Source organism: Enterobacter cloacae complex sp. 2022EL-00981, assembly GCF_028737495.1.
Lineage (GTDB): Bacteria > Pseudomonadota > Gammaproteobacteria > Enterobacterales > Enterobacteriaceae > Enterobacter > Enterobacter cloacae.
On sequence record NZ_JAQZRK010000028.1, the window covers coordinates 1 to 57,671 of the forward strand.

A 57,671-nucleotide genomic window follows, 5' to 3' on the forward strand; every position below is an offset into this window, starting at 1 on the left:
AGACGCGGAGAAAAATTTCTGGCAGACTGTCTGTAAAGGCACGATGAGGTCTCTTCTGATTTGTTAGCGCAACCAGTAGATCACACTTCATCGTGCTTTTCATTTTTCTGGGGAACCCTCAGCCCACTGGGAGAGGGAACTTAACACACCCTCTCCCACGGGGTGAGGGGAAGCTACTCCGCCGGCTTAAACTGCGGATTCGCCAGCATAAACCCGCCATCGACGATAAACGACTGCCCGGTGGTATAGCTGGCGTCGCTGTCGCATAACCACGCCACCAGACTGGCGATCTCTTTGGTATATCCCGGTCTTGCGAGCGGGATCGCTGGCATCGATCCTTCCTTCACTTCACTCTCGTCCATATCATTCATCGGTGTGGCAATCGCCCCCGGCGCAACGGCGTTGACCAGAATGTTGTGCTGCACCAGTTCCAGCGCCATCGATTTGGTTAATCCTCCCAGCGCATGTTTTGCGGCGGTATAGGCGCTGGCTTCCGGCAGCGGCGTATGTTCATGCACCGAGGTGATATTGACGATTCGCCCTCCTTCCCCCTGCTCCACCATTTTACGTGCGGCAATCTGCGAACAGAGAAACGCACCGTCCACGTCGACGGTGAAAATGTTTCGCCAGTCGTCAAACGGCATATCCAGGAAGGGCGCTTTGGTCATCGCACCCGCATTGTTAACCAGCACGTCCAGGCGACCAAAACGGGCAATTAACGTTTCAATCGCCTGCGCGCCCTGTGGCAGGGTGCTTAGATCAAGGTGGATAGCTTCAGCCCGCCGTCCCTGCGCCTCCACTTCGCGGCAGGTATCCCGGGCCCCTTGTTCATCAGAGTGCCAGGTGACGCCAATATCAAACCCACGTTCAGCCAGCATCAGGGCCGTGGTTTTACCAATCCCGGAATCCGATGCGGTAACAATCGCTACTTTGGTCATACTCACCTCCTGAAGAACGGCAAAGAGGTAAGTATAGATAATGACCCTGATTAGCCATGATGATAACCACCACCCAGCGCGGAGGTGAGCTGTAGCGTGGCGTCGATATACTCGCCCTGCAGCATCAATCCGGCGAGATGTTCCTTCAGCGCTGGAATTCTGGCTTCACTGACGCGCGAGCCGGCAATAATTCCGGCGCTAAAACGTGCCTGCGCCAGCGCCACCACGCGCGCCGCATCTTTTTCTACCTGCTGCTGATGCTGATTTTTCGCCGTCAGCATTTCCACTTCGCTGGCCGTGCGCGCCACCTGGTTCACGGCATCCACCACCGCCTTGTTGTAATTCGCTACCGACAGATTGTTCTGCGCCTGGGCAATATCCAGCTGCGCGTTCAGCCTGCCGCTGTCAAAAATGGGCAGAGTCAGCCCGGCGGTCACCCCCATTTGCTGGGCTGAAGAACGGAACAGATCGCTCAGATGCAGGGCATCTTGTTGTAAAAACGCCATCAGATTCACATCAGGATAAAACGCCGCTCTGGCGGCATCGACCTCGCTCATTGACGCTTCGATATACCAGTGCGCCGCCTGCAGATCCGGCCGTCGGGCCAGCAGTTCATATCCCAGCGTCGACGGTAACGACGCTTCAACCGTCGGTAAGGCATGCCGTGTGAGCGCCAGCGCGGGGGTATTAGTCAACGCGTTCAGACGCGCCTCGATGGCTTTCATTTTGCCGTGAACCTCTGCGATCTGCTCTTCGGTTTTGCTGGCACTGATGTCGGTTTCGACACCTTCCACAGAGGAGGTGATCCCGTGCTGATACAGCTCGCGATCGGCACCGATGATATTGTCCTGTTGGGATTTGATCTGCGTGAGGACCTCCTCCACGGCGGCCTGAGTTTGCCAGTCCCAGTAGAGCCGCGCCACGCTGCTGGCAAGCAGTTGACGGGTCTGCTCAAGCTCCGCTTTTTGTGCATTCACCTTGCCTATCCGGGCCTCCAACCGGGCGCGATTTTTGCCCCACAAATCCAGATCCCAGCCCGCAGTCAGACCAAAGGTACCGTTGGTATACCAGGGGCCGGTGGTGCCCGCAGCCGGGTCGGTTATGGCAAAGGGCCCCATCAGCCCTTCAGCGGACATTTTCTGACGTTCAGCATCGGCCGAAAAATCAATTTGCGGGCCGTCGGCCGCCAGGGCTGCTTTGGCCTGGGCTTCGGCAAGGGTAATACGCTGACGGGCAATCTGCATATCGGGCGCATCGCTTAATGCTTTGGCAATAAGCTTATCAAGCTGGGGATCGTTATACGCTTTCCACCATGCATTTTTCGGCCAGTCCTGATGAGGCAGCACCGTATTAACCGACGCCGTGAGTGACTGGGTATTAAGGGGAGTTACCGTGGCATGTTGCGGCGCACAGCCGGCCAGAATAACGGCAAAGGGAGCACTCAGAGATAAAATAAGAAAACGTTTCATTACGCCATTCACGCCAAAAAATAAAGGCGCAAAGTACGCCTGATGCCTCTCTTTTTTTTAGTAATGCGTGGCAATGCGCAAATTGTCATACATTTTTGTAATTAGAAAATTATACATGCCGAGTATAAGTCAAATTAACAAATTCATCTTAATTATAAATTGCCTGCTACACTTACTGTTGACATACATACGCAGGAGAAGGGAATGAAAATATTATTGTGGGTCATTTTAATTATATTTCTGATAGGACTGCTGGTGGTAACGGGTGTGTTCAAGATGATTTTCTGATTCTTTTGCCCGGCACCGCGCCGGGCAAAGGTCAGCCAGCCCATGCGTCTGGTCCAGCGCTTCACAGCGATAATTGCGGTCACACGCTTATTATTTTGCCTGGATCACCCGCGCAATATCCGCAGAAGTCTGTAATGTCCGAATCTCCTGAAATAACCCCAGCGCTTCATCGTACTCTTTGCGTAAATAGCTGAGCCACTGTTTGATGCGCGCCACGTGATATAGCCCGGTGTCGCCCTGCTTTTCCAGACGGCTATATTTTTGCAGCAGCGTCACAACATCAGCCCACGGCATACGCGGCTCGTTATATTTAATCACCCGGCTAAGGTTAGGCACATTCAATGCCCCGCGGCCGATCATCACCGCCTCGCAGCCAGTGGCCTTGAGACAGGCCTGCGCGCTCTCGTAATCCCAGATTTCACCGTTGGCGATCACCGGAATGCTGAGGCGTTTGCGGATCTCACCAATTGCCTGCCAGTTAATGCGCTCGGCTTTGTAGCCATCTTCTTTGGTGCGGCCATGCACCACCAGTTCAGTAGCCCCGGCCTGCTGCACCGCATCGGCAATTTCAAACTGCCGCGCGTCGCTGTCCCAGCCCAGGCGCACTTTCACCGTCACCGGCAAATGGGCAGGCACGGCTTCACGCATCGCTTTCGCGCCACGGTAAATCAGCTCAGGATCTTTCAGCAGCGTCGCCCCGCCGCCGCTGCCGTTCACCAGCTTCGACGGGCAGCCACAGTTGAGATCGACCCCGTAAGAGCCGAGCTCGACGGCACGGGCGGCGTTCTCCGCCAGCCATTCAGGATACTGGCCCAGTAGTTGAATACGCACCAGCGTGCCGGAGGTGGTCCGGCTCTGGCGGTGCAGCTCCGGGCAGAGTCTGTAGAACGATTTTACCGGCAACAACATATCGACCACGCGCAAAAACTCCGTCACGCAGAGATCGTAATCGTTCACCTCGGTCAGAAGTTCGCGCACGAGGGAATCGAGCACGCCTTCCATTGGGGCCAGTAAAACACGCATAGCAGTACCTGTGAAAAAAGACGCGCTATAGTAATCGCTCTGTATGTATGTTGAAAGCACGACGTTCTATTCTGGAATGACGGGTATGCTTAAAATTCATGATGTGATCCATGGCACACTTTCGGGTTTAATTGTATGATGAATGCGTTTCAGCAAGGATTTTAACCATGAGAAAATCATTGAACATTATCTGGCAATATCTGCGCGCATTCGTCCTGATTTACGCCTGCCTGTACGCCGGGATTTTCATCGCTTCCCTGCTTCCTATCACCATTCCCGGCAGCATTATCGGCATGCTGATCCTCTTTGTTCTGCTGGCGTTGCAAATTCTGCCCGCTAAGTGGGTCAACCCCGGCTGCTTCGTTCTTATTCGCTATATGGCGCTGCTGTTCGTGCCGATTGGCGTCGGGGTCATGCAGTACTTCGATCTGCTTAAAGCCCAGTTCGGCCCGATTGTCGTCTCCTGCGCAGTCAGTACGCTGGTGGTTTTCCTTGTGGTGAGCTGGAGTTCGCATCTGGTACATGGCGAACGTAAAGTGGTTGGACAGAAAGGAACAAAACAATGATGGCCAATATCTGGTGGTCGCTGCCATTAACCCTGGCGGTGTTCTTCGCGGCGCGCAAACTTGCCGCCCGGTTCAAGATGCCGCTGCTTAACCCGTTGCTGGTGGCGATGGTGGTGATTATCCCGTTCCTGCTGCTTACCGGTATTCCTTACGAACGCTACTTTGCCGGCAGCAAAATTTTAAACGACCTGCTACAACCCGCCGTGGTCGCGCTCGCATTTCCTTTATATGAACAGCTGCACCAGATCCGCGCCCGCTGGAAATCCATTATTACCATCTGTTTTGTGGGGAGCCTGGTGGCGATGATCACCGGTACTTCAGTCGCACTGCTGATGGGGGCCTCTGCGCAAATTGCCGCCTCTATTCTGCCGAAATCGGTAACCACGCCTATCGCCATGGCCGTGGGCGGTAGCCTCGGCGGCATTCCTGCCATCAGCGCCATGTGCGTGATCTTTGTCGGCATACTGGGCGCCGTGTTTGGCCATACCCTACTCAATGTCATGCGCATTCATACTAAAGCCGCACGCGGTCTGGCGATGGGCACCGCGTCGCACGCGCTGGGCACCGCCCGCTGTGCGGAGCTGGATTACCAGGAGGGGGCATTCAGCTCGCTGGCACTGGTGATCTGCGGAATCATGACCTCGCTGATGGCGCCGTTCATTTTCCCCGTGATTCTGGCGGTGATGGGCTAAAATTTGCGATGCGTCGCGCAAATTTCATTTTGTTTTCATAAGTTGCATACATAATGAGATATGGATCACATATAAAGCCCCAGCGGCTCCGTACACTACCGATCCATTAACCTTTATGAGGCAAACGCCATGCATCCACGTTTTCAAGCGGCTTTCGCCCGGCTTGCAGAGAATTTGCAATCAGCTCTGGCCCCGATTCTGGCGGATGAGCATTTCCCCGCCCTGCTCGCCGCTGAGCAGATCACCACGCTGAAACAGGCCACGGATCTTGACGAAGACGCGCTGGCTTTCGCATTGCTGCCGCTGGCTGCCGCCTGTGCACGTGCCGATCTTTCCCACTTTAACGTTGGCGCCATTGCGCGCGGCGTCAGCGGAACCTGGTACTTCGGCGGAAACATGGAGTTCCTGGGCGCAACCATGCAGCAGACTGTTCATGCGGAACAGAGCGCCATCAGCCACGCCTGGCTGCGCGGCGAAAAGGCCCTGAGCGCCATTACCGTGAACTACACCCCGTGCGGGCACTGCCGTCAGTTTATGAATGAACTGAACAGCGGGCTGCAGCTGCGCATCAATCTGCCGGGTCGCGCGCCGCATACGCTGGGCGACTACCTGCCTGACGCCTTTGGTCCGAAAGATCTTGAAATCAAAACCCTGCTGATGGACGAGCAGGATCACGGTTACACGCTGACCGATGATGACCTGACCCAGGCGGCCATTCGCGCTGCCAACAAGAGCCATACGCCGTACAGCAAATCCCCGAGCGGCGTGGCACTGCAATGCCGCGATGGGCGTATTTTTAGCGGCAGCTATGCCGAAAACGCCGCGTTTAACCCAACGCTGCCACCGCTGCAGGGCGCACTGAACCTGCTGAGCCTGAACGGCTATGACTACCCGGATATTCAGCGCGCCATTCTGGCAGAAATTGCCGATGCACCGCTGATTCAATGGGATGCCACCGCCGCCACCCTGAAAGCGCTGGGCTGCACGTCAATCGAGCGTGTATTGCTGGCGTGATCCTTCTGGCGGGCAGACATGCCCGCCCGTTTTGCTGAAAAAGCCTTCAGTTGATGCGCTGTTTCTTGCGCTAACCAGGCGGGTACAGTAGCCTGAGTTAAATTCACCTTCGGTACGAGCCATCTGCATGTTAAAGCGCGTTTTTTACAGCCTGTCTGTCCTGGTCGGCATACTGCTGTTGATCGTGCTGGGTCTCGACCGGTGGATGAGCTGGAAAACGGCCCCCTACATTTTTGATGACCTGCAGGACCTGCCCTATCGCCAGGTGGGTGTGGTGCTCGGCACCGCAAAGTATTACCGCACCGGTGTCATCAATCAGTATTACCGCTACCGTATTCAGGGCGCGCTCAACGCCTACAACAGCGGCAAGGTCAATTACCTGCTGTTAAGCGGCGATAACGCGCTGCAAAGCTACAACGAACCGGTCACCATGCGCAAAGACCTGATTGCCGCAGGCGTTGATCCGGCAGATATCGTGCTCGACTACGCCGGGTTCCGCACGCTCGACTCCATCGTGCGCACGCGCAAAGTGTTCGACACCAACGACTTTATCATCATCACCCAGCGCTTCCACTGCGAGCGTGCGCTGTTTATCGCGCTGCACATGGGCATTCAGGCGCAGTGTTATGCGGTGCCCTCGCCAAAAGATATGCTGAGCGTGCGCGTGCGTGAGTTTGGCGCTCGCTTTGGCGCGCTGGCCGATCTCTATATCTTCAAACGTGAACCGCGCTTTTTAGGCCCCCTGGTGCCAATTCCGGCCATGCATGAAGTGCCGGAAGATGCACAGGGTTATCCGGCGGTGACGCCGGAGCAGCTGCTGGATATGCAGAAAAAAAAATAACCCCGCCATACGGCGGGTTTAACTTTTCAGGAAGGTTATTTCTTACGCGCGTATTTCAGTGAATCCAGCGCAACCGCGAAGATGATAATGGCGCCCTTTATGATGTACTGCCAGTACGGGTTCACGCCGATGTAGGTCAGACCATAGTTGATGACCGTAAAGATGATCACACCGGTGACCACGCCAAGCACGGTACCCACACCGCCGCTGAAGGAGACCCCGCCGACCACGCAGGCGGCAATCGCATCCAGTTCGTACATAAAGCCGAGGTTGTTGGTGGCAGAGCCGATACGGCCCGCTTCCAGCATCCCGCCGAAGGCATAGAACACACCGGACAGGGCATAAATCATCAGCAGGTTCAGGGCCACGTTCACGCCGGACACTTTCGCTGCTTCCGGGTTGCCCCCGATGGCGAAGATGTTCTTACCAAAGCGGGTTTTGTTCCACAGGATCCAGACGAACGCCACCGCAATCAACGCGTAGAAAGTGATGTATGACAGGCGGAAGCTGCCCAGCGCAATAAATCCTTGCGTGAAGGTCGAGAAGCCGCTGTCGAAGCCCGAGATGGGGGACGCACCGACGAAGTCGTAGTACAGGGAGTTGATACCGTAAACGATGATCATCGTACCCAGGGTGGTGATAAATGGCGTCACGTTCAGGTAAGCGATGATGATACCGTTGATCAGACCAATCACCGCACCGATGGCGCAGACAATCAGGATCACCACGAAAATGGGCATGGTCGCCATTTCCGGGAACACCTTGTTGGCGTTTTCCATCGACTGCAACAGGGTTGCCGCGATCACCGCCGCGAGGCCGACCTGGCGCCCTGCGGAAAGGTCAGTCCCCTGGGTGACGATGAGCCCCGCCACGCCCAGCGCGATGATAATACGCACGGAAGACTGAGTCAGAATGTTACTCAGGTTCAGCAGACTTAAGAACGTAGGGTCCTGGAAAATGATAATGGCCAGCAATACTAAAAGAACAACGTAAATACCGCCTTCTTTCAGATAAGTGAGAAAACTTTTTTTATTTAACGCACTCATGAGGAGCCCCTGATCTTAAAGGTGCAAAGACGCTAAACGCAAAATTTCGTTTTGCGTTGTCGTTTTCGTGTCAACAATACCGGCAACGAGACCATTGCTCATAACCAGAATACGATCTGTGATCCCTAACAATTCCGGCATTTCGGAAGAGATAATAATGATCCCTTTATCCTTTTTCGCCAGTTCAGCGATCAGCTGATAAATTTCAAACTTCGCGCCGACGTCAATACCGCGGGTTGGTTCATCCAGCATCAGAATTTCTGGCTGCGTTAATAACCAACGACCGATAATGACTTTTTGCTGGTTGCCGCCCGACAACGAACCAATTTGCGTACGATGCCCCGGCGTTTTTACGCGCATAGAGTCAATAACCCACTGGGTATCACTCTTCATGCGGGAGTTATCCAGCAGACCTACTTTGTTTTTATAGTTGCGGATATTAGAAATTAACGAGTTAAAGTTAATATCCAGATAGGCATAAATACCGGTCGAACGCCGCTCTTCCGTCACCAGTGCAAAACCATTATTAATGGCTTCGTTGGCGTTGTGGTTGTTAATTTTCTTACCGTGCAGCGTGATGGTGCCTTCGGCTTTCTCGCGAATACCAAACAGGGTTTCGACGATATCGGTACGTTTTGCCCCGACCAGGCCTGCAATGCCCAGAATTTCGCCCTTGTGCAGGTCGAAGGAGACGTCGCGAATAGAGGGCTGACGCAGCGAGGTCAGGTTACGCACCTCAAGGATCACCTCACCCGGCTTGTTCTCTTTGTCCGGGAAACGCTGGTTCAGGGAACGGCCCACCATCATGGCGATGATCTTGTCCATGTCCAGCCCTTCGAGAGGCTGAGTGGCAATCCACTGACCGTCGCGCAGGATGGTTATCTCATCACACAACTGGAAGATCTCTTCCATTTTATGGGAGATATAAACAATGCCGCAGCCGCGATCTTTTAGCTTACGAATAATGGTAAAAAGGTGGTTAACCTCTTTTTCCGTTAATGACGATGTCGGTTCATCCATGATGACAATTTTGGCATCATAGGAGAACGCTTTGGCAATTTCGATCATCTGCATTTGCGAGACGGATAATGTTCCCACGCGGGCGCGCGGATCGATATCAATATCCAGCTCATCGAAAATGGCTTTGGTGTCACGGTACATTTTGTCCTGATCGACAAAAACACCTTTGGTTGGATAACGTCCCAACCACATATTATCCATTACCGAGCGTTGCAGTACCAGGTTCAATTCCTGGTGAACCATAGAGATACCGTTTTCCAGTGCTTCTTTCGCTGAATGGAAATCGATCTCTTTCCCCTGAAAAAGAATGCTGCCAGAATCTTTTTGATAGATCCCAAAAAGACATTTTAATAATGTTGATTTACCGGCACCGTTTTCACCCATTAAGGCATGAATTGAATGAGGCCGAACTTTTAAATTAACATTATCGAGTGCCTTAACACCGGGAAACGACTTGTTGATGCCGTTCATTTCCAACAAGAATTCACCGGACGACGGAGTAGTTGTGCTGACCATAATTATACCTTGTTGGCCTCGCATATCGCGTTATAAAAGGGCGCAACATGTTGCGCCCTGTGGAGACATAACTAACTATCTTATTTACCGATAAACTCAGCCAGGTTGGACTGGTCTACGCCCACGTAAGGTACGCGAACGATTTTATTGTCGATTTTCCAGTTGGTGCCATCAGCCGCACCTTTACCGTCGGCCAGGTTTTTCGCCAGATCGAAGGTGGCTTTCGCCTGGTTGTTGGCATCGTTCAGCACGGTACCGGCCATCGCACCTGATTTCACCAGTGCCAGCGCTTCTGGCAGCGCATCCACGCCGAACACAGGGATAGAGGATTTGTTGTGTGCTTTCAGGGCTTCTACCGCCCCCATTGCCATCGCGTCGTTGTTAGCGATGACCACTTCAATTTTGTTCGCGTTAGGACCAGACAGCCACGCGTCCATTTTATCTTTCGCCTGAGCGGTATCCCACATCGCGGTATCTAAAGCCAGCTGCTGGGTTTTCAGACCTTTGTCGTTCAGCTCTTTGACAACGTAAGTGGTACGCGCTTCAGCATCCGGGTGGCCTGGCTCGCCTTTCAGCAGCACAAACTGGATCTGGCCGTCTTTGTTCAGATCCCAGTTCGGGTTGGCCGCCCAGTGTTTCGCGATCAGATCGCCCTGGATAATACCGGACTCTTTGGAGTCAGTACCGACGTAATACGCTTTGTCATAGCTGTCCAGCGCTTTACGGGAAGGTTCTTTGTTGAAGAAGACGATTGGCACGTTTTGGCCGCGCGCTTTCTCGATAACTGTGCCTGCAGCAGCCGGGTCAACCAGGTTGATTGCCAGTGCCTTCACGCCTTTTGCCAGCAGGACGTCAATCTGGTCGTTCTGTTTGGACTGGTCGTTCTGGGAGTCATTCATCAGCAGCTGAACATCTGGCGCTGCTTTAGCATCTTTCTCGATCGCTTTACGCACAACAGACATGAAGTTGTCGTCGTATTTATAGATAGTCACACCAATACGGGTATCCGCAGCGTGCGCTGCTGCACCAAAAAGCATGCTTGCCATTACAGCAGACAGAGTCAACACCTTCTTATTCATGGTATCTCCGGTTTTTTTTATGCAGGGTAGTTCTTGTGAATAACGATCGGCGGGCAGGTGTTAATAAAACGTTACTGACAGCCGAAGTTCACTTATAAAATTTCTATCTTCCGTGTTCGGTAACGCTCCAGAAATGCGTTTTATTCGTTGTTTGCGGCACGTTGGCTATAGTGAAAGTGAATAATCACTGTTACATAGCGTTTCAGCCCCTAAAACGCTGACATCATAGTCAGCGCCTTGTTAAGATACTGTGAATTTACTCACAGATTGAAAACGGTTACATCAGCTGGCTTTATCAGTTAGTGATCGGAACCACAATTTGCCGGGCAGAGACCGAATGGCGGCGCACTAATGTCGGCATGAAACAGTGTGTTGCTCCCGTATCAAGCAGCCCTGCCGCGCCCTGTAACGCCAGCTCAGTCGCCAGTTTGGCCATCGAGACAATGGGATAGCGTACCGTTGTCAGCTGCGGGTCGGTGTAACGGGCAATGGGAATATCGTCAAAACCGATCAACGACAAATGCTGTGGCACCGCAATGCCGTTATCTTTTAATGCCGTCAGTGCTCCGGCAGCCATACTGTCGTTGTAGGCAAACACCGCGGAGAGCTGCAGGTTACGGCCCAGCAGCTCGACCATCGCCGCCTCCCCTCCCTGCATGTCCGGGGTACCGGTGCCTACCCAGCTTTCAGAAGGCACAATGCCGTGCTCTTTCAGGGCGTTTTGCCAGCCTTCGCGACGCAGTTCGTCGTCCTCAATCGCGTGGCTGGAGGCCAGATAACCGATTCGCTGGTGCCCGTTATTAATCAGCATGCGCGTGGCCATCATGGCGCCGCTCACGTTATCCAGCCCCACGCAACGGTGGGCATAACCGGGCACAATCCGGTTGATGAGCACCATGCCGGGGATTTGCTCCATAAATCCGGCAAGCTCCTCATCACTCAGGGCTTTTGAATGCACAATCAGCGCGTTACAACGCTGGCGGATCAGCACTTCGATGGCATAGCGCTCTTTTTCTGCTTCATGATAGCTGTTGCCGATCAGCACATACTTTTGGTGCTGCTGGGCAACAACATCCACCGCTTTCACCAGCGCGCCAAAAAACGCATCCGACACGTCCATCACTACCACGCCAATGGTGTCACTGACCTGCGTAGCCAGCGCCTGCGCATTAGCATTGGGGCGGTAACCCAGTTGGGTCACGGCTTTCATTACGGTTTCACGGGTTTCAGGGCTGACCAGCGCGCTGTTGTTCAGCACGCGAGAGACGGTGGCCACAGAAACGCCCGCCTGACGGGCGACGTCACGAATGGTGATCATATTCACCATCCTTAAAAGGATTGCAGCAACTCACAGACACCCCCTGTGTTTAGCAAGGTGGCTATTTTGGCAGCGAGAGAAAGGGGACTACGTGAAGAAGCTCACACAGATGAAAACGGTTACATCCATTTTGTTAATGATTGTGATCCAGATCGTTATCTGGATGTATTATTCAATGAAACACCTGACGCTTTTGCGGTTAACTGACGCCACGCCCACTCCAGCGGCCCCTGGCGGAAATACCGCAGCCAGATAACCGAAAACGCCAGGTTTATCGTCCAGACCGGAAGAACAAACGCCACCAGCGTAAGGCGGTCGAATTTCATAAACAGGCCAAATCGATAGAACAGCGTGGTACAGATGAGGGTCTGCAAAATGTAATTGCTTAACGCCATGCGGCCAACGCAGGCAACGGCACTGACAATCCAGAGGCGGGAGAGCTGCGGCCAGAAGCCATAGATGAGCGCGGCGTAGCCGATGGTCTGGAACGGGGCACCGAGCTCGCGCGGAACCTGCAGCAGGAAAGCGCACCAGCGGTAATCCCAGTGTAGATGCCACTGCGCAATCACCGCCGGGAGATTGATCGCCACGCCCAGCAGCACCAGCAAGACGCCTGTGCGACGATAGTGGCGCAGGCTAAATTCCCCTTTCAGCCAGCCGGTGCGCATCAGGGATGCACCCATCAGCATCATCCCCGCCAGCTGCCAGCCGTATTGCGCCCCCAGTGCCAGCAGGTTATCGCCCAGCATATCCGCGCGATTGCTTATCGCTTCCGCGCCGCCTTTTAGCTTCCAGAACTGCTCATACTGCAGGTTGGCGGCGTCCGGTATCCACGAGCGGCTTGTTGCGTCGCCGGCGATCATGCCCAGCAACAGCAGCACCCCAAGCCCCATGACATAGAGCATCACGCCGGTGTTAAACAGGCTTTTGACGCTATGCGCATCACGGATGAGTCGCCAGCAAATCAGCCCGACTAATCCATAGGCGAGAAGAATATCACCGTCCCAGAAGAACAGGCCGTGAATAAAGCCAAGGAGCACCAGCAGGGTCAGACGTGACTGGATCCACCGGGTGCCGCGTTTGAGCAGCAGTTGCAGACCGGCGCCAAACAGCAGCGCAAAGAGGGTGAGGAATTTCACCTGAGCAAAGAGATCGAGGATTGCCCACGTCCAGGCATCGCGACGGGTGATCTCGCCATACCAGGCGGGGTTAAGATAAGCGGCCTTCGGCAGACCGAAGGCGCTGATATTAAGCAGCAGGATACCGAGAATGGCGACGCCGCGAACAAAATCGAGCGTGACGTTTCGCTCCATGGTCCCTGCCCTGTCTGATTAGTTGTGGTGACGCACGGCGCGCAGGAACTCCTGGCGGGTGTTCTGGCTGGATTTAAACAGACCGCCCAGCGACGTGGTGGTGGTCGCACTGGTGGCATCACGTACACCGCGCGCCTTCACGCAGTAGTGAACCGCGTCAATGGAGACCGCGACATTATTGGTGCCCAGCAGCGTTTGCAGCGCGGTCAGGATCTGCTGCGTCAGACGCTCCTGCACCTGTGGGCGTTGGGCAAAGAACTGCACGATACGGTTGATTTTGGACAGACCAATCACCGTATCTTTTGGAATGTAAGCCACGGTCGCTTTACCGTCGATGGTCACGAAGTGGTGCTCGCAGGTGCTGGTCAGCGTAATATCGCGCACCGTCACCATCTCATCCACCTTCATTTTGTTTTCAATGACGGTGATTTTCGGGAAGTTGGCGTAGTCCAGGCCGGAGAAAATTTCGTCGACATACATTTTTGCGATGCGATGCGGCGTTTCCATCAGACTGTCGTCGCTCAGATCGAGATTCAGCAGTTGCATGATCTCGGTCATGTGCCCGGCAATCAGACGCTTACGGGTTTCATTATCCACTTCCTGAACGGGTGGACGCAGTGGCGTTTCAAGACCGCGCGCAACCAGGGCTTCGTGGACAAGGGCCGCTTCTTTACTGAGTGATGACATTCTTTTCTCCTGCAGGTGTGGCGTCTTTTGCCCTCGTTGTGGCAAAAGTGTGCGCTCATTGTGCGTGAGGCCGCGCACATAATCCAGTATTCACGACGATAATTATTGCAATTGCTGCTGCCTTTCGGCCTGACGGTTCCACACCAGCGCGCCAGCAATGAACAGCGCAATGCCCGCCAGCCCCAGCGCAGGCTCAAGCTTGTGGGTAAGCCAGGTGGATAACGCCGAGGTCATCGGCCCCACCAGCTGTCCAATGGCATAACCGGTAGTCAGCAGCCCCGCCATATAGCGGGTATGTTCGGGTGCCAGCTCGCGCCCGTAGAGTAAAGAGAGCTGAACGGCACACAGGAATCCGCCGCCGACCAGCAGGCCGCCCGTCAGCAAGCCGCCAATTCCCGGCAGTAGCCATGCCGCCAGCACACCCGCCCCCTGTAACCACAGCACGATAGCCAGCCTGCGGTTCGAGGTAGAGGTATGACGCAAAACGATGCTAAGCACGATGCCCACAACAGCGGCAGCGCCAAATATCGGCCAGACAAACTGTGCAAACAGGCTGCCGGGAAAACGCACGGCCGCCATTTGCGATAAAAATGTTGCAGGCAGGATGTAGCCAAATCCGGCCAGGCTGTAGCTCCAGACCAGGCACTTCAGATCTTTCGTCAGAATAAGGGGTTCAGGCGCGCTGCCCGGCCGATGCAGTTGCCCGGCACGCGGTAAATAGCGGGCAACCAGTGCGATAAGCACCAGTGCCAGCACGCCGTAAATCTGCCATGCGGCCCCGGCCGACAACGCTTTTGCGTGAATATAGACCGCAAGCAGTCCGCTCAGGGCGATACCTGCGCCCGGCCCGGCAAACACGGCCGCGCTCAAACCCGGTTTACCCAGTTGCCCCAGCCGCTCGTTGGTCCAGGCGGCAATCAGCACCATCGACCAGCCGCTCATGCAGCCAATCACAAAGCGCAGCAGACCATGTACCAGCGCGTTATCCGCTGCGGCGGAAAGCAGCGTCAGCGCCACAGCGCCAGTAATACCCAGCCAAAGGCGGGTTTCAACGAAGCGATGGGCGCGCATCGCATCCCATGCGCCCACCAGATAGCCCAGATAGTTCATCGCCGCCACCAGACCTGCGCTGGTGAGCGTGAGTTGCCCGGCGGCAATCATCAGTGGCACCTGAGGGGTAAACGCGAAGCGCCCAATTCCCATCGCTACCACCAGAACCACAAATCCACTGAGCGCAATTCGCAGCGCCATGACCGCTCCAGTTGTTAATAAAAAGTAAATTTATGATGCAGGATCTCGCTGTATTGCGAAAGTGAAAGTTGCTCACAGGTAAATGAAAACTCTGTATTATGGGCTGAATGAATAGCAATTCGCATTAAGGAGCCCTGCATGGAACTGCTCGAAGAGCATCGTTGTTTTGAAGGTCGACAGCAGCGCTGGCGCCACGACTCCACTGTCCTGAACTGTGCCATGACGTTCAGTATTTTCCTGCCGCCCACTGAAGAGGGTGCTAAGCCCCCGGTTCTGTTCTGGCTCTCGGGATTAACCTGTAACGATGAGAATTTCACCACCAAAGCGGGCGCGCAGCGTGTGGCGGCCGAGCTGGGTATCGCCCTGGTGATGCCAGACACCAGCCCGCGTGGCGATGAGGTGGCGGACGATGCCGGATATGATCTGGGCAAAGGGGCCGGGTTCTATCTGAACGCCACAGAGCAGCCGTGGGCGAGCCATTACCGCATGTACGACTATATTGCCGACGAGCTGCCAGCCCTGATCCAGCGTGAGTTTGCAGTAAGCAACCGGTGTGCCATCAGCGGGCATTCCATGGGTGGGCACGGCGCGTTGATCATGGCGCTAAAAAATCCTGGCAGATACACCAGCGTTTCCGCGTTTGCGCCAATAGTGAACCCCACCCAGGTACCGTGGGGGCAGAAAGCCTTCATGAACTATCTGGGCGATGACGCACAACGCTGGCAGGAATGGGACAGCTGTGCCCTGATGCTGGCGAGCCAGCCTGGAAATGCGATCCCGACGCTTGTCGATCAAGGTGATGCGGATCAGTTCCTGGCCGGGCAGCTACAGCCCGCCGTGCTGGCTGAAGCCGCACGTCAGAAAGACTGGCCGCTGACGCTGCGTATTCAGCCCGGATATGACCACAGCTACTATTTCATTGCATCCTTTATTGAGGATCACCTCCGCTTCCATGCGGAGCATTTGTTCGGGTAAGTGCGGTCTTTTTTGCCCGGTAAGCGAAGCGCCACCGGGCATGAAAACCACATCAGAACTTATAATCCACACCCACAAAGTAGCGGCGGCCATCTTCCGTGTAGCTGTAATCGTCGCGGCTCAGATCTTTATCCAGCAGGTTCTGCACGCCCGCGCGCAGCTTCACGCTTTTCGTTGCCTGCCATGCCGCGCCAGTATTCCAGATGACATAGCCGCCCGGCGTTGCGTCTGCGCTGGTTAACGCACGTTTCTCGCCGGTGTAGTGGCCCTGGACGTAGAACGACCAGTCCTGCGTCGCCTTCCAGTCCACGGTACCGTTGGCGGTATGGAACGGCAGTTCGGACAGCGGTTTGTTACCGCCGTTGCTGATATCACGCCCGTCGTTGTAGGTATAGTTCAGCGTCAGCTTCCAGTCCTCAGCCACCGGGATCTTCAGCTCGGTTTCCACGCCACGAATACGCGCCTTGTTGACGTTGTAATAGCGGAAGATCGGTTCACCGTCAGCATTCAGCCCCACGTAGTTCGGGTAGCTCTTAGCCTGGTTAACGTTCGCCGTACGGCTGATGCTGATACGGTCATCAACATTGTTCTGGAAGGTGGTAATGCTGGCCTGCACGCCCTCTAACCATCCCTCTTCCCCGCTGTAGTATAGCCCGAGTTCAAAGCTTTCGCTGGTTTCCGGTTTCAGGTTCGGGTTACCGACAATCTCGCAGGCACCGCGACACGATCCGGTGATCCAGTCCGGACTCAGTTGCAGCAGGGATGGCGCTTTAAACGCGGTTGCCCAGCCCCCTTTCACCGTGACGGTATCGGTCGCGTTATAGACCAGATACGCTCGCGGACTCCAGTGATCGCCGTAGGTGTCGTGGTCGTCCATACGGATGCCGGTAGTCAGCGCCAGCGGTTCAAATATCCGCCATTCATCTTCAAGGAAGAGAGCATACTGGCTGGTAGAGGTCGCGCTGCCGGAGCCCCCGGTCAGGTTTACCGGATCTTTCAGCTTGTCGTGACGCCATTCGCCGCCGAAGGTCAGCAGCTGATTGATTTCACCCAGCGGCAGCACGTATTTACCATCAACGGCGTTGCTCTCGGAAGTGATGGTATGGCTGTTACCCGGGTTTTTGTTGTCCACCTTCTCGCCGTAAACTTTCAGTTCGCTGTTGCCTGTCCCCCAGCGGCCGTTGTGGCTCAGGAAGTAGTTCTGGCGCTCAAGGCGATTTTTATCGAGGGAATCGGAATCACGATCCTGGCGGTCGAAACCATAGCCTGCGGTAAAATCATGATTTTCCGTCGGCGTCCAGGCGAATTCCACATTGGCATCGCGGCTGGTGAAGCCCTCAATACGCGGCGTTTCACCGCTCGTTGTGGTAGACGATTCTTGCTGCTTGTCTTTTTCACGCTTAGACACGCTGCCGTAGGCCTTCAGCCCCAGCACGCCGTCCACCAGCGGGCCGCTGGTGTAGAACTGGCCGTTGTTGGTGTCCCCGCGATCGCGGTGTTCCTGAATGGTGGAGTCGGCGCTCAGGGTGCCCGTCCACTTCTGACCGATTTTCTTGGTGATGATGTTCACCACGCCGCCCAGCGCATCTGAGCCGTAGAGCGAGGACATTGGCCCGCGCACCACTTCGATCCGCTCGATCGCATCGACCGGAACCCAGTTCAGATCGAAATCGTTATGGCGGAAGACGGCGTTGCGGGAGTTAACACGCTTACCGTCGATCAGGATCAGCGTATAGCTGCTGTCCAGACCGCGAATACTTACCCCTTTACGGTTGTCCCCTTCATTAGTGAGCTGCACGCCCGGTACGTCCTGCAACACATCTTTCAGGTTCTGAACGGGTTTACGCTGCAGGCCTTCCTGGGTGATGACGCTGATGCTCGCCGGTGCGTCCTTCAGGTTTTGCTCAGTCGCTGACGCCGTGACAACCAGTGTGTCGCTGGATTCCGCAGCGATGACAGGCAGTGCCAGGGACATTGCGGACGCACAAAGTCCTCCCCTGACGAAGGGATTCAACCTAAACATTCCATATCTCCATGAGGTAAATACAACTAAATCAAAAGATTATTGCCCACAATGCCTTTTGCTCCGCCCGCATCTCCGGCGGGTCGGTGGTCTGCTTATTTTGACGTAACGATAAAGCAAACGATTATTATTATCAATTAAATTGTTAAAAATTATATCCGTTCTGCATAATGTGGAGATAAAAAAGCCCGCTCAAATGAGCGGGCTAAAAGAGAGGAAGTGCGGTTTATTTGTTAAATCGTTCAGGGAATTCCATTTCACTGTAGCGAACGAAGTGCGTTCCTTTCATCAGCTTGTAGCCAAACCAGATCACCAGGAACAGTGGAATACCAATGTAGGTGGCCGTTACGGCGCCCCAGTCAATGGTGTCCGCCAGGAACGCTTCATAGTTCTGGCCCAGGGTGATAATCAGACACAGAATGAAGGCGAAAATCGGCCCCAGCGGGAAGAACCCGGAACGGTACGGCAGGTTGTTCAGATCGTGTCCCTGCATCACATAGCCGCGACGGAAGCGGTAGTGACTGATGGCAATCCCCAGCCAGGCAATAAAGCCCGTCATACCAGAGGTGTTGAGCAGCCACAGGTAGACCGTCTGGTTACCGAACATGGAGGTCAGGAAGCACAGACCAGCAATGACCGTTGTGGCATACAGCGCGTTACGCGGCACACCGCCACGAGACAGTTTTGCGAAAATACGCGGCGCTTTACCGTCACAGGCCAGGGTATAGAGCATACGGGTTGAGGCGTACATACCGGAGTTACCCGCAGACAGCACCGCTGTCAGGATAACGGCGTTCATTACCGCCGCCGCAGAGAGCAGACCGGCATGCTGGAAGACCAGCGTGAACGGGCTGACGCTGATGTCTTTGACATCGTTGCGCAGCAGGCTTGGGTCAGTGTATGGGATAATCAGGCTGATAATCAGGATCGCGAACACATAGAACAGCAGAATACGCCAGAATACCTGACGCACCGCGCGCGGAATGTTCTTCTCCGGGTTTTCAGACTCACCGGCGGCAATACCAATCAGCTCGGTGCCCTGGAAGGAGAAGCCAACAATCATCGCCACGCCAATCATCGCCGAGAAACCACCGGCAAACGGCGCATCGCCAATCGTCCAGTTGCTCCACCCGGCCGGTTCCGCCCCTTTGAAAATACCAACGATCATCGCCACACCGACGACGATAAAGATGATGACGGTTGCCACTTTGATCAAAGAGAACCAGTATTCCGCTTCGCCAAAGCCGCGAACGGAGATGTAGTTCAGCAGGAAGATGACCGCAAGGAACAGCGCACTCCAGATCCAGCCTGGCGTGTCCGGGAACCACCAGGTCATAACCAGCTGTGCGGCGACAAGGTCAACGGCGATGGTGACCGCCCAGTTGTACCAGTAGTTCCAGCCCAGTGCGAAGCCGAAGCCTTCTTCAACGTATTTCTGACCGTAGGTCGAAAACGAACCGGATACCGGCATGTACGCGGCCAGTTCGCCCAGGCTGGTCATCAGGAAGTAGACCATCAGGCCAATCAGGATATAAGAGAAAAGTGCCCCACCCGGGCCGGCTGCCGAAATGGTTGCCCCGGAGGCAACGAAAAGACCTGTACCGATTGAGCCGCCGATGGCGATCATCGTCAGGTGCCGCGCCTTGAGTTCGCGGCGTAGCGCGGGCGCTTCTGTGGTTTTAGTTTCTGAAACCATGTGAAAATGCTGTCCATTCAATAAATGAGGCGCGATTGTAGCAGACGATCCGCGTTCCTTCCGGCAGAAATACTGAGTTATAAGAGAGCTTCATGACTCGGCCAGGATTATAAGTAAAGCATAATTTTTCCCTCTCCCCATTGGGGTGAGGGGCGCATTTACATGGCGCAATAGCGCAGAAAACGCTGCAGCGAGCTGGAAAGATGTTTCTGACGATGGTGAATACACCACAACGTGCGCACCAGTTTGGGCAGCGGAAGCGGAACTTCAACCAGCGTTCCGGCCTCAAGCTGTTCAATAATGACCCGTCGTGAAAGGCAGCTGATCCCAAGGCCATGTCGCACCGCATGCTTGATCGCCTCTGAGTTGCCCAGCTCCATCCCCAGCTGGAAATGCGGCAAATGGGAGAGCAGCAGATAATCAACAATTTCCCGCGTGCCGGAGCCCTGCTCACGCAGGATCCACTGCGCCTGCGCCAGACGTTCCAGCGTCACCTCACCCTGCAATAACGACGAGGCGGGTGAAGCGAAGACCACCAGCTCATCTTCCAGCCAGGGTTCCGCAATGATATCGACGTTATGGCATGGCCCTTCGATAAGACCGATATCCACGCGAAAATCGATTACCGCGTTAATCACATCCTGACTGTTCCCCACGCTCATCTCCAGCGGCAGGGTCGGGAAATCCCGGCGATAGCGGGCAATCACTTCCGGCAAGATATAGTTCCCAATGGTACTGCTGGCATACACGCGGATGGCACCGTTCTCTTCCCGGAAGAGTTGTTCAATTTCCGTTGCCTGTTCCCGCAGCGCCAGCGCGCGGGGATAAAGCAGGCGGCCATGTTCGTTAACCACCAGCCGCTTCCCTACCCTGTCGAAGAGCTGCACGCCCAACTGGCCCTCAAGATCGGTTAACGCGGCGCTGACCGCAGACTGGGAAAGCGAAAGCATCTGCGAGGCCTGGGTCGTCGACCCGCTTTTCAGCACTTCGGCAAAAACTTCCAGCTGACGCAAAGTAATGTGCATGGTTTCTTACCACTTATATAGATTGATTATAAGTATATAATCAATTTTATTTTTAAGCCAGCGCGCCGTAACCTTTAGCCAGACAAAGGAGAAGGTTATGTCAGAAATCACCTTACAGCATCATCGTACATTGTGGCACTTCGTGCCGGGTCTTGCGCTCAGCGCGGTCGTCACCGGTGTGGCATTATGGGGCGGCAGCATTCCCGCCGTCGCCGGTGCCGGTTTTAGCGCCTTAACGCTGGCGATCCTGCTCGGCATGGTCGTGGGTAACACCGTTTACCCGCACATCTGGAAGTCCTGTGATGGCGGCGTTATTTTTGCCAAGCAGCATCTGCTGCGCCTCGGGATCATTCTTTACGGCTTTCGCCTCACCTTTTCACAGATTGCGGATGTCGGCATTAGCGGTATCGCCATTGACGTCCTGACCCTGACCAGCACCTTTTTACTGGCCTGCTTTATCGGACAGAAAATATTTGGCCTGGATAAACAGACCAGCTGGCTGATCGGTGCCGGGAGCAGTATTTGCGGTGCGGCGGCGGTACTGGCAACCGAACCTGTGGTCAAGGCGGAATCCAGCAAAGTTACGGTGGCGGTCGCGACCGTGGTGATCTTCGGTACGCTGGCTATTTTCCTCTACCCGGCCATGTATCCGCTGGTTGCCCACTGGTTTAGCCCGGAAACCTATGGCATCTACATTGGCTCAACCATGCATGAAGTGGCGCAGGTCGTGGCGGCGGGTCATGCCATTAACCCGGAAGCAGAAAACGCTGCGGTGATTGCTAAAATGCTGCGCGTCATGATGCTGGCACCCTTCCTGATTATCCTGGCTGCCCGCGTGAAACAGCTTGCGCCCGCGGGTGGTAATCAGAAGAGTAAAATCACCATACCGTGGTTTGCGATCCTGTTTATCGTGGTGGCGATTTTCAACTCCTTCCACCTGCTGCCAAAAGCGGTGGTCGATATGCTGGTGACGCTGGATACCGTGCTGCTGGCGATGGCGATGGCGGCGCTGGGGGTGACCACGCACGTCAGCGCGCTGCAAAAAGCCGGTGCGAAACCGCTGCTGATGGCGCTGGTGCTCTTCATCTGGCTGATTGTGGGTGGCGGTGCGATTAACCTCGTGGTTCACAGCCTGATGGCATAAACCACTACATCCTTCTCCTGTTAACCCGTTATGATACGCATTTCGGGTTAACAGGAGTCCCTTTATGAAATACGTTGGAGCGCACGTCAGCGCTGCCGGTGGCCTTGCGAATGCCGCCATTCGCGCCGCCGAAATTGAGGCGACCGCTTTCGCCCTGTTCACCAAAAACCAGCGCCAGTGGCGCGCCGCGCCGCTTACCGCTGACGTCATAGATGATTTCAAAGCCGCCTGTGAGAAGTACCACTACGGGCCGGGTCAAATCCTTCCCCACGACAGCTATCTGATCAACCTCGGCCATCCGGTTCTGGAAGCGCTGGAGAAGTCCCGCGAAGCGTTTCTGGATGAAGTCCAGCGCTGCGAGCAGCTTGGGCTGACGCTGCTGAACTTCCATCCGGGTAGCCATCTGATGCAGATAGACGAAGAGGCCTGCCTGGCACGCATTGCGGAGTCCATTAACATCACGCTGGATAAAACCCAGGGGGTTACCGCGGTGATCGAGAATACCGCCGGTCAGGGCAGCAACCTCGGCTTTAAGTTTGAACATCTGGCCGCCATCATCGACGGCGTGGAAGATAAATCCCGCGTGGGCGTATGTATCGATACCTGTCACGCGTTTGCAGCCGGTTACGACCTGCGCACAACCGAGGCCACGAAAAACACCTTCGATGAGTTCGAACGCGTGGTAGGCTTTAAGTATCTGCGTGGAATGCACTTAAACGATGCCAAAAGCGCCTTTGGCAGCCGTGTAGACCGTCACCACAGCCTGGGTGAAGGCAATATTGGCCATGATGCGTTCCGCTTTATCATGCAGGACGCCCGTTTCGATGGTATCCCCATGGTGCTGGAAACCATCAATCCGGATATCTGGGCGGAAGAGATCGCCTGGCTGAAGGCACAGCAGACCGCTGAACAGGCGGCATAAAAAAGCCGGATCGCGTTAAGCGTCCGGCTTTTTTTTAGGTCGGGTAAGGCGAAGCCGCCACCCGACACCTCTTTTAGGCTGCTTTTGCCACCGCTTCCGCTTCAGGGCGTTTCAGCACCGCGTAAGAGAGCCCCGCCACCAGCGTACCGGCAACAATCGCCAGCAGGTAACCCAGTACCGGGGTGATAGCGCCAGGGATCAGCAGAACGAACAGACCACCGTGCGGTGCCATCAGCTTCGCGCCAATCGCCATTGAGATCGCCCCGGTCACCGCGCCGCCAACGATACAGCAAGGCAGAACACGCATTGGGTCACGGGCAGCGAACGGAATCGCCCCTTCGGTGATAAAGCACAGGCCCAGTACCAGCGCCGCTTTGCCGCCTTCCTGCTGCGCTTTGTCGAATTTACGACGCGCAATAATCGTTGCCAGGCCAAGCGCCAGCGGTGGCACCATACCGGCCGCCATAATGGCCGCCATTGGCGCGTAGGTCTGGGTACTCAGCAGGCCAACACCGAATGCATAGGCCGCTTTGTTTACCGGACCACCCATGTCGGTACACATCATGCCACCGAGGATAGCACCCAACAGCACCGCGTTTGCCGTGCCCATGGTTTGCAGCCAGTGGGTCAGACCCGCCAGGATACCCGCCACCGGCTTACCAATCAGGTAAATCATCGCCAGACCGACCACCAGGCTGGAAATCAGCGGGATGATCAGAATCGGTTTCAGGGCTTCCATACTTTGCGGCAGCTTCAGCTTCGAACTGATAAGCTTTGCGACGTAACCCGCCAGGAAACCGGCGATGATACCGCCAATAAAGCCGGAACCGGTGCTCACGGCCAGCATACCGCCGATAAGACCCGGCGTCAGACCCGGACGGTCAGCGATGGAGAAGGCGATAAAGCCTGCCAGCACCGGCACCATCAGCGCGAACGCGGAGCCGCCACCAATCTGCATTAACGCCGCAGCCAGCGTTCCTTCTTCTTTAAATGCGGTGATACCAAACGCGAATGACAGTGCGATACACAGACCGCCCGCCACCACCATCGGCAGCATATAAGACACACCGGTCAGCAGGTGACGATAGGCGCCCGCGGATTCTTTTTTCCCTTCGGTAGCCGGTTTAGCCGCACCGGTTGCCTGATAAGGCTGGGCTTCCACCAGCGCTTTATCAAACTCCTGCGCGGTCTTTTTCAGCGCCAGGCCGGTAGAGGTGCGGTACATCGGTTTACCCGCGAATTTCGCCAGATCAACTTCGATATCCGCCGCAACGATCACCAGATCGGCTTCCGCCACTTCTTCCGGGGTGATGGCATTGCCCGCACCCACCGAGCCACGGGTTTCAACTTTTACCCACCAGCCGCGTTTTTTCGCTTCGGTTTCAATCGCTTCAGCCGCCATAAAGGTATGCGCGACGCCCGTCGGACAAGCTGTCACCGCCACAATGCGTTTCGGGCCCGTGGCAGCAACCGGTGCTGCCGCAGCCGGTGCGCTATAGACAGACGCATGACCTTTCGCTTCGCTCAGGAACAGTTCCGGATGTGCCACCGCGCGATTAATATCGCCCAGCCACACTTTTTTGCCGTTCAGCGCGCTGTCAGCCGGGACCTTATCACCCAGCACAATCGCCAGTTCAGCGTCGCCCGGGTTATCGGTCATTTCCAGATGTGCTTTGTTCGCCGCCGCTCCCAGCAGGGTCTTCGCCATATAGGCGCGAGCCTGTCCGAGACCGGAGTCAATAATCAGCAGCGTTTTCATTATTCCTCTCCTGCTGTTAGTTAAAAGGTTTTAAGTCAACGCGCGCCATCATCGCGGCTAACTGGGTACGATCGGTAATGCCGACATTGCTCTGACTCACGGCCAGGGCTGCAACGGCGGTGGCAAGACGTAAAGTATGTTCACTGGATTCGCGCATCAGCAGGCCATAGATCAGACCGCCAACCATCGAATCCCCGGCGCCAACGGTGCTGACAACGTCAACCGACGGCGGTTTGGCGATCCATTCGCCAGACGCGTTAACCCACAACGCCCCTTCTGCACCAAGCGAAATCACCACGTGAGCGATACCCTGCTCGCGCAGCGCATGGGCAGCGTCAATCACATCTTTTAATTCTGGCAGCTTCCGGCCAGCCCAGATCTCAAGTTCACGACGATTAGGCTTCACCAGCCACGGGGACGCTTTCAGGCCGGCGACCAGCGCATCACGGCTGCTGTCAAAAATGATGCACGGGCACTGGCTGCGCAGGCGCGTCATCCAGTCGGTGAAGGCTTCCGGGCTTACGCCAGATGGCAGACTGCCGCTGACGCACACCATGTCGAACTGGCCCAGCCAGGTCAGAGAATCGTTAACAAAACGCTCCCAGTCAGACGGCGTCACTTCAAAGCCAGAGAAGTTCAGATCGGTCACTTCCCCGTCTTTCTCCGTCAGTTTGACGTTGATACGGGTACGGCCCTGAACAACCTGGAAACGGTTAGCAATGCCCAGCTCGCTGAACAGCTGCTGGAAACCATCCTGGTTATCTTTACCGAGGAATCCCCCCACGGTGACATCGATACCGAGATCCTTGAGCACTTTCGCGACGTTAATCCCTTTGCCTGCAGCATGCAGGCCAGTGGTACGCACGAGGTTTACTTCGCCGCGCTCAATCTCCGGGCAAAACCCCACCAGGTCATAAGCCGGGTTCAGCGTAATAGTCGCAACACGTCTGCTCATTATGCGCCCTCCCCCAGACCCGCCGCGATGGCATCGCCAATCGCTTTCAGCGCCTGTTCAGCATCCGCACCCTGCGCGGTGAAACGCAGACGGTGACCCTTCTTCACGCCCAGCGCGACAACTTTCATCAGACTACGACCATTGGCCGCTTTGCCCGTGCCATCCAGGTTAGCCACGGTGATCTCACTTTCAAATTGTTTAATGGTATTCACCAGCATGGTGCCCGGACGGGCATGCAGGCCGTGCTCGTTACGTACAACGAACTCTGCGCTCAGCACGTCATCCGTCAGCGCATCATCACTGGTCAGCAGAGCCAGCACGGTGGCGGCATCCGCATTTAGCAGTTTTTCAGCTTTGTTGTTCAGCAGCAGATCGCCCAGACGCTTCAGCACGGCAACCGGCTGGTCATCGGTCATGGCGACGGTCACCAGCAGTGCAGCGCTTTCACCGTCTACGTCAAAGGCGTTTGCGGCACGGCTCACCGCGATAGCGCTCCGCAGGTTGCCTTCAGCACTGTCGTTCAGCCAGATACCCTGGCCCAGATTGAGAGGCTTATCGTTAATGACGCGGGTGACAAAGGTAGCGTCTGCTGCCCCGGCTTCTTTGAGGCGTCCGGCATTCAGGGCCTGCAGCGTCACCAGATCGGTCGCGGCAACGTCCAGCGTCAGCGTGTCGTTATCCAGTTTCAGCGCTTCGCTCTGTTTTTCGCCCATCAGCAGAGCGCGCAGCTCTTCAGCGGTGGTGGCGGATTTCAACTGCTCGGCCACGGCGTCATCGCTCAGCACATGCGTCAGCTGACGCAGCAAACCTAAGTGCTCGTCGCTGCTGGCCGCGATACCGATGGCCACGTAAGCCACCTGCCCCTCGCCCCATACAACGCCCTGCGGGAACTGATAAACCTTAACGCCAGTTTTCAGCACCTGATCGCGGGTGTCTGTGGTGCCGTGCGGAATAGCGATGCCATTGCCGAGGAAGGTCGAGGTCTGCTGCTCACGCGCCAGCATGCCGTTGACGTAGCCTTCAGCCACATTGCCGGCCTGCACAAGGGCAGCGGCAACCTGACGAATGGCCTCTTCTTTGTTCCCGGCCTGAGCGCCCGGGTGGATATCCTGTACAGATAACTGGAACATGGTTCTCCTCTCCTGCTGAAAGTGAATCGTTTCAGCTTCACTGAGAAAAAATGCGCTAGCCTGCTCCGTTTGTTAAAACAAGATAGCGCTGAAACGTTTCAAAAAGTCTTGCGCTTTCTGCAAGACGTTGCAAGGAAAGTTACATTTCTGATTGCAGAATTTAGAGATGCAGCACATTTCTTCCTCGTTCAGCTGAATTTTGCTGACGGTCAGCAAATCAGTTTCAGCTAAGGTCAGCTGCACGCGAATATGAAATGCCATTTTGATTATTCGTGGCGAAATTGACCTCACCCTCTGTTTATTTTCTGACTCGCGACGTACACTCCGCGTCTCCTGGAAACTCACCGACTGTGAAACATGCATAACACGCCCGCCGCCGTCTCACCGAAGCCCTTTGATTTCACCTCAACGGCATTTTTAATTGTTGCCTTCCTGACCGGCATCGCCGGTGCGCTGCAGACCCCTACGCTGAGCCTGTTCCTGACCAATGAAGTCCATGCGCGTCCGGCGATGGTGGGCTTCTTCTTTACCGGAAGCGCCATTATCGGCATCCTGGTGAGCCAGTTTCTGGCGGGGCGTTCAGATAAAAAAGGCGATCGTAAAAGCCTGATCGTCTTTTGCTGTCTGCTGGGAGTGTTCGCCTGCGTCCTGTTTGCCTGGAACCGCAACTATTTTGTTCTGCTGTTTATCGGAGTGTTTCTGAGCAGTTTCGGTTCAACGGCGAATCCGCAGATGTTCGCCCTTGCCCGTGAGCATGCCGACCATACCGGGCGAGAAGCGGTGATGTTCAGCTCTATTCTGCGTGCGCAAGTATCGCTGGCGTGGGTTATTGGCCCGCCGCTGGCTTACGCGCTGGCGATGGGGTTTGGCTTTACGGTGATGTACCTGAGTGCGGCAGTGGCCTTTGTGGTGTGTGGCGCCATGGTGTGGTTCTTTCTGCCGTCGATGCGTAAAGAGCCAAAAGTGGCAACAGGCGTGCTGGAGGCACCGCGTCGTAACCGTCGTGACGCCCTGCTCCTCTTTATTATCTGTACGCTGATGTGGGGCACAAACAGCCTGTATATCATTAATATGCCGCTGTTTATTATTGATGAGCTGCATCTGCCCGAGAAGCTTGCTGGCATCATGATGGGGACCGCGGCCGGGCTTGAAATCCCCACCATGCTGATTGCTGGCTATTACGCGAAGCGTTTCGGGAAACGTTTTCTGATGCGTATCGCCGCCGTCGCCGGGCTACTGTTCTATGTTGGAATGCTGACGGTTCATACGCCGGGGCTGCTGCTGGCTTTACAGCTGCTGAACGCCATCTATATCGGCATACTCGCCGGAATTGGCATGCTCTATTTCCAGGATCTGATGCCGGGCCAGGCAGGCTCTGCCACCACCCTTTATACTAATACCACCCGCGTGGGCTGGATCATCGCAGGCTCAATGGCCGGCGTGGTGGCAGAAATCTGGAACTATCACACGGTGTTCTGGATTGCGCTGGTGATGTGCACCCTGACGATAGCGTGCCTGACAAGAATTAAAGACGTTTAAGGTGCGGTGAGTGCTTCCAGGTTAAGCAGGTACGTCATCGCCTGCGTGCGCGTGTTGCCGCACATCTCGGCGGAGGGCTGCAGCCCGGAGCAGACCTTCGGGCGCAGAGGCGAACCAAAGATCATGCACAGGTTGGTTTCAGAGAGCTGAACGCAGCGGGTATTCGCAGGCTTGCCCTCCGGCATCCCTGGAATGGGGCTGGAAATGGACGGTGCGGTACAGCACGCGCCGCAATCGGGACGACAATCCATAAATGCTCTCTATCGGTGAAAGACCCGCGCAGTCGGGTATCGGGCGCACAGTAACACCTTTTGTGTATTGATAGCAAAAGCCACGAATTCCGCTTGCCTGAAAGGCCGCGCACGAGTAATTTGGCGCGATATTTTTTACCTCCCGTAGACAGGATTACTGCAATGCCAAGAGCGAACGAAATTAAGAAAGGTATGGTACTGAATTACAACGGCAAACTGCTGATTGTGAAAGATATCGATATTCAGGCCCCGAGCGCCCGTGGTGCAGCAACGCTGTACAAAATGCGTTTCGCCGACGTACGTACCGGCCTTAAAGTGGAAGAACGTTTTAAAGGTGATGATATCGTTGATACCGTCACTCTGACCCGTCGCTATGTTGATTTCTCCTATATCGACGGCAACGAATATGTATTCATGGATAAAGAAGATTACACCCCGTATATCTTCACCAAAGATCAGATTGAAGAAGAGCTGCTGTTCATTCCTGAAGGCGGTATGCCGGATATGCAGGTTCTGACCTGGGACGGCGTGCTGCTGGCGCTGGAACTGCCGCAGACGGTTGATCTGGAAATCGTTGAAACGGCACCGGGTATCAAAGGCGCGTCCGCCAGTGCGCGTAACAAACCCGCGACGCTGACCACCGGTCTGGTGGTGCAGGTACCTGAATACCTGTCCGCGGGTGAGAAAATCCGCATCCATATCGAAGAAAAACGCTATATGGGTCGTGCTGACTGAGTGCGGCTTTTGTCGGGTGGCGGCTTCGCCTTACCCGATCTACAAAAACACAAAAACCGGCTCTCAGGCCGGTTTTTTGTAGGCCCGGTAAGCGTAGCGCCACCGGGCAACAGAACTTACAGAAGCTCAGGATACTTCGTCATCTTCAGCGCCAGCTCTACGCCGCGCACTTCTGCCATCCCTTTCAGGCGGCCAATCGCCGAATAGCCCGGGTTCGTTTTCTTACGCAGATCGTCCAGCATCTGGTGTCCGTGATCCGGGCGGAACGGAATAGGACGTAAATCGCCAGCCTGTTTACGACGTGCCTCTTCCGCCAGAATGGCATCCACCACCGCCACCATATTCACATCACCGCTCAGGTGCGCCGCTTCGTGGAAGGTTTTCGGGTTCTCTTCACGGCAGGTTGCACGCAGATGCGTGAAGTGAATACGATCGCCAAAGGTTTCAATCATCCGCACCAGGTCATTATCCGCACGCACGCCATACGAGCCCGTGCACATGGTAAAGCCGTTATAGATGCTATCGACCGTCTCTTTCAGCCACTGCATATCTTCAATGGTTGAGACGATACGCGGCAGGCCGAGGATGGGACGCGGAGGATCGTCCGGGTGTACGGCCAGACGCACGCCCGCCTCTTCCGCGACCGGCACAATCGCGCGCAGGAAGTACGCCATGTTTTCGCGCAGCTGATTTTTATCAATGCCGCCGTACTCTGCCAGACGGGCGCGGAACTGATCCAGCGTGTAGCCCTCTTCTGCACCCGGCAGGCCCGCGATGATATTGCGGGTCAGCTTCTCTATGTCTGCTTCACTTGCTGCGTTAAACCATTCGCGCGCCTGCTGCTGCTCGTCGGCCGTGTAATCGGCTTCCGCGCCAGGGCGTTTCAGAATGTGTAACTCAAATGCCGCGAAGGCGATCTGATCAAAACGCAACGCTCGTGAACCGTCTGGCAGTTGATACTCAAGGTCAGTACGCGTCCAGTCAAGAACAGGCATGAAGTTATAGCAAACGGTATCGATGCCGCAGGCCGCCAGGTTGCGGATGCTCTGCTGATAGTTAGCAATCCAGGTCTGATACTCCCCAGAATGGGTTTTGATATCTTCGTGAACGGGAATACTTTCCACGACAGACCAGGTTAAGCCTTTTTCTGCCAGCAGCGCCTGAAGCTGTTGAATCTCCTCTACCGGCCACACCTGGCCATTCGGAATATGATGCAGCGCCGTGACGACACCCGTTGCGCCAGCCTGACGCACATCATCTAGAGAAACTGGATCGTTCGGCCCGTACCAACGCCAGGTTTGTTCCATTGCCCACCCTCCAAAGTTGTTATACCAATATGTATTACTGCGATGACGACTACCATACATGTTTAATGAAGAGGGTCAACACAGCGCCACAGATTGATTGATCGAACTCACAGAACGGCGATATTTACGGCTTACCAATTCTCTTTGTTGTCATATAACTTTACACTGACATTGTTAATTAATGGTTAATCAGGTGTGTATTTCATGAAGACAATTGCCTCCACCTCGCTTCCTGCCCATGTTCAGCAGCCGCGCTACGATCGCTCGCTTCTGCGCTCGCGCATCGTTCACTTCGGCTTTGGTGCTTTTCACCGTGCGCATCAGGCGTTATTAACCCATCGGGTGCTGAATGCCAAAGGAGGCGACTGGGGCATTTGTGAGATCAGCCTGTTCAGCGGCGACGTGTTGATGAGCCAGCTGCGGGCGCAGGATCACCTCTTCACCGTGCTGGAGAAAGGCGCGGAGGGCAACCAGCCGATTATCACTGGAGCCGTGCATGAATGCCTGAACGCAAAACTGGACTCGCTGGCCGCCATCATTGAGAAATTTTGCGAGCCGCAGGTGGCAATTGTTTCCCTCACCATTACTGAGAAAGGCTATTGCATCGACCCCGCAACCGGGAAACTCGATTTGCAAAACACCCGGATCGTTCACGATCTGGAAAACCCGACGGAACCCCATTCCGCCCCAGGGATCATCGTCGAAGCGCTCCACCGCCGCCGTGAACGCGGCTTACCCGCCTTTACGGTGCTTTCCTGCGATAACATCCCGGATAACGGCCACGTGGTGAAAAATGCCGTGCTCGGCATGGCGCAGAAACGCTCTGAAGACCTGGCCGGATGGATTGATAACCATGTGAGTTTCCCGGGCACAATGGTTGACAGGATTGTGCCCGCCGCCACCGATGCCTCGCTGACGGAGGTCGCGCAGGAACTCGGTGTGGAAGATCCGTGCGCCATCAGCTGCGAGCCCTTTATTCAGTGGGTCGTGGAAGATAACTTTGTCGCCGGACGCCCGGAGTGGGAAGTGGCAGGCGTGCAGATGGTGCAGGACGTTCTGCCGTGGGAACAGATGAAATTACGTATGCTGAACGGCAGCCACTCCTTCCTGGCGTATCTGGGCTATCTCGTCGGGTATGCGCACATTAATGAATGTATGGATGATGAGGCGTTTCGTCAGGCCGCGCGGCGGTTAATGCTGGATGAACAGGCCCCTACGCTGCGTATCACCGACGTTGATCTGACGGCTTACGCCGACAGCCTGCTCGACCGTTTTGCCAACCCGGCACTGCAGCACCGTACCTGGCAAATTGCGATGGACGGCAGTCAAAAGCTGCCCCAACGCATGCTGGATGGGATCCGTATTCATCTGGAGCGTCAAAGCGCGTGGCCCCTGCTGGCGCTGGGTGTGGCGGGCTGGATCCGCTACGTCAGCGGTACAGATGAACAAGGCAATACGATTGATGTCCGCGATCCGCTCAGCGACAAAATCCGTGCGAAGGTTGAAGCCAGCAATGACGCAAACCGCGTTAACGCTCTGCTGACGCTGAGCGAAGTCTTTGGTCACGATCTCGCACAAAACCACGTTTTTGTCGAGGCGGTGAACCAGGCATACCAACGTATAGCCCGTCTCGGGGCGCGCCAGGCTGTTATCGAAACGTTAAATCTTTAACGTTTATTGCGCTTAAGGCGAACGGACATGCGCTCCGTTTGCCCTTCCTCTTCTCATTGCGCCCTTTTTTCGTCAGGATGAGAGATAATTGTTACATCATCACAATTATCTACCGGAGCGCACGTGACCAGGACCAACCTTATTACCGGTTTTCTCGGTAGCGGGAAAACCACCTCAATTCTCCACCTGCTGGCCAATAAAGATCCGGCAGAAAAATGGGCCGTACTGGTCAATGAATTCGGTGAAGTCGGTATTGACGGCGCGTTACTGTCTGACAGCGGCGCCATGATCAAAGAGATCCCGGGCGGATGCATGTGCTGTGTGAATGGCCTGCCCATGCAGGTGGGGCTGAACACGCTGCTGCGTCAGGGTAAACCCGACCGCCTGCTGATTGAACCGACGGGGCTTGGCCACCCGAAGCAAATTCTTGATTTACTCACCGCACCGGTTTACGAGCCGTGGATAGACTTACGCGCCACGCTTTGCCTGCTCGACCCGCGACAGCTGCTGGATGAAAAAGCGGTAGCCAACGACAACTTCCGCGATCAGCTCGCCTGCGCAGATATTATCGTCGCAAATAAAGAAGATCGGGCCACGGCTGAAAGCCAGGCGGCATTCGATGCCTGGTGGCAACATTTCGGGGGCAACCGTCAGCGGGTACAAACCACTCAGGGGAAGATGGATGTCGCCCTGCTCGACCTGCCACGCCTGAACCTCACCGAGCTGCCAGCCAGTGCGGAGCATGCGCATAGTCATCCCGCAAAGCAGGGTCTGGCGGCGTTGAGCCTGCCGGAACACCAGCGCTGGCGACGTAATCTCAACAGCGGTCAGGGTCATCAGGCCTGCGGGTGGATCTTTGATGCCGACACCGTTTTCGACACCATAGGCATGCTTGAGTGGGCAAGACTGGCGCCGGTCGATCGCGTTAAGGGGATTATGCGCACCCCCGACGGCCTGGTGCGCATCAACCGTCAGGGTGAAGATTTTTTTATTGAAACGCAGAATGTTGCGCCCCCGGATAGCCGAATAGAGTTAATTAGTGCGGTTAACACCGACTGGAATGCCCTGCAGTCCAGCCTGTTGAAGCTTCGTTTAAGTTCGGGCGGCTAACGTTGCCCCTGATTTCCCTGTATGCTGAATGTTATGACAACTCGAATTCCCCTGATTTTGCTGCTCAATGTCGCCGGACTGGCGCTCTTTTTCTCCTGGTATATCCCGGTGGATCACGGTTTCTGGTTTCCGCTGGATTCTGCCATCTTCCATTTCTTTAACCAGGCTCTGGTGAAGAGTGATGCCTTCCTGTGGCTGGTGGCGATTACCAACAACCGCGCGTTTGACGGCTGTTCGCTGGTGGCGATGGGCTGCCTGATGCTCTCTTTCTGGCTGAAAGAGGACAAAACCGGGCGTCGCCGCATTATGATTATTGGTCTGATGATGCTGCTGCTGGCTGTCGCCATTAACCAACTGGCTACGGCTATTATTCCGGTCAAGCGCTCAAGCCCAACGCTGTTCTTTACCGATATTTATCGCGTCAGCGAATTGCTGCATATTCCAACGAAAGATGCCTCTAAGGCCAGTTTCCCTGGCGATCACGGCATGATGCTGCTTATTTTTTGTGCAGTTATGCTGCGCTATTTCGGCAGGAAGGCGTTCGCCATAGCCCTGATTATTTTTGTGGTTTTCGCCTTCCCTCGCGTAATGATTGGCGCACACTGGTTCACCGATATTGCCGTGGGCTCGCTCTCTGTTGCGCTGGTCGCGTTACCGTGGTGTCTGATGACACCGCTGAGCGACCGGATAATAGCCCTGTTTGATCGCTATCTGCCGGGTAAAAAGCAACAAGCATTAAACAAATAATTAACCAAAATTAACGTCCGCTATCAGGGATCATTGCGATCCCTGATAGATCTCCCGCCACGATCGTTTCGCACTGTCATCTTCCCGTCATCTCTTTCATGATAAAAATGAATCAATTGCGTGATAAAGCGCCGGATCTGACTGCATTTTAAGCAATGCCGGATTTTTACTTTCTGTATCACAATTTCTTATAAAAAAAAGGCTTTTTTTACTCGCAATAGCCCTGGCAATCGGTTAATCTCGAACTCGTTTTGCCCCATAGAGATAATTATTTCCTTGGTGAATAAATTTGTGCGCTGCGCCACAAATGTGACCAGAAAGAATTGTCTCATTGTGAACAGATAATTAGTCTCGTCACGTTTGGCATTTTTATAACGATATTTGTCGTTAAGGACTTCAAGGGAAAATAAACAAAATGGTCAAATCTCAACCGATTTTGAGATATATCTTGCGGGGGATCCCGGCGATAGCAGTTGCGGTACTGTTGTCTGCATGTAGTACATCGAACACCGCAAAGAACATGCATCCTGAGACGCGTGTTGTGGGAATGGAAGATTCCTCGTCACTGCAAGCCTCTCAGGATGAATTTGAAAATATGGTACGTAATCTGGACGTGAAGTCCCGTATTATGGACCAGTATGCTGACTGGAAAGGCGTGCGTTATCGTCTGGGCGGCAGCACCAAAAAAGGTATCGATTGTTCCAGCTTTGTACAGCGTACCTTCCGTGAGCAGTTTGGGTTAGACCTGCCGCGTTCAACTTACGAACAGCAGGAAGTGGGCAAGTCGATTTCACGTACAAAACTGCGCACCGGTGATTTAGTTCTGTTCCGTGCCGGTTCAACGGGTCGACATGTGGGCATCTATATTGGTAATGACCAGTTTGTACATGCCTCCACCAGCAGCGGTGTGACCATTTCCAGCATGAACGAGCCATACTGGAAGAAGCGCTACAACGAAGCGCGTCGCGTACTGACCCGCAGTTAATATGATGATTGTATCGTTGGTTATCCCTTGGCTGGCGATATGATGAAAAAAAGACACTGCTTCGGCGGTGTTTTTTTTTGCCCGTTACACTGAATACATCCAGCGGCAATTCAGGAACCACGACGTCTATGTTCACCCGCTACTTTTCCAGTCATCGCAAGATACTGTTCCTCAGTATTATTACAGGTCTGGTCACTGCCCTGCTTTTGGGTTCATTGCAATTTTTCTGGAGTTACCACAAGCGGGAAGTCCGGTTCGACACCCTGATTACCGATGTGAGCCTCTACATGGAGAGCTATTTCGAAGAGTTGAAAACCTCTATCGATGTTCTTCAGCCCCTCACGCTGAACAGCTGCCATGACGTCAATGCCGAGCTGACGTCGCGCGCGGCCTTCAGCCTCAATGTGCGCGCGTTCTTGCTGGTCAGGGACAAAATCGCCTTCTGCTCGTCGGCCACCGGGCCGATGGATACGCCGATGGAAGCCCTTATACCTGAGCTGCACATCAACAAGAAGATTGATATGGCATTACTGCCGGGCACGCCTATGCTGCCGAATAAACCCGCCATTGCCATCTGGTACCGAAACCCTCTGGTTAAAGACGGCGGGGTGTTTACGTCAGTTAATCTCAATCTGACCCCCTACCTGCTTTATACCGCGCGCCAGGACGACTTCGCAGGGATTGCCATCATCATCGGTGATATGGCGCTGTCCACCATGTCCAGTACCCTGGTCAGGGCGCAAGATTTACATGCCGTGCCCGAGCGTACCGCCACGCTTAAGGCCGTGCCGCTGACCATTAAGCTGTACGCTGACAAGTGGACAAGCGACGAAATCCTCTACGCCCTCTTCTTTGGGCTGGTGTGCGGCATTGCGGCAGGATCGCTGAATTTCTATATCCTCACCATCCGCGTAAATCCCGGCAAAGAGATCCTCAGCGCCATTAAGCGCGGCCAATTTTATGTGGTCTATCAGCCCGTGGTGGATGCAAAAGATCTGAAAATGCGGGGGGTTGAGGTCCTGATGCGCTGGAAGCACCCCACCATGGGTGAGATCCCCCCTGATGCGTTTATCAATTTTGCTGAAGCGCAGCAGCTGATTGTTCCGCTCACGCTGCATCTGTTTGACCTTATCATTCACGATGCGCCGGTATTACAGACCCAACTGCCGCCGGGCGCAAAACTCGGTATCAACATTGCGCCGGGGCACCTGCACGCCGACAGCTTTAAAGATGATATGCGCACGTTTAAAGAGTTACTGCCGCCGGATCACTTCCAGCTGGTGCTGGAAATTACCGAGCGCGACATGCTCAACCACCGTGAAGCCAACAACCTGTTCGAATGGCTGCACAACGAAGGGTTTGAGATAGCGATCGATGATTTTGGTACCGGCCACAGTGCGCTGATCTATCTTGAACATTTCACCATGGATTACATCAAAATCGACCGGGGTTTTGTTAACGCCATCGGGACAGAAACCGTCACCTCACCGGTGCTTGATGCCGTACTGATGCTGGCAAGACGGCTGAACATGTCCACCGTCGCAGAGGGCGTGGAAACGCCGGAACAGGCGGCCTGGCTGCGCGAACATGGCGTTAACTTCCTGCAGGGATACTGGATTAGCCGTCCGATGCCGCTGGAGCAGTTCCGTGAGTGGCGGCCCGACCTGACGCACGCTGGCGAATAATTTCACATTGCCCGTGACGTCACTTATTATTCAGCTTAACTGAGCCGGTCTGTTAAAGAGGGAGCTGTCGCGAGATGTTTATGCGCTTCATACTGTTGCTGTTGGCACTGACGGCCCTGTCCAGCCAGGCGCAAACCATCAAAGAAGACGTTGCGTTTGCGGTGATTGGTGAACCGAAATACGCGGTGAATTTCACCCATTATGATTACGTCAACCCTGCCGCGCCGAAAGGCGGGAATGTGACGCTCTCCGCCACCGGCACGTTCGATAACTTCAACCGCTTTGCCCTGCGCGGTGTGGCCGCGGCGCGCACAGAATCTCTCTACGATACCCTGTTTGTCACGTCTGATGATGAGCCCGGAAGCTACTATCCGCTGATCGCCGAAAACGTGCGGTATGCGGATAATTTTGCCTGGGCGGAAATTTCGCTTAACCCGCGGGCGCGTTTTCATGACGGTTCGCCGGTCAGGGCAAGCGACGTCGCCTTTACGTTTCATAAATTTATGACTGAAGGCGTTCCTCAGTTCCGTATTGTCTACAAAGGCGCGTCGGTCAGGGCCATCGCACCGCTCACCGTGCGCATTGAGCTGAGCGAGCCGAATAAAGAGAATATGCTGAGCCTGTTCTCCCTGCCCGTAATGCCTGAATCGTTCTGGAAAGCTCATAAGCTGAGCGACCCGCTCTCCACACCGCCGCTGGCAGGAGGCCCGTACCGCATCACCGACTGGCGCATGGGGCAGTATGTGGTCTATTCCCGTGTAAAAGACTACTGGGCCGCCAACCTGCCGGTAAACCGGGGGCGCTGGAATTTCGACACCCTTCGCTATGATTACTACCTGGACGATAACGTGGCTTTTGAGGCCTTTAAGGCCGGAGCCTTCGATTTACGCCTGGAGAGCAGCGCTAAAAACTGGGCCACGCGCTATATCGGTAAAAACTTCGCCAAAGGCTACATCGTCAAGGACGAGCACAAAAATAGCTCTGCCCAGGACACGCGCTGGCTGGCGTTTAATATTCAGCGCCCGGTGTTTAACGACCGCCGGGTACGTCAGGCCATTACCCTGGCCTTTGACTTTGAGTGGATGAACAAGGCGCTGTTTTATGGCGCCTACAGCCGCGCTAACAGCTATTTTCAGAATACCGAATACGCGGCGCGCGCTTACCCCAATGCCGACGAGTTGACGCTGCTGGCCCCCTTCAAAGCACAATTGCCGCCGGAAGTGTTTACCACCGTGTTTGATCCCCCCACCTCCGATGGCAACGGCTTTGATCGTGACAATTTGCTGAAAGCCAGCAAACTGCTGGATGAGGCCGGTTGGGTCCTGAAAAATCAAAAACGGGTCAATGCCCAAACGGGAAAACCGTTGAGCTTCGAGCTACTGATCGCGTCAGGGGCAAACGATCAGTGGGTTTTGCCGTTTAAGCACAACCTGGCCCGGCTGGGGATCACAATGAACATACGCCAGGTGGATATCGCCCAGCTGACCAACCGCAAGCGCAGCCGGGATTACGATATGATGCAGAGCCTGTGGCCCGCGCAGCCCTGGCCAAGCTCCGACCTGCAGATTTCCTGGGCGTCCAGTTACATCGACTCCTCGTACAATGCGCCGGGGGTAAAAAGCCCGGTCGTTGACGCGCTAATTGCAAAGATCGTGGCGGCACAGGGCGATAAACAGAAGCTCCTGCCATTAGGACGCGCCCTCGACAGAGTGTTAACCTGGAACTACTACATGCTGCCCATGTGGTATATGGGTGAAGATCGTCTTGCCCGCTGGGACAAATTTTCGCTGCCTGCCGTGCGCCCGATCTATTCGCTGGGCTTCGATACCTGGTGGTATGACGTTAACAAAGCCGCCAGACTCCCAGCTGAGCGGCGATAAGGAATCATCATGGGTGCGTATCTAATCCGCCGTCTCCTGCTGATCATCCCAACCCTGTGGGCCATCATCACTATTAACTTTTTTATTGTGCAAATCGCGCCCGGCGGGCCGGTCGATCAGGCGATTGCGGCCATTGAATTTGGTACCAGCGGCGGGATGCCCGGCGGTGGCGGAGAAGGAATGGGCGCAAGCCATGCCAAAACGGGCGTAGGGAATATCAGCGAAAGCCATTATCGCGGCGGCCGCGGGCTGGATCCGGAGGTGATTGCCGAGATCACCCATCGCTATGGCTTTGATAAACCGATTCACGAGCGCTATTTCAAAATGCTGTGGGATTACGTCCGGTTTGATTTTGGTGATAGCCTGTTCCGCAGTGCCTCGGTCTTAACCCTGATCAAACAAAGCCTGCCGGTGTCGATCACCCTGGGACTGTGGGGAACGCTGATTATCTACCTGGTTTCCATTCCGCTTGGGATCCGCAAAGCGGTCAACAACGGCAGCCGTTTTGATATCTGGAGCAGCACGTTCATTATCATCGGCTATGCCATTCCGGCGTTTCTGTTCGCTGTGCTGTTGATTGTCTTTTTTGCCGGCGGCAGCTATTTCGATCTCTTCCCGCTGCGGGGGCTGGTATCCGCCGATTTCAGCACCCTGCCGTGGTATCAGAAAGTCACCGACTATCTCTGGCACATCACGCTGCCGGTGCTGGCAACGGTGATTGGCGGATTTGCCGCCCTGACCATGCTGACCAAAAACGCCTTTCTTGATGAAATCCGCAAACAGTATGTCGTCACCGCCCGCGCGAAGGGCGTGGGTGAAAAACAGATCATGTGGAAGCACGTGTTCCGCAACGCCATGCTGCTGGTGATTGCCGGATTTCCTGCCACGTTCATCAGTATGTTTTTTACCGGCTCGCTGCTTATTGAGGTGATGTTCTCGCTTAACGGTCTGGGGCTGTTGGGCTATGAAGCCACCGTGTCGCGGGATTATCCGGTGATGTTTGGCACACTCTACATTTTTACCCTGATTGGCCTGCTGCTGAATATCGTCAGTGATATCAGCTATACGCTGGTCGATCCCCGAATCGATTTTGAGGGCCGATGATGCCGCGTTTAAGCCCCGTCAATCAGGCCCGCTGGGCCCGTTTTCGCCACAACCGTCGTGGCTACTGGTCGTTATGGATTTTTGCCGTCCTGTTTGTGTTAAGCCTGTGCTCAGAGCTGATTGCCAACGATAAACCCTTGCTGGTGCATTTCAACGACCGCTGGTATGTACCCGTGCTTAACAACTACAGTGAAAGTGACTTTGGCGGCCCGTTTGCAACACCGGCGGAGTATCAGGATCCGTGGCTGCGCCAGCAGATTGATCAACACGGCTGGGCACTGTGGGCCCCGATCCGTTTTGGCGCCAACAGTATCAATTTCGCCACCACGACCCCCTTCCCTTCTCCCCCGTCCGCGCAAAACTGGCTGGGAACGGATGCCAACGGTGGCGACGTGCTGGCGCGCATCCTCTACGGTACCCGAATTTCGATCCTCTTTGGGCTGATGCTGACGCTCTTCTCCAGCGTGATGGGCGTGGTGGCAGGTGCCGTCCAGGGCTACTATGGCGGTAAAATTGACCTCTGGGGTCAGCGCGTGATTGAGGTGTGGTCAGGTATGCCAACGCTGTTTCTGATCATCCTGCTGTCGAGCGTGGTGCAGCCAAACTTCTGGTGGCTGCTGGGGATCACCGTATTGTTTGGCTGGATGGCGCTGGTGGGCGTCGTGCGCGCAGAATTTCTGCGCACCCGTAATTTTGACTATATTCGTGCCGCACAGGCACTGGGCGTGAGCGACCGCGGGATCATCTTCCGCCATATGCTGCCGAACGCCGTGGTGGCGACACTGACCTTTCTGCCGTTTATTTTGTGCAGCTCCATCACCACCCTCACCTCGCTCGATTTTCTGGGCTTCGGGCTACCGCTCGGTTCCCCCTCGCTCGGCGAGCTGTTGCTGCAGGGCAAAAACAACCTGCAGGCACCGTGGCTGGGCATTACAGCCTTTCTTTCCGTGGCGGTACTGCTTTCACTGCTGATTTTTATTGGCGAAGCCGTGCGCGACGCCTTCGATCCCAACAAGGCGGTGTAACATGACGCAGCCCCTTCTCAGTATCGATAATCTGTCGATTGCCTTTTCGAAACAGGGTGAGACGCGCACCGTGGTCAGCGATCTGTCGCTGCAGATCCAGCGTGGCGAAACGCTGGCGCTGGTGGGGGAATCCGGCTCCGGCAAGAGCGTCTCGGCACTCTCCATTCTGCGCCTGCTCCCGTCTCCGCCAGTGAGCTACCCGCAAGGAGATATTCTGTTTCACGGCAGCTCGCTGCTGCACGCCGACGAACAGACCCTGCGGGGCGTCCGCGGCAATAAAATTGCGATGATTTTCCAGGAGCCGATGGTCTCACTCAACCCGCTGCATACGCTGGAAAAACAGCTTTACGAGGTGCTGTCCCTGCACCGGGGCATGCGCAAAGAGGCCGCGCGCGGGGAGATCCTCGACTGCCTCGAGAGAACCGGCATCCGCAACGCGGCAAAACGGCTGAGCGATTTCCCGCATCAGCTTTCCGGCGGTGAACGTCAACGTGTGATGATTGCCATGGCGCTACTGACGCGCCCGGAACTGCTGATCGCCGATGAGCCCACCACCGCGCTGGACGTCACGGTGCAGGCGCAAATTTTGCAGCTGCTGCGGGAGCTACGTAGCGAGCTGAACATGAGTCTGCTGTTTATCACCCATAACCTGAGCATAGTGAAAAAGCTGGCCGACAGCGTCGCTGTAATGCAAAACGGATGCTGTGTAGAGCAGAACACCGCCGCCGCACTGCTGAACGCGCCTCAGCACCCCTATACGCAGCGGCTGCTCGACAGTGAACCCGCTGGCGATCCTGTGCCTCTTCAGGGGGACAGCGCGCCGTTGTTGAACGTCGAGGGGCTGTCTGTCTCCTTCCCCATCCGTAAAGGTATTCTGCGCCGCGTGGTCGACCAGAACGCCATGCTGAAAAACATCCGTTTTTCACTGCGCCCGGGTGAGTCGCTGGGACTGGTGGGCGAGTCGGGTTCAGGCAAAAGCACCACCGGCCTGGCACTGCTGCGTTTAATTGCCTCGCAGGGCGAGATCCTGTTTGACGGCATGCCGCTGCACCGCTGGAACCGTCGGCAGATGCTGCCGGTACGTCCCCGCATGCAGGTGGTGTTTCAGGATCCCAACTCCTCGCTCAATCCAAGGCTGAGTATTTTGCAGATCATCGAAGAAGGATTGCGCGTCCATCAGCCTACCCTGACGGCTCTGCAACGTGAAAATGAGGTCAGGCGTGTGATGGCAGAGGTAGGGTTAGATCCCGAGACGCGCCACCGCTACCCGGCTGAATTTTCTGGCGGACAGCGCCAGCGTATCGCCATTGCCCGCGCACTGATCCTCAAACCTGAGCTGATCATCCTGGATGAACCGACCTCCTCGCTGGACAGAACCGTGCAGGCACAGATCCTGACCCTGTTAAAAGGGTTACAGGAAAAGCACCGGCTGGCCTATATCTTTATCAGCCACGATCTACAGGTGGTGCGGGCGTTATGCCATCAGGTGATTGTGCTACGGCAGGGAGAAGTGGTCGAGCAAGGTGAGTGCCAGCGCGTATTTACTGCACCGACGCAGAGCTACACGCGCCAGCTGTTATCGGCAGACTAGCACTCAGAAGGGATACTCTCCCGAGAAAGGCTCAGCAATGGCCACGCCAAAGTTCTTCAGGCGGCAGGTTGCGGCAAATTCATCCTGACTTTTAACAAACAGGCACGGCTCGCCTTCACACTCCAGTACGGAGCTGTCCACTTCGATATCCGACAGCGCCTGGCTTAAGCGTTCCATTACCGGCCATGCATCTTCATCGCTCGGGCTAAGCAGTTTGAGCGCGACCAGACAATTCTCGCAACCTGCAACGTTTTGCGGAATCGGTTCAACTTTCGAACCTGCAAAACCCGCCGACCAGCGATAGCTCTGGGGCAAGCGATGGACTATGGAGAGTTGTAATGTATTCACGTTCGATCCCCGGAAGCAAATTTACTTCACAATTTATTTACATTTATAGTAACACATCATCGCCAACCTGCACTATTCAGCGCTTTTTTATAGGTATCCAGGCTCGCGTCGGCGCTATATGTACCCGTTTCTGCGATCTAACTCAACCTTTTTAAATACAATGATGTGACTTTTTACACAAATAGATTTTACATAAAAGAAACAAACACAGGGTAAACGAACGCAAGTTTGGTTGATATGGGTCAACAAAAAGGCCCGTATCGGGCCTGATGTGCAGATTAATGGGCGGCTTTTCGCGGTCGGCTGGCGTAAAGACAGAAGAGAATGGAGCTGGTGGCACAAAACGCCATCGCCCACAGCATTGGCCAGGCCGTGTTAAAGGTCGCCATTGAGAGTAACGCCCCCACTACGGCACCAATCCCGAAGCGGAACGTCCCCGCCAGCGATGAGGCGGTGCCAGCCATATGAGGGAACTCATCAAGGATAACCGCCATCGCATTGGATGAGATCATCGAGACGCAGCCAACAAAAGCGGCAACCCCCACCACCAGCGCCCAGAAGCCCACGTCGAAAAACGCGCTGACCACCAGCCAGATAGCCATCACAAACTGGATCCACAGCCCGGCACGGAACATATTCAGTGCTCCAATCCGGCGAACAAAGCGGCTGTTGATGATAGTCATGATGAACAGGAACACAATGTTCAGCGCAAAGTAATACCCAAAGTGCTGAGGGGAAACGTGGTTCAGCTCAATATAGACAAATGGCCCGGCGCTCAGGAAGGAGAACATCCCGGCAAAGCTGAAGCCGCTTGCCAGCATGTAGCTCAGCACGCGCTTGTGGCGGAACAGCGAGGCAAAATTCCCCATTGTGGTACGGATGTGGAATTTCTGGCGGCGCTCGACGGCTAACGTTTCATCAATAAAGAAGAAAATCATCGCCGAGGCCAGCAGTGCGGCAAGCGCCAGGATCCAGAAAATGGCATGCCAGCTGAACCATACCAGCACCGCGCCACCGGCCATCGGCGCCACCAGCGGCGCAATGGTGGTCACCAGCATGACAAATGACATCATGCGGGAGAACTCTTCTTTCGGGTAGATATCACGCATCAGGGCGTTAATCACCACGCTTGCCGCCGCCGCCGCGAGGCCGTGGAATAAACGCATCACGATCAGCTGATCGATACTCTGTGCCAGCGCACAGGCCACGGCTGCGGCTGCAAAGATCAGCGTTCCGCCCAGAATAACCGGCTTACGCCCGAGGCTGTCGGCCATCGGGCCATAAAACAGCTGGCCGAGGGCAAAACCGAGAATATAGGTACTGAGCGTCATCTGTGCGCTGCCTGCCGGTACGCCAAACTGCGCCGAAATCACCGGCAGCGCAGGCAGATACATATCAATCGACAGCGGCATCAACATGGCCAGCAGGCCAAGAATGAACACGATTTTGAAAGACGAGTGTGGCCTGGTGGTCACAGGGTTCTCCTGAAATTAATGCGAGGGCAGACCGACGCTGGCGATCTCTTCTTCCGTCAGCGGGCGATATTCGCCAGGCGCCAGATCGGGATCGAGTTCAATTGCCCCAATACGTTCACGATGCAGACCCACAACGTGGTTACCCACCGCGGCGAACATACGTTTCACTTGATGATAACGCCCTTCGCTGATGGTCAGACGGACTTCGGTCGGGGTAATGACTTCCAGCACCGCCGGTTTGGTGAGGTCTTTTTCATTATGCAGTTGAACGCCTTTGGCAAATTGTTCTGCCGTGTCATCTGCCACCGGCGATTCCAGCGTCACCAGATAGGTTTTTTCACAGTGATGACGCGGAGAGGTAATGCGGTGGGACCACTGACCGTCATCGGTCATCAGCACCAGACCGGTGGTGTCGATATCGAGGCGGCCAGCCGCATGCAGCTTGTGCGCAACCGGTTCGTCGAGGAAATAGAGCACCGTCGGGTGATCCGGATCGTCCGTAGAACAGACGTAGCCTTCCGGCTTATTGAGCATGAAATAGCGCGGGCCGTGCTGCTGGGTGAGCGGGTTGCCGTCATACTCCACCTGATGGTCAGGTTGCAGTTTGAACGCGCTGTCTCTCACAATGTCGCCATCCACGGTAACGCGGCTGGCGCGGATCTCGCGCCCGGCAATAGCACGGCTTACGCCGAGTTGCTGAGCGATAAACTTATCAAGTCGCATGAAATCTTTTTAGCCTTAATGGTGCTGGAAGTCGGACAATGCGTCCGAAAAAGAAGCAGTCAGGAACGGTTCAGTATAATGGTCTGGTTGCGCCACTCAAGGGAAAAAGTTTCGTGGCATACTATATGCGGAATAACGATACAGAGACCCCATGACTTTTACACTTCGCCCCTATCAGCAGGAAGCCGTTGACGCCACCCTGGCCTGGTTTCGCAAACACCGTGAGCCCGCGGCCATTGTGCTCCCCACTGGCGCAGGCAAAAGCCTGGTGATCGCCGAACTTGCCCGCCTGGCGCGCGGCCGCGTGCTGGTGCTGGCGCACGTCAAAGAGCTGGTTGCGCAAAACCATGCCAAGTATTGTGCGCTTGGTCTGGAGGCCGATATCTTCGCCGCCGGGCTAAAGCGGAAAGAGAGCCACGGCAAAGTGGTGTTCGGCAGCGTGCAGTCTGTTGCCCGCAACCTTGAGCTGTTTCGCAGCGAATTTTCGCTGCTGATTGTCGACGAGTGCCATCGCATCAGTGATGACGACGATAGCCAGTATCAGCAAATCCTCACTCACCTGAAAGAGGTGAACCCTCACTTACGCCTGCTGGGCCTGACGGCAACCCCGTTTCGCCTGGGTAAAGGCTGGATTTACCGCTTTCATTATCACGGTATGGTGCGAGGGGATGAGAAGGCGCTGTTCAGCGACTGTATCTATGAACTTCCGCTGCGCTATATGATTAAACACGGCTACCTGACCCCGCCTGAACGGCTGGATATGCCGGTCGTCCAGTACGATTTCAGCCGCTTACAGGCGCAGAGCAACGGCTTATTTAGCGAAGCGGATTTGAACCAGGAGCTGAAAAAGCAAAAGCGCATCACTCCGCACATTATCAGCCAGATTGAAGAGTTCGCTGAAACGCGCAAAGGGGTAATGATTTTTGCCGCCACCGTTGAGCATGCGCGCGAAATCACCGGCTTACTGCCCTCTGGCGACGCGGCGCTGATCACCGGCGAGACGCCTGGTCCGGAGCGCGACAGCCTGATTGAGGCGTTTAAAGCGCAGCAGTTTCGCTATCTGGTAAACGTCTCGGTACTCACCACCGGGTTTGATGCCCCCCACGTCGACCTGATTGCTATTCTGCGTCCGACCGAATCGGTCAGCCTGTATCAGCAAATCGTTGGCCGCGGTCTGCGTCTGGCCCCCGGTAAAACCGACTGCCTGATCCTGGATTACGCCGGTAACCCGCACGATCTCTACTCGCCTGAAGTGGGTACCCCGAAAGGAAAAAGTGACAACGTGCCGGTACAGGTCTTCTGTCCTGCCTGTGGCTTTGCCAACACTTTTTGGGGCAAGACGACGGCTGACGGTACGCTGATCGAACATTTTGGCCGCCGCTGTCAGGGCTGGTTTGAAGATGATGAAGGGCATCGCGAGCAGTGCGATTTCCGTTTCCGCTTTAAAAACTGCCCCCAGTGCAACGCTGAAAATGATATTGCCGCCCGCCGCTGCCGCGAATGTGACACGGTTCTGGTCGACCCTGATGACATGCTGAAGGCCGCGCTGAAGTTAAAGGATGCCCTGGTGCTGCGCTGCTCTGGCATGGCGCTGCAACCGGGAGCGGATGAAAAAGGCGAATGGCTGAAAATCACCTATTACGATGAGGACGGTGCCGACGTCAGCGAGCGCTTCCGGGTGCACACTCCGGCTCAGCGCATGGCTTTCGAACAGCTCTTTATCCGCCCGCATACCCGCACGCCGGGCGTACCGCTGCGCTGGATAACCGTGGCGGATATCGTGCATCAGCAGGTGCTGCTGCGCCATCCGGATTTTGTTGTCGCCCGCAAGAAAGGCCAGTACTGGCAAGTCCGTGAAAAGGTTTTTGACTATGAAGGCCGTTTTCGTCGGGCCAACGAACTGCGTTAACGACAGACAGGCCTTGAATAGGAAACGATTGTTTCCTATTATGCATTATCGCATTACAACAGGACTTCCTCATGTCACGTCTTCCCGGTCGCCCGCGTGAATTTGATACCGACGCCGCCATCGACAGCGCCCTGCTCGTTTTCCGCGAGCGTGGCTATCATGCTACCTCAATCAAAGAGCTGAGTGACGCGACAGGCCTTACGGCGGGAAGCCTGTATAAAGCCTTTGGCAGCAAAAATGGCCTGTTTCTCGCGGCGTTCGACCGTTACACCCGGACGCGCAGCGCCGCCCTGCGCCAGCGTACAGAGGCGGCACGCTGCGGACGAGATAAAATCGCGGCGGTGTTACGCTTCTACGCCGAGAGCAGCCACGGTCCTGAGGGCATACGCGGCTGTCTGGTGGTCGCCAGCGCGACTGAGCTGGCGGTTTTTGATGAGGCGACTGCCCGGTACATCAAAGCCGCCATGCAGCGTACCGAGCAGCTGTTGTTCGAACTGGTTCAGGAGGGCCAGCGGGACGGTAGCCTTTCCCGCGCGCTGCCAGCTGAACAAACGGCGCGTAATCTTTTCGCCCTGCTACAGGGTTACCGCGTGATCGGCAAACAAGGCCTGTCTGAGGACGAGATAAACAGCGCTGTTAGCGCGGCACTCAGCCTGCTCGGCTGAGTTTTTTTCATCAATTAGGAAACGATCACTTCCTATTATTCCGGAGATCGCTATGACCACGCCCATCGCCCCGCAGCACCATTTCATGCTCATCAATGGCATCCGCACGCATTACGTCACCGCCGGGGAACAGCACGCGCAGACGGTTGTCCTGCTGGCAGGTTTCCCCGAAAGCTGGTACGCCTGGCGCCATGTTATCCCTTTGCTGGCCGAGCGCTATCATGTCATCGCCCCGGACTTACCCGGACAGGGTGATACCGATTGTCCGTCAGAGGGGTATGACACCCACACCCTCGCCAGCCATGTTCATGAGCTGCTGACCCAGCTTGGCGTGCATCGCTACTATCTGGCCGGTCACGACGTGGGAGCCTGGGTTGCCTGGCCTTATGCGGCGATGTACAGCGATGAGGTGATAAAGCTGGCGCTGCTGGACGCCGGCATTCCGGGTATTACCTTACCCGATGCCCTCCCCGTCACCGCGGACCGCGCCTGGCGCACCTGGCATTTTGCCTTTCACGTAATTGCAGACCTGCCTGAATTCCTCATCAGGGGCAAAGAGCGTGGCTATCTGGAGTGGTTTCTGCGTCGCAAAGCGGCAAATCCCCTCACCTTCAGCGAGGCGGATCTTGACGAGTATCTGCGCATTTTTACGCGCGAAGGTGGCTTGCGCGCAGGGCTGGCTTACTATCGCGCTGCCGCCCTCTCCGCTGCGCAAAACCGGGCGCTTAGCGAACGGGGTAAACTCTCCGTTCCTGTTCTGGCACTCAGTGCCGATCAGGGTTCGATTCCTGATATGGCCTCGCCGCTGAGGGCGTTTGCAGAACGCGTTGACGGGCACGTGATCCCCCGTTGCGGCCATTTTCAGCCAGAAGAGCAGCCTCAGGCCGTCGCCGACGCCCTAAGCGGTTTCTTTAGTGGGGATTAATTCATTGCCCTGAGGTGGATTGGGGGCTATAATGCCGCCCGCTTTTGCATCCGCAAAGCAGAACACTCACCTGCTGCTGGGTCGCCTGTAGTAGGGTTTTAAATACAGAGAGAAATCAATGTTCACTATCGAAGCAGAAGTACGTAACGTGCAGGGTAAGGGTGCGAGCCGCCGCCTGCGTACCGCTAACAAGTTCCCGGCTATCGTTTACGGTGGCGAAGCTGCTCCAGTTTCTATCGAACTGGATCACGACAAAGTATGGAACATGCAGACCAAAGCTGAATTCTACAGCGAAGTTCTGACCATCGTTGTTGGCGGTAAAGAAGAAAAAGTGAAAGTTCAGGCTGTTCAGCGTCACGCGTTCAAGCCAAAACTGACTCACATCGACTTCGTTCGCGCGTAATCGCAAACATGTCGAAAAAAAGCCCCGCTTCGGCGGGGTTTTTTTATGGCGGTTATTTACCGCCAGTAGTACGACGCTGCAGCTGATCGCGCAGGTTGGGTGGCGTACCTTTAATGGTCAGCGTATCGGTGGCCGGATCCCAGAAGATACGTTCCCCCAGCAGCATGGCATCAAAGTTGATGGTTAACCCGCCGCCGCTTCCGGCAAATTTGGTTAACTGACGCAGCGTACTGCGATCCGCCGGGAAGCTCTCTTCCAGCTCATACCCTTTCTCAGCAGTAAATTCCTGGAAACTGACTTCACTGACGCCAGCCAGCTCTTTTGACAGCGACTCCAGCTCAATCTCTTCCCCCGCCTGCAGCTGTTCGTTGCAGTAGCTGTAAACCTGCTGACGCACGTTCTGGCGCTCAGATTTATCGAGCTGCGCTTCCGCCGTGAAGTCATCCACCGCCTGCAGCAGCCCTTTGTTCTGCGCTTTGGCGTTGAGACCTTCGCTGGCACCGAGGAAGTCCATAAAGAAATCGGCCACTTTACGGCCAACACGCCCTTTGAGGAAGGTCAGGTAGCGCGTCGACTCCGGATTGGTTTCCCACTCGGTCAAATCAATACGCGCAACGATATCCGCATGGTTGATATCCAGATAATGGGTGGAGCTGATATCCAGCTGCTCATTCACGCGCATACTGCTTAAATTGTTCAGCACGGTGACCAGCAGATACTCGACCGCCAGGTAGCGATAGTGGCAGAACAGAACGATACCGCCGTCGGCAAACGGGTATTTTGCCAGTTCGTCGCGCAGACGTCCGGTTGCCGCGCGGCTAAACGCCAGGAAATCTTCTTCACCCTGACGTTGCAGGCGCAGGCTATCAGCCAGTTCACTCTCGTCGCTGAACAGACCATAGGCTTTATTTTTTGCACTGTAGACGCGGTGCAGTTCCGCCATCATTTCCACAACGGTTGCCGTGGGTTCCAGTAACGAATCGCGCAGCACCACTTCAAGGGTTTGCTCATCACGCTTGATAAGCTGGTGCAAGGCAATCTGGTTGATTTCCAGACTCATGATAAACTCTCCTTTTAGACCGGGCGGTATTCAACCACCACCAGGACATGTGTGCAACAACTGATAAAAAAGGGGAAAAAAAGCTGTTGCTACGGTAATATGTTGCCCTTTCATCAACAAACTGATTTTGATTTATGCCACAACATTCCCGCTACAGTGATGAACACGTTGAACAATTGCTCAGTGAGCTGGTCAACGTACTGGAAAAACATAAAACACCGACCGATCTCTCCCTGATGGTTTTGGGAAATATGGTCACCAACCTTATCAATACCAGCGTTGCTCCGGCTCAGCGTCAGGCGATCGCCAAATCTTTCGCCCAGGCTTTACAGTCTTCCGTTAGCGACGACCAGGCCCATTAAGGGAAACGAACAACAGTTTATGGTGACGAATCGTCAGCGCTACCGTGAAAAAGTCTCCCAGATGGTCAGCTGGGGGCACTGGTTTGCCCTGTTCAACATTCTGCTGGCGACGCTTATCGGCTGTCGTTATCTGTTTGTCGCAGACTGGCCGACGACGCTAACCGGGCGTATTTACTCCTGGATAAGCGTTGTAGGGCACTTTAGCTTTTTGGTTTTCGCCACCTATCTGCTGATCCTCTTCCCGCTGACGTTTATCGTCATGTCGCAGCATCTGATGCGATTTTTATCCGCCATCCTTGCAACGGCAGGGATGACGCTGCTGCTTATCGACAGTGAAGTCTTCACCCGCTTCCACCTGCATCTCAATCCCATCGTTTGGGAGCTGGTGATTAACCCCGATCAGAACGAAACGGCCCGTGACTGGCAACTGATGTTTATCAGCGTCCCGGTGATCCTTCTGATAGAGATGCTGTTTGCCACCTGGAGCTGGCAAAAACTGCGCAGCCTGACCCGCCGACGCCATTACGCAAAACCGGTGGCCGCGATCTTTTTCGTCTCCTTTATCAGTTCGCACATCATGTATATCTGGGCGGATGCAAACTTCTATCGCCCGATCACCATGCAGCGGGCGAACCTGCCGCTCTCTTATCCAATGACGGCGCGTCGTTTCCTTGAGAAGCACGGTCTGCTGGACGCACAGGAGTACCAGCGTCGTCTGATTGAGCAAGGGAATCCGGAAGCGGTTAGCGTGCAGTATCCGCTGAGCGATCTGCGCTATCGCGATATGGGACGCGGACAGAACGTCCTGCTGATCACCGTCGATGGTCTGAACTACTCCCGTTACGAGAAGCAGATGCCCGCGCTGGCCGAGTTCGCCAGCAAGAACGTGACGTTCACCCAGCATATGAGCTCCGGCAACACCGCCGATGCGGGCATTTTTGGCCTGTTCTATGGCATTTCTGCCGCCTACATGGACGGCGTGCTTTCTGCGCGCATTCCTGCAGCGCTGATCACCGGGCTCAATCAGCAAGGATATCAGTTAGGGTTGTTCTCCTCAGACGGCTTTAACAGCGCGCTGTACCGCCAGGCGCTGCTGTCTGATTTCTCCCTGCCAGCCGCAGAAAGCCAGTCGGACGAGCAGACCGCCAGTCAGTGGATTAACTGGCTGCAGCGTTATGCGCAGGAAGATAACCGCTGGTTCTCCTGGGTTGCCTTTAATGGCACCACGCTCGATGACAGCAATCAGAAAGGCTTTGCGCGCCGCTACAGCCGTGCAGCAGGCAATGTTGATGACCAGATTAGCCGCGTGCTTGATGCCTTACGCGAATCCGGCAAGCTCGAAAACACCGTGGTGATCGTGACGGCAGCCCACGGCGTACCGCTGGGCGACGAAGCGAAGAGTATGAGCTGGTCGCGGCCGAATCTGCATGTTCCGCTGGTGATCCACTGGCCGGGCACCCCCGCTCAGCGCATTAACATGCTCACCGAACATAAAGATGTGATGACCACGCTGATGCAACGGCTGCTGCACGTCAGTACACCGGCAAATGAGTATTCACAGGGGCAGGATCTCTTCAGCGCCACGCGTCGCCACAACTGGGTCACGGCAGCGAGCAATGATACGCTGGCGGTCACCACGCCAATGCTGACGCTGGTATTGAACAATAACGGAAACTACCAGACGTATAATCTGCAGGGTGAACGGCTGAAAGACCAGAAACCGCAGTTGAATCTGCTGCTACAGGTTCTGACGGATGAGAAACGGTTTATCGCTAACTGATTAATTATAAACCAGTTAGCCTCAGATTCCCTTGCATTCAAAACGGAATCGAGTAGTATTCATTTCATGCGTCGGCACGTAGCGCAGCCTGGTAGCGCACCGTCATGGGGTGTCGGGGGTCGGAGGTTCAAATCCTCTCGTGCCGACCAAAACTATTTAAAAACCAGCCATATGGCTGGTTTTTTTGTGCACAAAAAAAGCCAACCCGCAGGCTGGCTTTTGAGATCGCAAGTGAACGCTTAGTGCTTGTCGCGCCCGCCAAGGAAGAAAATACCCAACGGAATGGCAAGCAGGACGGTGAACACCAGGCTGTAAACGAAGATCATCGCCGACTGCAGGACATACATGCTGGTCGTCCACGTAGAGAGTGGAATGTTGTACTGTTCGATGACGCCGACAATGGTTGCCCGGCCCACGCACGCGGCCGCAATCATAAACACAACCAGCAGCGCCAGGAGGAATTTACGGCCTTCAGGTGTTTTCAGTTTTGCACGAATCATCTCTCTTCCCTTTACAGATGAATAACATTATGTATGCCTTAAAATAACACGATCTGCCGCCAGACTCCACAGAAGTACAAACCACCACAAAAATGGCACTGTATTAGCTCATTACACTGCTTTTATTGAAAATGTAAGTAAATCACGCTAATCATTCATAGGCGTTATGCTAATCTCATCAGGATGGTTTTGACATAAAGGAATGACAGTGAAAAACGCACCTAAATTTGCCCTTGCCCTGATCGCCGCCGCGTGCGTCAGCACCAGCGCCTTCGCAACTGAAAGCCAGAAGGTACAACCTCTGGAAAAAATCGCGCCTTATCCGCAAGCGGAAAAAGGCATGAAGCGTCAGGTGATCCAGTTACCGGCTCAGCAAAATGAAGCGAATTTCAAAGTGGAACTGTTGATCGGCCAGACGCTGGAAGTGGATTGCAACCAGCATCGTCTCGGCGGACAGCTGGAAAGCAAAACGCTGGAAGGCTGGGGCTACGACTACTTTATCTTTGATAAAGTGACGTCGCCGGTTTCCACCATGATGGCCTGCCCGGATGGCAAGAAAGAGAAGAAATTCGTGACCGCGTATCTGGGTGATAACAGCCTGTTACGCTACAACAGCAAGCTGCCAATCGTGGTGTATACGCCGGAAAACGTGGAAGTGAAATATCGCGTGTGGAAGGCGGATGAAAACATCGGACAAGCGGTAGTACGTTAAGAATAAGTCGGGTGGCGGCTTCGCCTTACCCGACCCGGAATGGGTGTGCTCTGGTGCCCTCATTCCAACCCTCTCCCACCGGGAGAGGGAGAAAACACTAAAAACGGTAACGGATGTTACCGTTTTGCTTTTACCTTACAGCGCGATATCCGCCACAGGTTTGTTTTCTGCCTGCGGCTTCAGCTCCGCTTTTGGTGCAGCATCAGCAGCCTGCGGCTTAACGTATTGCAGCTGCAGCACGCGGCTGGTGTATTCCAGCTCCTGCTCCGTCGCGTCCACGTTACCGTTCAGCTTCGTACCGTAGGATGGAATAATCGTTTTCAGCTTCGCCTGCCATTCCGGCGTGGCGACTTTATCTTTAAACACTTTTTCCATCAGGTGCAGCATGATAGGTGCAGCGGTAGAGGCACCAGGGGAAGCCCCCAGCAGGGCGGCAATAGTGCCGTCTTTATCGCTTACCACTTCGGTACCCAGACGCAGCACACCGCCCTCTTTCGGATCGCGTTTGATGATCTGTACGCGCTGACCCGCCTGCCACAGACGCCAGTCTTCTTTCTTCGCCTGCGGATAGTACTCTTTCAGCGCCTCGAAGCGTTCTTCATCAGAAAGCATCACCTGGCTAATCAGGTATTTCACCAGATCGAAGTTATCCAGCCCGACATCCATCATTGGCTTCACGTTTGAGGTGGTGGTTGCGCTCAGCAGATCCCACAACGAGCCGTTCTTCAGGAACTTAGTGGAGAAGGTTGCAAACGGCCCGAACAGCACCACACGCTTACCGTCAAGCATACGGGTATCGATGTGTGGAACGGACATTGGCGGCGCCCCCACGGAGGCCTGACCATACACTTTTGCCAGATGACGGTTCACCACTTCCGGGTTTTCCGACACCAGGAACTGACCGCCCACCGGGAAGCCCGCGTAGTCGTCCGCTTCCGGAATACCGGACTCCTGCAGCAGTTTCAGCGCCGCACCGCCCGCACCAATAAAGACAAACTTTGCCTTGATAACGTGCTCGGCTTCGTTGTTTTTCAGATCGGCAACGGTCACGCTCCAGCTGTTGTCAGCGTTGCGCTTAAAGCCACGCACTTCGGTGCTGAGCTGCAGATTGAAGTTCTCTTTTTTCTTCAGAGAGGCCACCAGCTGACGGGTGATTTCGCCATAGTTGACGTCAGTACCAATCTCAGTACGGGTTGCCGCCACCTTCTGGTTCGGGTCACGGCCTTCCATCACCAGCGGTGCCCACTCTTTGATCTGCGCGTGATCTTCAGAATATTTCATGCCGCGGAACAGCGTGCTCTGCTGCAGCGCCGCGTAGCGTGCGCGAAGGAAGTTCACATTCTGCTCGCCCCACACAAAGCTCATGTGCGGCACGGTGTTGATGAACGAGTGCGGATCGTGCATCACGCCGCTGTTCACCTGGTGAGACCAGAACTGGCGAGAAATCTGGAATGCTTCGTTGATCTCTACCGCCTTCTCGATACTAATGGAACCGTCCTTTTTCTGCGGCGTATAGTTCAGTTCCATGAGTGCCGAATGTCCGGTACCGGCGTTGTTCCAGCCGTTTGAACTCTCCTGCGCGACGCCATCCAGGCGCTCGACCATGGTCATCGACCAGTCCGGCTGGAGCTCTTGCAGATAGGTTCCCAGCGTGGCGCTCATGATACCGCCACCAATTAAAAGGACGTCCGTTTCCTGCTCTTTTGGTGTGTCAGCGTTCGCCGCCATAGAGACGGTGTTCAGCCCCACGGCCAGAGAAAAGAGCATGGCAGTCATTTTTTTCATAATTTTGCCTTAGTTGAGTAGTGCTTGAAGCGTGGAAATTGCAGGTGAAAAAAGCTGCGGGGGGAACGGTAGCAACTTTTAAATATTGTTTAAAGGTTACGAAATTATTGTAATTGTGAAATTTAATGATGGATTGTTTGTGTGGGATTGCCGGATGAAACTGGCAAGGCGCGGTATTTCTGGTTACTATGCTGCACTTTGTGATCGCGCGCACGGAAGCCCGCCCTAATCTGCGAATTGTTATGTCATTACCCCATGCTTCTCTTTCCCGTGAAGACCAGGTCGCCACGGTGCTGCGTTCCCCTCAACTGCTGCTACGCGAAACGCTGGCAGGCGTAATTACCGCTCTGGCCCTCATTCCTGAGGTGATCTCCTTTTCCGTGGTCGCAGGCGTTGACCCAAAGGTCAGCCTGATTGCCTCTGTGGTGCTGTGTCTGACCCTTTCAGCGTTCGGCGGTCGTCGTGCGATGGTCACAGCAGCTGCGGGCTCCGTCGCGCTGGTGATTGGCCCGATGGTGCATCAGCACGGCGTGCAGTACATCCTGCCGGCGGTCCTGATGGCGGGGATAATCCAGATTCTGTTCGGCGTGCTCGGAATGGCGCGCCTGATGCGCTTTATTCCCCAGTCGGTGATGACCGGCTTCGTAAATGCGCTGGGATTGTTAATTTTCTTCGCGCAGGTTCCCCATTTCTGGAGCCGCAGCCCACTGATTGTGGGTCTGTTCGTGCTGACGCTGCTGATTGTGCTGTGGGTGCCGCGCTTTGTTAAAAGCATCCCGTCACCGCTTATTGCGATTGTACTGCTCACCCTGTTCACCGTGACCAGCGGACAGGTTCTCCCGACGGTGGGGGATGAAGGTTCTATGAGCAGTGGTTTGCCAGGGATGACGCAGCTGCTCGTTCCGCTGAACATGGAAACGCTCAGCATCATCTGGCCATGCGCGCTGAGTATCGCTTTTGTCGGCCTGCTGGAATCACTGCTGACGGCAAAACTGGTGGATGAACTGACCGCGACGACGTCCAGCAAACGCCGTGAAAGTATCGGCCTCGGCGCAGGGAATATTCTTGCCGGGTTGTACGGCGGGATCGCGGGCTGTGCCATGATCGGACAAACCATCGTCAACGTGGAGATGGGCAAAGGTCGCAGTCGCGTCTCAACTTTTGCAGCGGGCATGGTGCTGCTGGTGCTGGTCACCGCCCTCAGTGAGGTGATGGCAAAAATCCCTATGGCCGTTCTGGCCGGGATCATGGCGATTGTTGCCATCAAAACGTTTAACTGGCACAGCCTTCAGCCTGCCACGTTAAAAAGTGCGCCCATTGCCGAAACGGTTGTGATGCTGATTACCGTTGCAGCAACGGTTTCAACCGGTAACCTGGCCATTGGCGTGCTGGGCGGGATTATTGTGATGGCATTGCTTCCCGCCCGGCTCAAGCGTCGGCTTAAAGAAGAAAAATCGTTGCAAGCCCAAGAAAAATAAAGAAACCGCCGGTATCGGTGATGGCGGTAATCATCACGCTCGACCCCACCGCGGGGTCGCGCCCCAGTTTGGTCATCGTCAGGGGGATAATGACCCCCATCATGGAGGCCACCAGCAGATTCAGCACCATCGCCAGCATCATCACCCCGCCTAACGCCATATCATCGTACAGCCACCAGGTAATGCCGCCCATAATGCCGCCCCACACCAGGCCGTTAATCAGCGCCACCCCCATCTCCCTGAAGATCAGGAAGGCGAAGTTACCCGGCTGAATGTTCTCCAGCGCCAATGCACGGACGATCATGGTAATGGTCTGGTTGCCGGTGTTGCCGCCAATGCCGGCCACAATCGGCATCAGCGAGGCCAGCGCGACCAATTGTGAAATGGTGTGTTCAAAGCCGTCGATTACCCGGGAGGCGATAAATGCAGTGCAGAGGTTAATGGCGAGCCATGCCCAGCGGGTTTTCACCGCCTTGCCGACGGAGGCGTGGACGTCATCTTCGGCGCTGATCCCGCCGAGCGCACGTAAATCGTTATCGGTCTCTTCGTAAACCACGTCAACGATCTCATCGATGGTCAGACGCCCCATCAGTTTACCCACAGAATCGACGACCGCCGCGCTCACAAGGTCGTCACGTTCGAAGGTACGGGCCGCTTTTTCCGCGTCGTCTTCCGGGGAGAAGACCATCGGCTCGGTTTCCATCACCTCACTCACCCGCCGCTGGGTGCTGTTGAGCAGGATCGTTTTAAGCTCCAGCTCGCCAAGCAGGGTTTTATCCCGGGAGGTGACGAACAGCTTATCGGTGTTGTCCGGCATGCTGCCCAGGCGACGCAGATAGCGCTGCACCGTACCGAGAGTTACATCCGGGCGCACCATGATGACGCCAAACTCCATAATGGCGCCCACGCTGTGTTTGTCATAGTGCATCACCTGACGCACGCGTGCCCGCTCTTCCGCAGGCAGCGAAGCCAGTAATCGCCCGGTCAGGTTTCGCGGCAGGTGCTGAACGAGATAAATCTGTTCGTCAATATCCAGCGTCTGCAGGGCATCAAGGATATCCCGGTCGCTCATCTCATCAATGAGATCGTCCCAGACGTTTTCAGAGGCTTCGAGCAACACCTGCCCGCGCTCATGATCCTGCACCAGACGCCACAGAGCATGACGCTCTTCCGAGGGGAGCGCTTCCAGGGTATCCGCCAGATCTGGCGGGGGTAAATGAGCAACC

Annotated in this window: 52 protein-coding genes and 1 tRNA gene (1 of these 53 running past the window's edge); 28 read left to right on the top strand and 25 right to left on the bottom strand. The window is 55.2% G+C overall.

From position 1 onward, the window contains the following. Positions 1-173 precede the first annotated feature (173 nt). Positions 174-938 carry an SDR family oxidoreductase gene (locus PUZ33_RS19675; protein WP_072203625.1) on the bottom strand — a complete coding sequence of 255 codons (765 nt, stop codon included), beginning with the start codon at positions 936-938 and terminating at the stop codon, positions 174-176. 50 nt (positions 939-988) lie between these two features. Continuing rightward, positions 989-2,407 carry a multidrug resistance outer membrane protein MdtQ gene (gene mdtQ, locus PUZ33_RS19680; protein WP_020690136.1) on the bottom strand — a complete coding sequence of 473 codons (1,419 nt, stop codon included), beginning with the start codon at positions 2,405-2,407 and terminating at the stop codon, positions 989-991. A gap of 204 nt (positions 2,408-2,611) precedes the next feature. Here mdtQ and yohP point away from each other — a divergent pair, with 204 nt between their 5' ends. Next, positions 2,612-2,695 carry a small membrane protein YohP gene (gene yohP, locus PUZ33_RS25290; RefSeq protein ID WP_015572324.1) on the top strand — a complete coding sequence of 28 codons (84 nt, stop codon included), beginning with the start codon at positions 2,612-2,614 and terminating at the stop codon, positions 2,693-2,695. Between the two features lie 90 nt (positions 2,696-2,785). Here the strand turns inward: yohP and dusC are convergent, their stop codons facing one another. Then, positions 2,786-3,718 (bottom strand): tRNA dihydrouridine(16) synthase DusC, encoded by a 933-nt coding sequence (gene dusC, locus PUZ33_RS19685; protein WP_040022443.1) that lies wholly within the window; start codon positions 3,716-3,718, stop codon positions 2,786-2,788. Between the two features lie 167 nt (positions 3,719-3,885). On the opposite strand from dusC, the gene PUZ33_RS19690 reads away from it, so the two are divergent. From PUZ33_RS19690 to sanA, 4 genes are all read left to right on the top strand, one after another. Then, positions 3,886-4,284 (top strand): CidA/LrgA family protein, encoded by a 399-nt coding sequence (locus PUZ33_RS19690; RefSeq protein WP_023619766.1) that lies wholly within the window; start codon positions 3,886-3,888, stop codon positions 4,282-4,284. Further along, on the top strand, positions 4,281-4,976 hold the full coding sequence (locus PUZ33_RS19695; protein ID WP_013097948.1) for a CidB/LrgB family autolysis modulator: 696 nt from the start codon (positions 4,281-4,283) through the stop codon (positions 4,974-4,976). The genes PUZ33_RS19690 and PUZ33_RS19695 overlap by 4 nt, the downstream gene beginning before the upstream one ends. Positions 4,977-5,105: 129 nt before the next feature. Next, positions 5,106-5,990 (top strand): cytidine deaminase, encoded by an 885-nt coding sequence (cdd, locus tag PUZ33_RS19700; protein ID WP_058680890.1) that lies wholly within the window; start codon positions 5,106-5,108, stop codon positions 5,988-5,990. Between the two features lie 127 nt (positions 5,991-6,117). Continuing rightward, the gene (sanA, locus tag PUZ33_RS19705) at positions 6,118-6,831 is read left to right on the top strand and encodes an outer membrane permeability protein SanA (RefSeq protein ID WP_023619764.1); all 714 of its coding nucleotides are present in this window, start codon (positions 6,118-6,120) and stop codon (positions 6,829-6,831) included. A gap of 35 nt (positions 6,832-6,866) precedes the next feature. Here sanA and mglC read toward each other — a convergent pair whose 3' ends face one another. The 7 genes from mglC to PUZ33_RS19740 all read right to left on the bottom strand — a co-directional run bounded on the left by mglC (position 6,867) and on the right by PUZ33_RS19740 (position 15,061). Further along, a complete protein-coding gene (gene mglC, locus PUZ33_RS19710; RefSeq protein ID WP_013097952.1) occupies positions 6,867-7,877 on the bottom strand; it encodes a galactose/methyl galactoside ABC transporter permease MglC in 1,011 nt (336 codons plus the stop codon). Between the two features lie 15 nt (positions 7,878-7,892). Beyond that, positions 7,893-9,413, bottom strand: coding sequence for a galactose/methyl galactoside ABC transporter ATP-binding protein MglA (gene mglA, locus PUZ33_RS19715; protein ID WP_029883073.1), 1,521 nt, complete (start codon positions 9,411-9,413; stop codon positions 7,893-7,895). Between the two features lie 80 nt (positions 9,414-9,493). Further along, a complete protein-coding gene (gene mglB, locus PUZ33_RS19720; RefSeq protein WP_014832691.1) occupies positions 9,494-10,492 on the bottom strand; it encodes a galactose/glucose ABC transporter substrate-binding protein MglB in 999 nt (332 codons plus the stop codon). A gap of 295 nt (positions 10,493-10,787) precedes the next feature. After that, a complete protein-coding gene (gene galS / locus PUZ33_RS19725; protein ID WP_058680889.1) occupies positions 10,788-11,810 on the bottom strand; it encodes an HTH-type transcriptional regulator GalS in 1,023 nt (340 codons plus the stop codon). Between the two features lie 155 nt (positions 11,811-11,965). After that, positions 11,966-13,123, bottom strand: a complete 1,158-nt coding sequence (gene yeiB, locus PUZ33_RS19730; protein ID WP_058680888.1) for a DUF418 domain-containing protein YeiB — start codon at positions 13,121-13,123, stop codon at positions 11,966-11,968. An 18-nt stretch (positions 13,124-13,141) separates the two neighbouring features. Beyond that, the gene (gene folE / locus PUZ33_RS19735; protein WP_013097957.1) at positions 13,142-13,810 is read right to left on the bottom strand and encodes a GTP cyclohydrolase I FolE; all 669 of its coding nucleotides are present in this window, start codon (positions 13,808-13,810) and stop codon (positions 13,142-13,144) included. Positions 13,811-13,912: 102 nt separating this feature from the next. Next, a complete protein-coding gene (locus tag PUZ33_RS19740; RefSeq protein WP_013097958.1) occupies positions 13,913-15,061 on the bottom strand; it encodes a YbfB/YjiJ family MFS transporter in 1,149 nt (382 codons plus the stop codon). Positions 15,062-15,199: 138 nt separating this feature from the next. Between PUZ33_RS19740 and fghA the strand changes: the two genes are divergently transcribed. Next, complete coding sequence (gene fghA / locus PUZ33_RS19745; protein WP_038984031.1) at positions 15,200-16,036, top strand: S-formylglutathione hydrolase; 837 nt, start codon at positions 15,200-15,202, stop codon at positions 16,034-16,036. 52 nt (positions 16,037-16,088) lie between these two features. On the opposite strand, the gene cirA is transcribed toward fghA, so the two are convergent. From cirA to yieE, 3 genes are all read right to left on the bottom strand, one after another. Further along, a complete protein-coding gene (gene cirA, locus PUZ33_RS19750; RefSeq protein ID WP_058680887.1) occupies positions 16,089-18,059 on the bottom strand; it encodes a catecholate siderophore receptor CirA in 1,971 nt (656 codons plus the stop codon). 226 nt (positions 18,060-18,285) lie between these two features. Further along, positions 18,286-19,755 carry an amino acid permease gene (locus tag PUZ33_RS19755; protein ID WP_013097961.1) on the bottom strand — a complete coding sequence of 490 codons (1,470 nt, stop codon included), beginning with the start codon at positions 19,753-19,755 and terminating at the stop codon, positions 18,286-18,288. 158 nt (positions 19,756-19,913) lie between these two features. Next, positions 19,914-20,780 (bottom strand): DNA-binding transcriptional regulator YeiE, encoded by an 867-nt coding sequence (gene yieE, locus PUZ33_RS19760; protein ID WP_058680886.1) that lies wholly within the window; start codon positions 20,778-20,780, stop codon positions 19,914-19,916. A 97-nt stretch (positions 20,781-20,877) separates the two neighbouring features. Here yieE and PUZ33_RS19765 point away from each other — a divergent pair, with 97 nt between their 5' ends. Both PUZ33_RS19765 and nfo read left to right on the top strand, forming a co-directional pair. Continuing rightward, positions 20,878-21,924 (top strand): YeiH family protein, encoded by a 1,047-nt coding sequence (locus PUZ33_RS19765; RefSeq protein ID WP_058680885.1) that lies wholly within the window; start codon positions 20,878-20,880, stop codon positions 21,922-21,924. 64 nt (positions 21,925-21,988) lie between these two features. After that, on the top strand, positions 21,989-22,846 hold the full coding sequence (gene nfo, locus PUZ33_RS19770; RefSeq protein ID WP_058680884.1) for a deoxyribonuclease IV: 858 nt from the start codon (positions 21,989-21,991) through the stop codon (positions 22,844-22,846). 73 nt (positions 22,847-22,919) lie between these two features. On the opposite strand, the gene fruA is transcribed toward nfo, so the two are convergent. From fruA to fruB, 3 genes are read right to left on the bottom strand one after another with little or no spacing between them, the layout of a single operon-like run. Next, a complete protein-coding gene (gene fruA / locus PUZ33_RS19775; protein ID WP_023619758.1) occupies positions 22,920-24,605 on the bottom strand; it encodes a PTS fructose transporter subunit IIBC in 1,686 nt (561 codons plus the stop codon). 16 nt (positions 24,606-24,621) lie between these two features. Next, positions 24,622-25,560 carry a 1-phosphofructokinase gene (gene fruK, locus PUZ33_RS19780; RefSeq protein WP_014170919.1) on the bottom strand — a complete coding sequence of 313 codons (939 nt, stop codon included), beginning with the start codon at positions 25,558-25,560 and terminating at the stop codon, positions 24,622-24,624. Then, the gene (fruB, locus tag PUZ33_RS19785) at positions 25,560-26,690 is read right to left on the bottom strand and encodes a fused PTS fructose transporter subunit IIA/HPr protein (protein ID WP_020690121.1); all 1,131 of its coding nucleotides are present in this window, start codon (positions 26,688-26,690) and stop codon (positions 25,560-25,562) included. Before fruB ends, fruK begins: the two co-directional genes overlap by 1 nt. 357 nt (positions 26,691-27,047) lie before the next feature. Between fruB and setB the strand changes: the two genes are divergently transcribed. Further along, entirely contained in the window at positions 27,048-28,229 is a 1,182-nt protein-coding gene (setB, locus tag PUZ33_RS19790) for a sugar efflux transporter SetB (protein WP_013097970.1), read from the top strand. Here setB and PUZ33_RS19795 read toward each other — a convergent pair. Beyond that, positions 28,226-28,480, bottom strand: coding sequence for a YkgJ family cysteine cluster protein (locus tag PUZ33_RS19795; protein WP_023619756.1), 255 nt, complete (start codon positions 28,478-28,480; stop codon positions 28,226-28,228). The two genes, setB and PUZ33_RS19795, sit on opposite strands and share 4 nt — an antisense overlap. A 162-nt stretch (positions 28,481-28,642) precedes the next feature. Here PUZ33_RS19795 and yeiP point away from each other — a divergent pair, with 162 nt between their 5' ends. Continuing rightward, positions 28,643-29,215, top strand: coding sequence for an elongation factor P-like protein YeiP (gene yeiP, locus PUZ33_RS19800; RefSeq protein WP_008500940.1), 573 nt, complete (start codon positions 28,643-28,645; stop codon positions 29,213-29,215). Positions 29,216-29,331: 116 nt separating this feature from the next. Here the strand turns inward: yeiP and uxuA are convergent, their stop codons facing one another. Further along, complete coding sequence (gene uxuA / locus PUZ33_RS19805; protein WP_062676792.1) at positions 29,332-30,522, bottom strand: mannonate dehydratase; 1,191 nt, start codon at positions 30,520-30,522, stop codon at positions 29,332-29,334. Positions 30,523-30,726: 204 nt separating this feature from the next. On the opposite strand from uxuA, the gene PUZ33_RS19810 reads away from it, so the two are divergent. The 9 genes from PUZ33_RS19810 (at position 30,727) to yejF (ending at position 42,320) form a co-directional block, all read left to right on the top strand. After that, a complete protein-coding gene (locus PUZ33_RS19810; RefSeq protein ID WP_058680883.1) occupies positions 30,727-32,193 on the top strand; it encodes a mannitol dehydrogenase family protein in 1,467 nt (488 codons plus the stop codon). A 123-nt stretch (positions 32,194-32,316) separates the two neighbouring features. Further along, entirely contained in the window at positions 32,317-33,303 is a 987-nt protein-coding gene (locus tag PUZ33_RS19815) for a CobW family GTP-binding protein (protein WP_058680882.1), read from the top strand. A gap of 33 nt (positions 33,304-33,336) precedes the next feature. Continuing rightward, complete coding sequence (locus PUZ33_RS19820; RefSeq protein ID WP_029883087.1) at positions 33,337-34,050, top strand: phosphatase PAP2 family protein; 714 nt, start codon at positions 33,337-33,339, stop codon at positions 34,048-34,050. Positions 34,051-34,465: 415 nt separating this feature from the next. Beyond that, positions 34,466-35,035, top strand: a complete 570-nt coding sequence (gene mepS, locus PUZ33_RS19825) for a bifunctional murein DD-endopeptidase/murein LD-carboxypeptidase (protein ID WP_023619753.1) — start codon at positions 34,466-34,468, stop codon at positions 35,033-35,035. Between the two features lie 128 nt (positions 35,036-35,163). After that, positions 35,164-36,720, top strand: coding sequence for a cyclic di-GMP phosphodiesterase (locus tag PUZ33_RS19830; protein WP_058680881.1), 1,557 nt, complete (start codon positions 35,164-35,166; stop codon positions 36,718-36,720). A 74-nt stretch (positions 36,721-36,794) separates the two neighbouring features. Next, on the top strand, positions 36,795-38,600 hold the full coding sequence (locus PUZ33_RS19835) for an extracellular solute-binding protein (RefSeq protein WP_020690112.1): 1,806 nt from the start codon (positions 36,795-36,797) through the stop codon (positions 38,598-38,600). A gap of 9 nt (positions 38,601-38,609) precedes the next feature. Further along, positions 38,610-39,704, top strand: coding sequence for a microcin C ABC transporter permease YejB (locus tag PUZ33_RS19840; protein WP_029883090.1), 1,095 nt, complete (start codon positions 38,610-38,612; stop codon positions 39,702-39,704). After that, positions 39,704-40,729, top strand: coding sequence for an ABC transporter permease (locus PUZ33_RS19845; protein ID WP_029883091.1), 1,026 nt, complete (start codon positions 39,704-39,706; stop codon positions 40,727-40,729). The genes PUZ33_RS19840 and PUZ33_RS19845 overlap by 1 nt, the downstream gene beginning before the upstream one ends. Position 40,730: 1 nt before the next feature. Beyond that, positions 40,731-42,320 (top strand): microcin C ABC transporter ATP-binding protein YejF, encoded by a 1,590-nt coding sequence (gene yejF, locus PUZ33_RS19850; protein ID WP_058680880.1) that lies wholly within the window; start codon positions 40,731-40,733, stop codon positions 42,318-42,320. Between the two features lie 3 nt (positions 42,321-42,323). On the opposite strand, the gene PUZ33_RS19855 is transcribed toward yejF, so the two are convergent. The 3 genes from PUZ33_RS19855 to rsuA all read right to left on the bottom strand — a co-directional run bounded on the left by PUZ33_RS19855 (position 42,324) and on the right by rsuA (position 44,866). Further along, on the bottom strand, positions 42,324-42,668 hold the full coding sequence (locus PUZ33_RS19855; protein ID WP_058680879.1) for a YejG family protein: 345 nt from the start codon (positions 42,666-42,668) through the stop codon (positions 42,324-42,326). A gap of 278 nt (positions 42,669-42,946) precedes the next feature. Beyond that, positions 42,947-44,143, bottom strand: a complete 1,197-nt coding sequence (locus tag PUZ33_RS19860; RefSeq protein WP_038420224.1) for a Bcr/CflA family multidrug efflux MFS transporter — start codon at positions 44,141-44,143, stop codon at positions 42,947-42,949. Between the two features lie 15 nt (positions 44,144-44,158). Further along, entirely contained in the window at positions 44,159-44,866 is a 708-nt protein-coding gene (rsuA, locus tag PUZ33_RS19865; protein WP_013097990.1) for a 16S rRNA pseudouridine(516) synthase RsuA, read from the bottom strand. A gap of 151 nt (positions 44,867-45,017) precedes the next feature. Here rsuA and PUZ33_RS19870 point away from each other — a divergent pair, with 151 nt between their 5' ends. The 4 genes from PUZ33_RS19870 (at position 45,018) to rplY (ending at position 48,768) form a co-directional block, all read left to right on the top strand. Next, positions 45,018-46,775: a DEAD/DEAH box helicase gene (locus tag PUZ33_RS19870; protein WP_045292129.1), complete on the top strand. Its 1,758-nt coding sequence runs from the start codon at positions 45,018-45,020 to the stop codon at positions 46,773-46,775. A 71-nt stretch (positions 46,776-46,846) separates the two neighbouring features. After that, positions 46,847-47,440: a TetR/AcrR family transcriptional regulator gene (locus PUZ33_RS19875; protein ID WP_058680878.1), complete on the top strand. Its 594-nt coding sequence runs from the start codon at positions 46,847-46,849 to the stop codon at positions 47,438-47,440. A 52-nt stretch (positions 47,441-47,492) separates the two neighbouring features. Next, on the top strand, positions 47,493-48,365 hold the full coding sequence (locus PUZ33_RS19880; RefSeq protein ID WP_058680877.1) for an alpha/beta fold hydrolase: 873 nt from the start codon (positions 47,493-47,495) through the stop codon (positions 48,363-48,365). Positions 48,366-48,483: 118 nt separating this feature from the next. Beyond that, complete coding sequence (gene rplY, locus PUZ33_RS19885; RefSeq protein ID WP_013097994.1) at positions 48,484-48,768, top strand: 50S ribosomal protein L25; 285 nt, start codon at positions 48,484-48,486, stop codon at positions 48,766-48,768. Positions 48,769-48,820: 52 nt separating this feature from the next. On the opposite strand, the gene yejK is transcribed toward rplY, so the two are convergent. Continuing rightward, positions 48,821-49,828, bottom strand: coding sequence for a nucleoid-associated protein YejK (gene yejK, locus PUZ33_RS19890; RefSeq protein ID WP_014832722.1), 1,008 nt, complete (start codon positions 49,826-49,828; stop codon positions 48,821-48,823). A gap of 134 nt (positions 49,829-49,962) precedes the next feature. On the opposite strand from yejK, the gene PUZ33_RS19895 reads away from it, so the two are divergent. The 3 genes from PUZ33_RS19895 (at position 49,963) to PUZ33_RS19905 (ending at position 52,119) form a co-directional block, all read left to right on the top strand. After that, on the top strand, positions 49,963-50,190 hold the full coding sequence (locus tag PUZ33_RS19895) for a YejL family protein (RefSeq protein ID WP_001135586.1): 228 nt from the start codon (positions 49,963-49,965) through the stop codon (positions 50,188-50,190). Positions 50,191-50,209: 19 nt separating this feature from the next. Next, a complete protein-coding gene (yejM, locus tag PUZ33_RS19900; RefSeq protein WP_058680876.1) occupies positions 50,210-51,970 on the top strand; it encodes an LPS biosynthesis-modulating metalloenzyme YejM in 1,761 nt (586 codons plus the stop codon). 72 nt (positions 51,971-52,042) lie between these two features. Beyond that, positions 52,043-52,119, top strand: a tRNA-Pro gene (locus tag PUZ33_RS19905). Between the two features lie 90 nt (positions 52,120-52,209). On the opposite strand, the gene PUZ33_RS19910 is transcribed toward PUZ33_RS19905, so the two are convergent. Next, positions 52,210-52,470: a DUF2534 family protein gene (locus PUZ33_RS19910; RefSeq protein WP_058680875.1), complete on the bottom strand. Its 261-nt coding sequence runs from the start codon at positions 52,468-52,470 to the stop codon at positions 52,210-52,212. A gap of 202 nt (positions 52,471-52,672) precedes the next feature. Between PUZ33_RS19910 and eco the strand changes: the two genes are divergently transcribed. Then, the gene (eco, locus tag PUZ33_RS19915) at positions 52,673-53,182 is read left to right on the top strand and encodes a serine protease inhibitor ecotin (RefSeq protein WP_029883097.1); all 510 of its coding nucleotides are present in this window, start codon (positions 52,673-52,675) and stop codon (positions 53,180-53,182) included. A gap of 135 nt (positions 53,183-53,317) precedes the next feature. Here eco and mqo read toward each other — a convergent pair whose 3' ends face one another. Beyond that, entirely contained in the window at positions 53,318-54,967 is a 1,650-nt protein-coding gene (gene mqo / locus PUZ33_RS19920) for a malate dehydrogenase (quinone) (RefSeq protein WP_014832726.1), read from the bottom strand. Between the two features lie 188 nt (positions 54,968-55,155). On the opposite strand from mqo, the gene PUZ33_RS19925 reads away from it, so the two are divergent. Further along, positions 55,156-56,445, top strand: coding sequence for a SulP family inorganic anion transporter (locus PUZ33_RS19925; protein ID WP_045903366.1), 1,290 nt, complete (start codon positions 55,156-55,158; stop codon positions 56,443-56,445). Here PUZ33_RS19925 and mgtE read toward each other — a convergent pair. Beyond that, positions 56,408-57,671: the 3' portion of a magnesium transporter gene (gene mgtE / locus PUZ33_RS19930; RefSeq protein ID WP_013098001.1), read on the bottom strand. It continues 173 nt past the right edge of the window; only the last 1,264 of its 1,437 coding nucleotides appear in the window; the start codon falls outside the window, past its right edge; the stop codon is at positions 56,408-56,410. The genes PUZ33_RS19925 and mgtE overlap by 38 nt on opposite strands.

Excerpts from the sequence above, each read along its gene's own strand:
- PUZ33_RS19675 (WP_072203625.1), bottom strand. The coding sequence starts at position 938 with ATGACCAAAGTAGCGATTGTTACCGCATCGGATTCCGGGATTGGTAAA.
- mdtQ (WP_020690136.1), bottom strand. The coding sequence starts at position 2,407 with ATGAAACGTTTTCTTATTTTATCTCTGAGTGCTCCCTTTGCCGTTATT.
- yohP (WP_015572324.1), top strand. The coding sequence starts at position 2,612 with ATGAAAATATTATTGTGGGTCATTTTAATTATATTTCTGATAGGACTG.
- dusC (WP_040022443.1), bottom strand. The coding sequence starts at position 3,718 with ATGCGTGTTTTACTGGCCCCAATGGAAGGCGTGCTCGATTCCCTCGTG.
- PUZ33_RS19690 (WP_023619766.1), top strand. The coding sequence starts at position 3,886 with ATGAGAAAATCATTGAACATTATCTGGCAATATCTGCGCGCATTCGTC.
- PUZ33_RS19695 (WP_013097948.1), top strand. The coding sequence starts at position 4,281 with ATGATGGCCAATATCTGGTGGTCGCTGCCATTAACCCTGGCGGTGTTC.
- cdd (WP_058680890.1), top strand. The coding sequence starts at position 5,106 with ATGCATCCACGTTTTCAAGCGGCTTTCGCCCGGCTTGCAGAGAATTTG.
- sanA (WP_023619764.1), top strand. The coding sequence starts at position 6,118 with ATGTTAAAGCGCGTTTTTTACAGCCTGTCTGTCCTGGTCGGCATACTG.
- mglC (WP_013097952.1), bottom strand. The coding sequence starts at position 7,877 with ATGAGTGCGTTAAATAAAAAAAGTTTTCTCACTTATCTGAAAGAAGGC.
- mglA (WP_029883073.1), bottom strand. The coding sequence starts at position 9,413 with ATGGTCAGCACAACTACTCCGTCGTCCGGTGAATTCTTGTTGGAAATG.
- mglB (WP_014832691.1), bottom strand. The coding sequence starts at position 10,492 with ATGAATAAGAAGGTGTTGACTCTGTCTGCTGTAATGGCAAGCATGCTT.
- galS (WP_058680889.1), bottom strand. The coding sequence starts at position 11,810 with ATGATCACCATTCGTGACGTCGCCCGTCAGGCGGGCGTTTCTGTGGCC.
- yeiB (WP_058680888.1), bottom strand. The coding sequence starts at position 13,123 with ATGGAGCGAAACGTCACGCTCGATTTTGTTCGCGGCGTCGCCATTCTC.
- folE (WP_013097957.1), bottom strand. The coding sequence starts at position 13,810 with ATGTCATCACTCAGTAAAGAAGCGGCCCTTGTCCACGAAGCCCTGGTT.
- PUZ33_RS19740 (WP_013097958.1), bottom strand. The coding sequence starts at position 15,061 with ATGGCGCTGCGAATTGCGCTCAGTGGATTTGTGGTTCTGGTGGTAGCG.
- fghA (WP_038984031.1), top strand. The coding sequence starts at position 15,200 with ATGGAACTGCTCGAAGAGCATCGTTGTTTTGAAGGTCGACAGCAGCGC.
- cirA (WP_058680887.1), bottom strand. The coding sequence starts at position 18,059 with ATGTTTAGGTTGAATCCCTTCGTCAGGGGAGGACTTTGTGCGTCCGCA.
- PUZ33_RS19755 (WP_013097961.1), bottom strand. The coding sequence starts at position 19,755 with ATGGTTTCAGAAACTAAAACCACAGAAGCGCCCGCGCTACGCCGCGAA.
- yieE (WP_058680886.1), bottom strand. The coding sequence starts at position 20,780 with ATGCACATTACTTTGCGTCAGCTGGAAGTTTTTGCCGAAGTGCTGAAA.
- PUZ33_RS19765 (WP_058680885.1), top strand. The coding sequence starts at position 20,878 with ATGTCAGAAATCACCTTACAGCATCATCGTACATTGTGGCACTTCGTG.
- nfo (WP_058680884.1), top strand. The coding sequence starts at position 21,989 with ATGAAATACGTTGGAGCGCACGTCAGCGCTGCCGGTGGCCTTGCGAAT.
- fruA (WP_023619758.1), bottom strand. The coding sequence starts at position 24,605 with ATGAAAACGCTGCTGATTATTGACTCCGGTCTCGGACAGGCTCGCGCC.
- fruK (WP_014170919.1), bottom strand. The coding sequence starts at position 25,560 with ATGAGCAGACGTGTTGCGACTATTACGCTGAACCCGGCTTATGACCTG.
- fruB (WP_020690121.1), bottom strand. The coding sequence starts at position 26,690 with ATGTTCCAGTTATCTGTACAGGATATCCACCCGGGCGCTCAGGCCGGG.
- setB (WP_013097970.1), top strand. The coding sequence starts at position 27,048 with ATGCATAACACGCCCGCCGCCGTCTCACCGAAGCCCTTTGATTTCACC.
- PUZ33_RS19795 (WP_023619756.1), bottom strand. The coding sequence starts at position 28,480 with ATGGATTGTCGTCCCGATTGCGGCGCGTGCTGTACCGCACCGTCCATT.
- yeiP (WP_008500940.1), top strand. The coding sequence starts at position 28,643 with ATGCCAAGAGCGAACGAAATTAAGAAAGGTATGGTACTGAATTACAAC.
- uxuA (WP_062676792.1), bottom strand. The coding sequence starts at position 30,522 with ATGGAACAAACCTGGCGTTGGTACGGGCCGAACGATCCAGTTTCTCTA.
- PUZ33_RS19810 (WP_058680883.1), top strand. The coding sequence starts at position 30,727 with ATGAAGACAATTGCCTCCACCTCGCTTCCTGCCCATGTTCAGCAGCCG.
- PUZ33_RS19820 (WP_029883087.1), top strand. The coding sequence starts at position 33,337 with ATGACAACTCGAATTCCCCTGATTTTGCTGCTCAATGTCGCCGGACTG.
- mepS (WP_023619753.1), top strand. The coding sequence starts at position 34,466 with ATGGTCAAATCTCAACCGATTTTGAGATATATCTTGCGGGGGATCCCG.
- PUZ33_RS19830 (WP_058680881.1), top strand. The coding sequence starts at position 35,164 with ATGTTCACCCGCTACTTTTCCAGTCATCGCAAGATACTGTTCCTCAGT.
- PUZ33_RS19835 (WP_020690112.1), top strand. The coding sequence starts at position 36,795 with ATGTTTATGCGCTTCATACTGTTGCTGTTGGCACTGACGGCCCTGTCC.
- PUZ33_RS19840 (WP_029883090.1), top strand. The coding sequence starts at position 38,610 with ATGGGTGCGTATCTAATCCGCCGTCTCCTGCTGATCATCCCAACCCTG.
- PUZ33_RS19845 (WP_029883091.1), top strand. The coding sequence starts at position 39,704 with ATGCCGCGTTTAAGCCCCGTCAATCAGGCCCGCTGGGCCCGTTTTCGC.
- yejF (WP_058680880.1), top strand. The coding sequence starts at position 40,731 with ATGACGCAGCCCCTTCTCAGTATCGATAATCTGTCGATTGCCTTTTCG.
- rsuA (WP_013097990.1), bottom strand. The coding sequence starts at position 44,866 with ATGCGACTTGATAAGTTTATCGCTCAGCAACTCGGCGTAAGCCGTGCT.
- PUZ33_RS19870 (WP_045292129.1), top strand. The coding sequence starts at position 45,018 with ATGACTTTTACACTTCGCCCCTATCAGCAGGAAGCCGTTGACGCCACC.
- PUZ33_RS19875 (WP_058680878.1), top strand. The coding sequence starts at position 46,847 with ATGTCACGTCTTCCCGGTCGCCCGCGTGAATTTGATACCGACGCCGCC.
- PUZ33_RS19880 (WP_058680877.1), top strand. The coding sequence starts at position 47,493 with ATGACCACGCCCATCGCCCCGCAGCACCATTTCATGCTCATCAATGGC.
- rplY (WP_013097994.1), top strand. The coding sequence starts at position 48,484 with ATGTTCACTATCGAAGCAGAAGTACGTAACGTGCAGGGTAAGGGTGCG.
- yejK (WP_014832722.1), bottom strand. The coding sequence starts at position 49,828 with ATGAGTCTGGAAATCAACCAGATTGCCTTGCACCAGCTTATCAAGCGT.
- PUZ33_RS19895 (WP_001135586.1), top strand. The coding sequence starts at position 49,963 with ATGCCACAACATTCCCGCTACAGTGATGAACACGTTGAACAATTGCTC.
- yejM (WP_058680876.1), top strand. The coding sequence starts at position 50,210 with ATGGTGACGAATCGTCAGCGCTACCGTGAAAAAGTCTCCCAGATGGTC.
- PUZ33_RS19910 (WP_058680875.1), bottom strand. The coding sequence starts at position 52,470 with ATGATTCGTGCAAAACTGAAAACACCTGAAGGCCGTAAATTCCTCCTG.
- eco (WP_029883097.1), top strand. The coding sequence starts at position 52,673 with ATGACAGTGAAAAACGCACCTAAATTTGCCCTTGCCCTGATCGCCGCC.
- mqo (WP_014832726.1), bottom strand. The coding sequence starts at position 54,967 with ATGAAAAAAATGACTGCCATGCTCTTTTCTCTGGCCGTGGGGCTGAAC.
- PUZ33_RS19925 (WP_045903366.1), top strand. The coding sequence starts at position 55,156 with ATGCTGCACTTTGTGATCGCGCGCACGGAAGCCCGCCCTAATCTGCGA.